The 56,933-nt window shown below is 73.1% G+C and carries 47 protein-coding genes (1 of these 47 running past the window's edge); 18 read left to right on the top strand and 29 right to left on the bottom strand.

The window, feature by feature from the left end; translation table 11 throughout:
- The 4 genes in view from ACFTZC_RS37700 to ACFTZC_RS37685 are tightly spaced (at most 25 nt apart) and all read right to left on the bottom strand, a layout consistent with a single transcriptional unit that may run on beyond the window.
- Positions 1 to 442, bottom strand: partial view of a triose-phosphate isomerase family protein gene (locus tag ACFTZC_RS37700; RefSeq protein ID WP_382898054.1) — the 5' portion only. 344 nt of this gene lie to the left of the window's left edge; the window shows 442 of its 786 coding nt (coding positions 1–442); the start codon lies at positions 440 to 442; its stop codon lies beyond the left edge, outside the window.
- Entirely contained in the window at positions 442 to 918 is a 477-nt protein-coding gene (locus tag ACFTZC_RS37695; RefSeq protein WP_382898052.1) for a ribose-5-phosphate isomerase, read from the bottom strand. The genes ACFTZC_RS37700 and ACFTZC_RS37695 overlap by 1 nt, the downstream gene beginning before the upstream one ends.
- 25 nt (positions 919 to 943) lie before the next feature.
- Positions 944 to 2,680, bottom strand: coding sequence for a dihydroxyacetone kinase family protein (locus ACFTZC_RS37690; RefSeq protein ID WP_382898050.1), 1,737 nt, complete (start codon positions 2,678 to 2,680; stop codon positions 944 to 946).
- A 1-nt stretch (position 2,681) separates the two neighbouring features.
- Entirely contained in the window at positions 2,682 to 4,043 is a 1,362-nt protein-coding gene (locus ACFTZC_RS37685; protein WP_382898048.1) for an MFS transporter, read from the bottom strand.
- Between the two features lie 267 nt (positions 4,044 to 4,310).
- Here ACFTZC_RS37685 and ACFTZC_RS37680 point away from each other — a divergent pair, with 267 nt between their 5' ends.
- Positions 4,311 to 5,129: a FadR/GntR family transcriptional regulator gene (locus ACFTZC_RS37680; protein WP_382898046.1), complete on the top strand. Its 819-nt coding sequence runs from the start codon at positions 4,311 to 4,313 to the stop codon at positions 5,127 to 5,129.
- Between the two features lie 98 nt (positions 5,130 to 5,227).
- On the opposite strand, the gene ACFTZC_RS37675 is transcribed toward ACFTZC_RS37680, so the two are convergent.
- Both ACFTZC_RS37675 and ACFTZC_RS37670 read right to left on the bottom strand, forming a co-directional pair.
- On the bottom strand, positions 5,228 to 6,139 hold the full coding sequence (locus ACFTZC_RS37675; protein ID WP_382898044.1) for an MHYT domain-containing protein: 912 nt from the start codon (positions 6,137 to 6,139) through the stop codon (positions 5,228 to 5,230).
- Between the two features lie 219 nt (positions 6,140 to 6,358).
- Positions 6,359 to 7,657, bottom strand: a complete 1,299-nt coding sequence (locus ACFTZC_RS37670) for an amidohydrolase (protein ID WP_382898043.1) — start codon at positions 7,655 to 7,657, stop codon at positions 6,359 to 6,361.
- A gap of 163 nt (positions 7,658 to 7,820) precedes the next feature.
- Between ACFTZC_RS37670 and ACFTZC_RS37665 the strand changes: the two genes are divergently transcribed.
- Positions 7,821 to 7,997 (top strand): thiazolylpeptide-type bacteriocin, encoded by a 177-nt coding sequence (locus ACFTZC_RS37665; RefSeq protein ID WP_365816541.1) that lies wholly within the window; start codon positions 7,821 to 7,823, stop codon positions 7,995 to 7,997.
- A 109-nt stretch (positions 7,998 to 8,106) separates the two neighbouring features.
- Here ACFTZC_RS37665 and ACFTZC_RS37660 read toward each other — a convergent pair whose 3' ends face one another.
- From ACFTZC_RS37660 to ACFTZC_RS37600, 13 genes are all read right to left on the bottom strand, one after another.
- Positions 8,107 to 10,128: a TOMM precursor leader peptide-binding protein gene (locus ACFTZC_RS37660; protein WP_382898041.1), complete on the bottom strand. Its 2,022-nt coding sequence runs from the start codon at positions 10,126 to 10,128 to the stop codon at positions 8,107 to 8,109.
- Positions 10,125 to 10,880: an ABC transporter permease gene (locus tag ACFTZC_RS37655; RefSeq protein WP_382898039.1), complete on the bottom strand. Its 756-nt coding sequence runs from the start codon at positions 10,878 to 10,880 to the stop codon at positions 10,125 to 10,127. The genes ACFTZC_RS37660 and ACFTZC_RS37655 overlap by 4 nt, the downstream gene beginning before the upstream one ends.
- Positions 10,877 to 11,914 (bottom strand): ATP-binding cassette domain-containing protein, encoded by a 1,038-nt coding sequence (locus ACFTZC_RS37650; protein WP_382898037.1) that lies wholly within the window; start codon positions 11,912 to 11,914, stop codon positions 10,877 to 10,879. Before ACFTZC_RS37650 ends, ACFTZC_RS37655 begins: the two co-directional genes overlap by 4 nt.
- A 29-nt stretch (positions 11,915 to 11,943) precedes the next feature.
- The gene (locus ACFTZC_RS37645; protein WP_382898035.1) at positions 11,944 to 13,056 is read right to left on the bottom strand and encodes a peptidase M50; all 1,113 of its coding nucleotides are present in this window, start codon (positions 13,054 to 13,056) and stop codon (positions 11,944 to 11,946) included.
- The gene (locus ACFTZC_RS37640; RefSeq protein ID WP_382898033.1) at positions 13,053 to 14,144 is read right to left on the bottom strand and encodes a lantibiotic dehydratase C-terminal domain-containing protein; all 1,092 of its coding nucleotides are present in this window, start codon (positions 14,142 to 14,144) and stop codon (positions 13,053 to 13,055) included. Before ACFTZC_RS37640 ends, ACFTZC_RS37645 begins: the two co-directional genes overlap by 4 nt.
- Positions 14,132 to 17,035, bottom strand: coding sequence for a lantibiotic dehydratase (locus ACFTZC_RS37635; protein WP_382898031.1), 2,904 nt, complete (start codon positions 17,033 to 17,035; stop codon positions 14,132 to 14,134). The genes ACFTZC_RS37640 and ACFTZC_RS37635 overlap by 13 nt, the downstream gene beginning before the upstream one ends.
- A gap of 21 nt (positions 17,036 to 17,056) precedes the next feature.
- Entirely contained in the window at positions 17,057 to 18,754 is a 1,698-nt protein-coding gene (locus ACFTZC_RS37630) for a nitroreductase family protein (RefSeq protein WP_382898029.1), read from the bottom strand.
- Positions 18,755 to 18,835: 81 nt separating this feature from the next.
- Positions 18,836 to 20,833, bottom strand: a complete 1,998-nt coding sequence (locus tag ACFTZC_RS37625) for a TOMM precursor leader peptide-binding protein (RefSeq protein WP_382898028.1) — start codon at positions 20,831 to 20,833, stop codon at positions 18,836 to 18,838.
- Entirely contained in the window at positions 20,823 to 23,087 is a 2,265-nt protein-coding gene (locus tag ACFTZC_RS37620; protein ID WP_382898026.1) for a TOMM precursor leader peptide-binding protein, read from the bottom strand. Before ACFTZC_RS37620 ends, ACFTZC_RS37625 begins: the two co-directional genes overlap by 11 nt.
- Positions 23,088 to 23,230: 143 nt before the next feature.
- On the bottom strand, positions 23,231 to 25,078 hold the full coding sequence (locus ACFTZC_RS37615) for a BTAD domain-containing putative transcriptional regulator (protein ID WP_382898024.1): 1,848 nt from the start codon (positions 25,076 to 25,078) through the stop codon (positions 23,231 to 23,233).
- A gap of 577 nt (positions 25,079 to 25,655) precedes the next feature.
- A complete protein-coding gene (locus tag ACFTZC_RS37610; RefSeq protein WP_382898022.1) occupies positions 25,656 to 26,483 on the bottom strand; it encodes a DeoR/GlpR family DNA-binding transcription regulator in 828 nt (275 codons plus the stop codon).
- A gap of 49 nt (positions 26,484 to 26,532) precedes the next feature.
- The gene (gene pdxA, locus ACFTZC_RS37605; protein ID WP_382898020.1) at positions 26,533 to 27,582 is read right to left on the bottom strand and encodes a 4-hydroxythreonine-4-phosphate dehydrogenase PdxA; all 1,050 of its coding nucleotides are present in this window, start codon (positions 27,580 to 27,582) and stop codon (positions 26,533 to 26,535) included.
- Positions 27,579 to 29,084, bottom strand: a complete 1,506-nt coding sequence (locus ACFTZC_RS37600) for a four-carbon acid sugar kinase family protein (RefSeq protein WP_382898019.1) — start codon at positions 29,082 to 29,084, stop codon at positions 27,579 to 27,581. The genes pdxA and ACFTZC_RS37600 overlap by 4 nt, the downstream gene beginning before the upstream one ends.
- A 240-nt stretch (positions 29,085 to 29,324) precedes the next feature.
- Here ACFTZC_RS37600 and ACFTZC_RS37595 point away from each other — a divergent pair, with 240 nt between their 5' ends.
- The 12 genes from ACFTZC_RS37595 (at position 29,325) to ACFTZC_RS37540 (ending at position 41,101) form a co-directional block, all read left to right on the top strand.
- Entirely contained in the window at positions 29,325 to 30,923 is a 1,599-nt protein-coding gene (locus ACFTZC_RS37595) for an ABC transporter substrate-binding protein (protein ID WP_382898017.1), read from the top strand.
- Between the two features lie 3 nt (positions 30,924 to 30,926).
- The gene (locus ACFTZC_RS37590; protein WP_382898015.1) at positions 30,927 to 31,856 is read left to right on the top strand and encodes an ABC transporter permease; all 930 of its coding nucleotides are present in this window, start codon (positions 30,927 to 30,929) and stop codon (positions 31,854 to 31,856) included.
- 3 nt (positions 31,857 to 31,859) lie between these two features.
- Complete coding sequence (locus ACFTZC_RS37585) at positions 31,860 to 32,843, top strand: ABC transporter permease (RefSeq protein WP_382898013.1); 984 nt, start codon at positions 31,860 to 31,862, stop codon at positions 32,841 to 32,843.
- A gap of 3 nt (positions 32,844 to 32,846) precedes the next feature.
- Complete coding sequence (locus ACFTZC_RS37580; RefSeq protein ID WP_382898012.1) at positions 32,847 to 33,731, top strand: ABC transporter ATP-binding protein; 885 nt, start codon at positions 32,847 to 32,849, stop codon at positions 33,729 to 33,731.
- Entirely contained in the window at positions 33,728 to 34,699 is a 972-nt protein-coding gene (locus ACFTZC_RS37575; RefSeq protein ID WP_382898010.1) for an ATP-binding cassette domain-containing protein, read from the top strand. The genes ACFTZC_RS37580 and ACFTZC_RS37575 overlap by 4 nt, the downstream gene beginning before the upstream one ends.
- Positions 34,696 to 35,676 (top strand): aldo/keto reductase, encoded by a 981-nt coding sequence (locus ACFTZC_RS37570; RefSeq protein ID WP_382898008.1) that lies wholly within the window; start codon positions 34,696 to 34,698, stop codon positions 35,674 to 35,676. The genes ACFTZC_RS37575 and ACFTZC_RS37570 overlap by 4 nt, the downstream gene beginning before the upstream one ends.
- A 92-nt stretch (positions 35,677 to 35,768) precedes the next feature.
- Positions 35,769 to 36,563 (top strand): HpcH/HpaI aldolase/citrate lyase family protein, encoded by a 795-nt coding sequence (locus ACFTZC_RS37565; RefSeq protein ID WP_382898007.1) that lies wholly within the window; start codon positions 35,769 to 35,771, stop codon positions 36,561 to 36,563.
- A complete protein-coding gene (locus ACFTZC_RS37560; RefSeq protein WP_382898005.1) occupies positions 36,563 to 37,810 on the top strand; it encodes an exo-alpha-sialidase in 1,248 nt (415 codons plus the stop codon). Before ACFTZC_RS37565 ends, ACFTZC_RS37560 begins: the two co-directional genes overlap by 1 nt.
- Positions 37,811 to 38,033: 223 nt before the next feature.
- Positions 38,034 to 39,335 (top strand): CAP domain-containing protein, encoded by a 1,302-nt coding sequence (locus tag ACFTZC_RS37555; protein WP_382898003.1) that lies wholly within the window; start codon positions 38,034 to 38,036, stop codon positions 39,333 to 39,335.
- Positions 39,336 to 39,506: 171 nt separating this feature from the next.
- On the top strand, positions 39,507 to 39,773 hold the full coding sequence (locus ACFTZC_RS37550; RefSeq protein ID WP_382898001.1) for an Atu4866 domain-containing protein: 267 nt from the start codon (positions 39,507 to 39,509) through the stop codon (positions 39,771 to 39,773).
- Positions 39,774 to 39,832: 59 nt separating this feature from the next.
- The gene (locus ACFTZC_RS37545; protein WP_382897999.1) at positions 39,833 to 40,591 is read left to right on the top strand and encodes an SDR family NAD(P)-dependent oxidoreductase; all 759 of its coding nucleotides are present in this window, start codon (positions 39,833 to 39,835) and stop codon (positions 40,589 to 40,591) included.
- 105 nt (positions 40,592 to 40,696) lie between these two features.
- A complete protein-coding gene (locus tag ACFTZC_RS37540) occupies positions 40,697 to 41,101 on the top strand; it encodes a nuclear transport factor 2 family protein (protein WP_382897997.1) in 405 nt (134 codons plus the stop codon).
- A gap of 18 nt (positions 41,102 to 41,119) precedes the next feature.
- Here ACFTZC_RS37540 and ACFTZC_RS37535 read toward each other — a convergent pair whose 3' ends face one another.
- Positions 41,120 to 41,581 carry a nuclear transport factor 2 family protein gene (locus ACFTZC_RS37535; protein WP_382897995.1) on the bottom strand — a complete coding sequence of 154 codons (462 nt, stop codon included), beginning with the start codon at positions 41,579 to 41,581 and terminating at the stop codon, positions 41,120 to 41,122.
- Positions 41,582 to 41,668: 87 nt separating this feature from the next.
- Here ACFTZC_RS37535 and ACFTZC_RS37530 point away from each other — a divergent pair, with 87 nt between their 5' ends.
- Positions 41,669 to 42,235, top strand: a complete 567-nt coding sequence (locus ACFTZC_RS37530) for a TetR/AcrR family transcriptional regulator (protein WP_382897993.1) — start codon at positions 41,669 to 41,671, stop codon at positions 42,233 to 42,235.
- Between the two features lie 67 nt (positions 42,236 to 42,302).
- On the opposite strand, the gene ACFTZC_RS37525 is transcribed toward ACFTZC_RS37530, so the two are convergent.
- Positions 42,303 to 43,076 carry a DUF4232 domain-containing protein gene (locus ACFTZC_RS37525; RefSeq protein ID WP_382897992.1) on the bottom strand — a complete coding sequence of 258 codons (774 nt, stop codon included), beginning with the start codon at positions 43,074 to 43,076 and terminating at the stop codon, positions 42,303 to 42,305.
- Between the two features lie 196 nt (positions 43,077 to 43,272).
- On the opposite strand from ACFTZC_RS37525, the gene ACFTZC_RS37520 reads away from it, so the two are divergent.
- Positions 43,273 to 44,511, top strand: coding sequence for a PP2C family protein-serine/threonine phosphatase (locus ACFTZC_RS37520; RefSeq protein WP_382897990.1), 1,239 nt, complete (start codon positions 43,273 to 43,275; stop codon positions 44,509 to 44,511).
- Here the strand turns inward: ACFTZC_RS37520 and ACFTZC_RS37515 are convergent.
- The 6 genes from ACFTZC_RS37515 to ACFTZC_RS37490 all read right to left on the bottom strand — a co-directional run bounded on the left by ACFTZC_RS37515 (position 44,423) and on the right by ACFTZC_RS37490 (position 52,368).
- Entirely contained in the window at positions 44,423 to 45,745 is a 1,323-nt protein-coding gene (locus ACFTZC_RS37515) for a glycosyltransferase 87 family protein (RefSeq protein WP_382897989.1), read from the bottom strand. The genes ACFTZC_RS37520 and ACFTZC_RS37515 overlap by 89 nt on opposite strands.
- On the bottom strand, positions 45,742 to 47,184 hold the full coding sequence (gene mptB, locus ACFTZC_RS37510) for a polyprenol phosphomannose-dependent alpha 1,6 mannosyltransferase MptB (protein ID WP_382897988.1): 1,443 nt from the start codon (positions 47,182 to 47,184) through the stop codon (positions 45,742 to 45,744). The genes ACFTZC_RS37515 and mptB overlap by 4 nt, the downstream gene beginning before the upstream one ends.
- Before the next feature lie 193 nt (positions 47,185 to 47,377).
- Positions 47,378 to 48,826 (bottom strand): GH1 family beta-glucosidase, encoded by a 1,449-nt coding sequence (locus ACFTZC_RS37505; protein WP_382897986.1) that lies wholly within the window; start codon positions 48,824 to 48,826, stop codon positions 47,378 to 47,380.
- A 101-nt stretch (positions 48,827 to 48,927) separates the two neighbouring features.
- Positions 48,928 to 49,854, bottom strand: coding sequence for a carbohydrate ABC transporter permease (locus ACFTZC_RS37500; RefSeq protein ID WP_382897984.1), 927 nt, complete (start codon positions 49,852 to 49,854; stop codon positions 48,928 to 48,930).
- Positions 49,855 to 49,873: 19 nt separating this feature from the next.
- Positions 49,874 to 50,887, bottom strand: a complete 1,014-nt coding sequence (locus tag ACFTZC_RS37495) for a sugar ABC transporter permease (RefSeq protein WP_365819313.1) — start codon at positions 50,885 to 50,887, stop codon at positions 49,874 to 49,876.
- A gap of 173 nt (positions 50,888 to 51,060) precedes the next feature.
- Positions 51,061 to 52,368, bottom strand: coding sequence for an extracellular solute-binding protein (locus tag ACFTZC_RS37490; protein ID WP_382897981.1), 1,308 nt, complete (start codon positions 52,366 to 52,368; stop codon positions 51,061 to 51,063).
- Positions 52,369 to 52,639: 271 nt separating this feature from the next.
- Here ACFTZC_RS37490 and ACFTZC_RS37485 point away from each other — a divergent pair, with 271 nt between their 5' ends.
- Entirely contained in the window at positions 52,640 to 53,668 is a 1,029-nt protein-coding gene (locus tag ACFTZC_RS37485; RefSeq protein WP_382897980.1) for a LacI family DNA-binding transcriptional regulator, read from the top strand.
- Between the two features lie 171 nt (positions 53,669 to 53,839).
- Here the strand turns inward: ACFTZC_RS37485 and ACFTZC_RS37480 are convergent, their stop codons facing one another.
- Entirely contained in the window at positions 53,840 to 54,838 is a 999-nt protein-coding gene (locus tag ACFTZC_RS37480; protein ID WP_382897978.1) for an SDR family NAD(P)-dependent oxidoreductase, read from the bottom strand.
- Between the two features lie 218 nt (positions 54,839 to 55,056).
- On the opposite strand from ACFTZC_RS37480, the gene ACFTZC_RS37475 reads away from it, so the two are divergent.
- The gene (locus ACFTZC_RS37475; RefSeq protein ID WP_382897976.1) at positions 55,057 to 56,079 is read left to right on the top strand and encodes an alpha/beta fold hydrolase; all 1,023 of its coding nucleotides are present in this window, start codon (positions 55,057 to 55,059) and stop codon (positions 56,077 to 56,079) included.
- A gap of 25 nt (positions 56,080 to 56,104) precedes the next feature.
- Here ACFTZC_RS37475 and ACFTZC_RS37470 read toward each other — a convergent pair whose 3' ends face one another.
- On the bottom strand, positions 56,105 to 56,854 hold the full coding sequence (locus ACFTZC_RS37470; protein ID WP_382897975.1) for a YqjF family protein: 750 nt from the start codon (positions 56,852 to 56,854) through the stop codon (positions 56,105 to 56,107).
- Positions 56,855 to 56,933 lie beyond the last annotated feature (79 nt).

The following is a 56,933-nucleotide window of genomic DNA, read 5'->3' as shown; positions in this document are numbered from 1 at the left end:
TGCGCGTCGCGGCCTCGGCCGGGTCGGCGCGGTCGAGTTCGCCGACGCAGAGCACGGGGGTGAGGCCGTTGCGCAGCGCGGCGGCGGTCTTGGCGGCGACGACCGTGTCGCCCTCGCCGAAGAGGCGGCGCCGTTCGGCGTGGCCGACCTCGGCGTAGGAGCAGCCGATCTCCTTGAGGTACGGGCCCGAGACCTCGCCGGTGAACGGCCCCCGGTCGTCGGTGGCGAGGTCCTGGGCGCCGACGGCGACGCCGGTGCCGTCCAGGACGGTGCCGAGCGGGACGATCGCGGGGAAGGCGGGCAGCACGAACAGCTCGGTGAGGCCGCCGGTGACGGCCGGGTGCCGGGCGGCGATGTCACCGATGCGGCGGGCCCAGTTGAGGGTCTCGTGATGCCCGAAGTACATCTTGAGGCTCACCCCGAGCAGGGTGGGAGCGGACATCAGGCTGCGGCTTCCTCTTCGGACTCGTAGTCGTTCATGAGCTGCACCTTGGCGGCGGAGGCGGACGACTCGTCGAAGCGGTACGTCAGCCACTCGGCGGCCAGCCGGCGGGCCAGTTCGACGCCGACGACGCGCTGGCCGAAGGTGAGGACCTGCGCGTTGTTGGAGAGGACGGCGCGCTCGACGGAGAAGGAGTCGTGGGCGGTGACGGCCCGGATCCCCTTGACCTTGTTGGCGGCGATCGCCACACCGAGGCCGGTGCCGCAGACGAGCAGGGCCCGGTCGGCCTCGCCGCGCGCGACCATCTCGGCGGCGGCGATGGCGATGGTCGGGTAGGCGGTGTGGCCGTCACCGTCGACACCGACATCGGTGACCCCGGCGACGAGCTCGCTGTTCTGGAGGTCCTTCTTCAGTATTTCCTTGTAGTCGAAGCCGGCGTCGTCCGAGCCGACGACGATCCGCAGCTTGTCGCTCATGGGGGGTGCTCCTCGGTGGGTGGGTTCAGTGGCCGGCGAGTACGCCGTGGACGGCACGGACGATCAGGGCGAGGGAGTGGGCCCCGGCGTCGGGGGTGCCGAGGGACCGTTCGACGTGCGGGCGGGCGCGGCCGATCCGGGGGACGAGGTCGGCGGTGGCCTTGGCGGCCTGTTCGGCGGCGGTGGCGGCCCGGTCCCAGGCATCGGCGAGCGCCGCGCCCTCGGCGGTGGCGGCGTCGAGGGTCCGCGCGAACGGGACGAGGACGTCGACCATCGTCTTGTCGCCGACCTCGGCCCCGCCGAGGCGCTGTACGGCGGCGGAGGCTTCCCCGACGCCGCCCGCCACGGTCCGCGCGGTGGGCGCCTCGGTGTCGCCGAGTGCGGTGCCGACGGCGTGCAGCAGGACGCCCCAGAGCGCTCCGGAGGTGCCGCCGGCGCGGTCGGACCAGGCGTCGGCGGCGGCGTTGACCGTCGTACGGGCGCCGGCGCCCGCCGCCGCGGCGGCGACGGCGGCGAGCCGGGCGGCCTCGGAGCCGCGGCGCATGCCGATGCCGTGGTCGCCGTCGCCGGCGACGGCGTCGATCCGGCCGAGTTCCTCGGCGTGGGTGTCGACGGTGTCGCTGATGGCGGTGAGTACGGCGACCGCGGTGGCGGCGACCGCGCGGGACTCCTCGGTGGCGGCGGGGACCGCCGTGGCGGAGGCGTCACCGGCCGCGGCCGGGGCGGCCTCGGCGGCGGGGGCGGCCTGGGAGGTGGCCGCGCCCTTGCGGTAGGCGGGGGTGTCGGCCCCGGCGGTCCACAGCGCTTCGAGCTCCTCGTCCAGCCAGCAGAGCGTGAGCGAGATGCCCGCCATGTCGAAGCTGGTGACCAGCTCGCCGACCTCGGGCTCGACGGCCTCGACCCCGGCCTCGGCGAGCAGCTGGGCGACCCGGCGGTAGACGACGAACAGTTCCTCGTACTTGACGGTGCCGAGGCCGTTGAGGATGACCGCGGCGCGCTCGCCGCGCGGCTGTGCCACGCCCTCTGGGAGTTCTGCCAGCAGGGTGGAGACCAGCAGTTCGGCGGCCTCGTCGGCGGTCGGGACGTCCTGCTCGCCGATGCCGGGCTCGCCGTGGATGCCCAGGCCGACGGCCATCCGGCCCTCGGCCACGGTGAACAGCGGGCTTTCGGCGCCGGGGAGCGTGCAGCCGCCGAAGGCGATGCCGAAGGAGCGGGTGCGCGCGTTGGCGTGCCGGGCCGCCAGGACGACGTCGTCGAGGGAGCGGCCCTGTTCGGCCGCGGCCGCGGCGGCCTTGAAGACCGGCAGGTCCCCGGCGATCCCGCGGCGCTTGTCGCGCTCGTCGGTGCTCGCGCTGGAGACGTCGTCGGTGACGGCGACCGTACGGGTCTCGATGCCCTCGGCGGTGAGCTGCTGCGCCGCCTGTCCGAAGTGCAGCACGTCGCCCGCGTAGTTGCCGTACATGAGGACCACGCCGCCGCCGGCGTGGGCGCTCTGCGCGACGGTGCGGACCTGCCGGGCCGACGGCGAGGCGAAGACGTTGCCGACGGCCGCTCCGTGCGCGAGCCCGGGGCCCACCAGGCCCGAGAAGGCCGGGTAGTGGCCCGAGCCGCCGCCGATCACGACGGCGACCTGGCCGGGCGCGGTCGGCGCGGAGCGTACGACACCCCCGGTGACGGGGCGCACCCAGCGGCGGTGGGCCGCCACGAAGCCTTCGAGCGCCTCGTCGGCGAAGGCTTCGGGAGCGTTGAACAGGCGGGTCATGTCAGTGCACCTCGAGAAGCGGCTGGTCCGCGGGGTCGGAGGGGTTGGCGGGCCGGCGCCGGGCGAGCGCGACCATCAGGACGGCCGACAGGAGCATGAAGCCGCCCACCACGAACATGGAGAGGGTGTACGAGCCGCTGAAGTCCTTGAGCCAGCCCGTGACATAGCCGGCCGCGAAGCCGCCGATGTTGCCCGCGGTGTTGATGAGGGCGATGCCCGCCGCGGCGGCGGCGCCGGTCAGGAAGCGGGAGGGGATGGACCAGAAGACGGGCAGCGCGGCGAAGATCGAGCACGCGGTCACGGTGATCACGGCGATGGTCGCGGCCGGGGAGTCCATGTAGAGCGCGACGGGGATGGAGATACCGCCGATGACGGCAGGTCCCGCGACGTGCCAGGTCTTGGTGCCGTGCCGGGTGGCGTTCCGGGACCAGAAGAAGAGGACGACGGCGGCCGGCAGGTACGGGATGGCGGTGATCAGCGCCTTGTCCATCACGCTGAAGGAGGTGCCGAAGCTCTCCTGGAAGCCCTCGATGATCGTGGGCAGGAAGAAGGCGAGCGCGTACAGGCCGTAGATGAAGCCGAAGTAGACCATCGCGAGGATCCAGACGCGTCCGCTGCGGAACGCCTCCTTCAGGGCCGCGCGGCCGTGGCTCTCGTCGGCGCCCGTCTTGGCGGCGTTCTCCGAGGCCAGCTCGGCGGTCAGCCACTCCTTCTCGGCCGGGGTGAGCCACTTGGCGTCGGCGGGCCGGTCGATCAGGTAGAACCAGGCGACGATGCCGAGGAGGATCGCCGGGATGGAGACGAACAGGAACATCACGCGCCAGCCCTCAAGGCCGAACAGCCCGTGGTGGCCGATGAGCCAGCCCGCGAGCGGGGCGCCGAAGACCGTGGTGAGCGGCTGGGCCAGGTAGAAGAGCGCGAGCACCTTCGTACGGTGCCGGGTGGGCACCCACTGGCTCAGGAAGAGGATCGCCCCGGGGAAGAAGCCCGCCTCGGCGACGCCGAGGAGGAAGCGCAGCGCGTAGAGCTGCTCACTGTTCTGCACCCAGGTGAACAGCAGGGACACGATGCCCCAGGTGACCATGATCCTGGCGAGCCAGCGGCGGGCGCCGAAGCGGTGCAGCGCCATGTTGCTGGGGACTTCGAGAATGATGTATCCGATGAAGAAGACCCCGGACGCGAATCCGAACTGCGCCGCGGTGAGCGCCAGGTCCTCCCCCATACCGTTCGGCTCCGCGAAGGAGACCGCCGTCCGGTCGAGATAGTTCACGAAGAACATCAACGCGACGAACGGGACGAGCCGGATCGAGACCTTCTTGATCGCTGATCTCTCGACGGCGGATGGCAACGCGGTGGCACCCATGGTGACTCCCTCGGAAGCGCCGGACAGCTCCGTCCGGACTCGGGTCACAGTCGGCGGCGATCATGGCTCAAACAGAGCGCAGCACCCGCTCCACCGGCTGATGTGTCTTCAACGTAACCCCCAGAAGAAAATTGGTCACCAATTGACCAATGTGGCGAGCGTCACTCTTCAAGTGATGCACGCCACTCTTGACAACGGACGGGGCGACGCGGCTATGGGCGCGTTCAGGACACCTTTGAACAGCGGGAACACCCATCTGGTGTACTGGTGACCGTGACCAGTCAGCCTGATCAGCAATCGCCCAGCTCGCCGGATCTCGCCCGGCTGCTGCGCCCTGTCGTGCGCGAGTCCTCGGTGAGCGAGGTCGCCAAGCGGCTCCTCGACCATCTCTCCGCGGGCGACATCAAGCCCGGCACCCGGCTGCCCGCGGAGCGTCAGCTCGCCGAGGCCCTCGGGGTCGCCCGGTCCAGCGTGCGCGGCGCCCTCTCGGCCCTCGACGTGCTCGGCATCATCGAGATCCGCCCCGGCTCCGGCTCGTACGTGCGCGAGGGGACCTCGGAGTTCCTGCCGCGCGCCATCAACTGGGGACTGATGCTCGGCCAGCGGCGCACCCAGGACCTGGTGGAGGTCCGTACGCACATGGAGGGGGTGTCGGCGCGGCTGGCGGCGGAGCGCGCCACCGAGGAGGACGTGGCGCGGCTGGAGGAGCATCTGCGGCGGATGCGGGACGCCGGCACGGACGTCGCGGCGTTCATCGACGCGGACATCGCCTTCCACCTGGAGACGGCGAGCATCGCCAGGAACTCGGTGCTGAGCGACATCCTGCACTCCATCCGCGCACTGCTCCAGGTGTGGATGGAGCGGGTCAGCGATCTGGAGGGGACCGTGAGCGGCACCCTGTGCGAGCACGACGCCGTCCTGTCGGCCATCCGCGCCCATGACCCGGACGCGGCCAACGAGGCGATGGCCGAGCACATGCGGATGGCCAGCGCGCGGCTGCGGGAGTCCATCGGCGCGCCGGACGGCGGCGCGGACGGTACGGCGGCGAGCGGCGCGGCGGACAGCGCGGCGGTCCGGAACGCGTGAAGCGCCGCCCCGCGGCAGGCGGGGCGGCGCTCCGACAGCGGGTCACCTCACGGCAGTCGGCGGGTGACGGTCGGCGGGTGACGATCAGCGGGTGACGGTCACCAGTCGTACGGGCTGCGCTGCTGCCCGCCCTGCGGGCCGGGCGCCGAGGTGGGCGCGGGCGCCGGGGTGTGGGCCCTGCCGCTGTTCGCCTCGTCGTACGTGGGCGGCCAGACGGGCCGCGGCGGAGGGTCTCTCCGCACCGGCTTCTTGCTCTCCGGCTGGTCCCACTCGCCCTCGCCGAGGACGAGGATGGGGTCGAACATCACCACGACACCGGCCAGCACCAGGAAGACCGCGGGGCCGAGCAGCATCGGGAACATGATCGAGGTCGGCGAACCGCCTCCGGCGGAGCCGCCGGTCGCCCCTTGCAGATGCACACTGATGGCGGCCATGCCGGTGTAGTGCATGCCGGTCACGGCGATGCCCATCACAAGGCTGGCGCCGAGGCTGGGCAGGAAGCCGTGGATCGACACGGCGGCCCAGAGCGCGGCCGTCGCGGCGACGACGGCGATGACGACGGAGAGCACGACGGTCGGTGTGTCGTAGTCCAGCCGTCCGTGCAGACGCATCCCGGCCATGCCGATGTAGTGCATGGCCGCGACGCCGAGACCGGTGATCGTGCCGGCGGTGGTCAGGGTGACCCGGGTCGCCCCGCGGTAGCCGACGATGAAGATCCCGATACCGACCACGACGATCGCCACGACCAGACTCAGAACGGTCAGCGGTATGTCGTAACTGATCGGCGCTTCCTTCACCTGGAAGCCGATCATGGCGATGAAGTGCATGGTCCAGATGCCCGAACCGATGGATGTCGCACCGAGCCCGAGCCAACCGGGCTTCCAGGACTGCTCGGTGCGCAGCGATCTAGTGGTGCAGCGGAGCCCCAGAGCCCCGCCCAGAACTGCCATGAGGTAGGCCGCCACAGGTGTGACGGCGCCGTAATTGAATCCATCGACGGTGCCCTGCATGAGTGATGTGCCCTTCACCCCGTGTGATTTGTGTGCAGAAACTGTGTACTCGTGGCGACACTATGGCCAGGAAGGGTCGCGACAAACACCTCTCCGATCACTTGTTGATAAAGGTGTTCCGACCCGGGCGGAGCAAGAGCGACGAGATCGCGCAATGTCCTGACTCGTTCCCGGCTGCAACGTTCCAACACGCCGACCGGGATGCGATATGACGATCCGTCAACTTTTTCCGTCGTTGCCTTCGGTCCGCAGCCGGGACAGCGCCGCGGACGTCATCGCCGTGATGCCGGTGGGAAGCGCGGTACGGATGTCCGGGGCGAACTCCGGGGAGTGGTGGGGCGGGAGGACGGCGAGCTTCTCCTCGGCCGTGCCCGGCGTCTGTGCCCACACCTTCGGGCCCACCACCCCGAACATCCAGTACACAAGCGCGATCCCCTCCTCTCCGTGCACGGAGACTCCCGCGTCCCCGTACAGCGGAAAGTCCTCGGTCGCCATGGACGGGGGCCAGGGTGCCACACGTTCGGGACCGTAGAGACGCAAATGAGCCTGGCGTACGCCGGCGGTCGCCGCCGGGTCGGGGTGGGTGACCGGGGAGCGCGAGACGGTACGGATCTCCGGGTCCCGGGGGCAGCGGGAGGCGGCGCACTCCGCCCGTACGATCCGCTCCACCGAGGCCGTCATCCGGTCGAGCGTGCGCTCGGACAGGGCGCGGACCGTAATGCCCAGTGTCGCCCGGTCGGGGACGAGGTTGTCGGCCGCCCCGGAGTGGAAGGACCCGACGTTCAGCAGCGCCGGCTCGGTCGGGGCACACTCCCGGGAGACGATCCCCTGGAGCCGCAGCACCGCCGCGGCGGCGGTGACCACCGGGTCCACCGCGAGGTGCGGGGTGCCCGCGTGACCGCCCCGGCCGTGGACGACGGCCTCGATGCCGGCGCTCCCCGCCAGCATCGGCCCGTACGCGTGGGCGACCATGCCCGCGGGCAGCAGGGCGGTGTGCTGGGCGAGGACCGCGTCGGGCCGCCCGAAGCGCTCGTACAGTCCGTCCGCCAGCAGCGCCCGCGCCCCGGCGAGGGTCTCCTCGGCGGGCTGGCCGACGACGACCACCGTGCCGCGCCAGCTCTCCCGGGACCGGGCCAGCAGCGACGCGGCGCCCGCGGCGGCGGCCATGTGCAGGTCATGGCCGCAGGCGTGGGCGACGGGGCCGCTGCTCGTGCACGGCAGGCCGGTCCGCTCGGTGACGGGCAGCGCGTCCAGTTCCGTACGGATCATGACGCGGGGTCCGTCGCCGTTGCGCAGCACTCCGACGACACCGTGGCCGCCGACGTCCCCCGTCACCGTGTACCCCGCCTCGCGCAGCCACGCCCCCAGCCGGGCCGCCGTACGGCGCTCCTCGCCGGAGAGTTCGGGGTGCTGGTGCAGATCGAGGCAGAACGCGACGGCGGGGCGCAGGATCTCCCACAGTCCGGCCAGGACGGGCGTGTTCTCTCCGGGGTACGCGACAGGGCTCACCCGGTCCATCGTGCGCCACCCCGGCCGCGTGCCGCGTACAGACCGCTGACACGGGCGGTCAGTGGAAGACACACCGGGGTGGCAGTGGGTTCGGCTGGAATACGAGGGCACCAGGGCGCGGGACCACCGGGGAATCCTCCGGGGGCCGGCCGGGGCAGTCCAAGGAGTCACCATGGCTGACAAGAACACCCTCGCCTCGCTCGCCGACGAGATCATGGAGCTGGAGTCGGAGACCTTCGAGATCTCCGACTACTCGGACGCCAGCGAGGTCGTGCTCGCCGGCTCCACGAGCTGCAGCTCGACGTCGACCTGCTCCTCCACCACGAGCACCACGTCCTGCAGCGCCTGATCACGGGCTCCCGCATCCGGACGGGCGGCACCTGCGACCTTCCGCGCAGGTGCCGCCCGTTCGCGTGTTCCGGCCGCCGGTGCGCGGCCGGAACACGGTGCCCGCCGGTTCAGGGGAAGGGATGCGGTACGAGACGGATCTCCCGCTCGGTCAGCTCCCGGTCGCGCAGCCCGGCCCGGTGGGCCGCGGTGCGCAGTCTCGGCATGCCCGGGGCCCGCTGGCGGGACCAGCCGAAGTCGATCGGCAGCAGACCGGGGACGAGGGTGGCCACCGTGCACAGCCCCATCCGGCGCTGTTCCGGTGTGGTCTGGTCGACGACGATCACATCGTGCCCCGCGCGCACGAGTTCGTCGCGCACGTGTGCCACGTCGTCGAGCAGGTCGCCGGTACGAGGCCGGGTCCCCTCCTCCCAGCTCCGGTAGATCTCGTCCGCCGGACGGACGGCGGACGGCTCCAGATAGCCGCGGACATGCTCGGCCATCCGCGGCAGCCCGTAGAGCTGGGCATGGTCCTTCAGATGCAGGACCTTTCCGAAGTCGTCGGCCATGGCCTCCAGTTCGGCGCGGCGCTCGGTCACCTGGCGGGGCAGGTGCGGGATGTAGGTGAGCACTTCGGAGAGGGCGCCCGTCAGCGCCGCCGCCGGGTCGAGGCTCGCGCCGGCGCCGAAGGAGAAGGTGCCGGGGCCGCCGTCGCGCCGTACCGCCAGACCGGTGACGACGGGTACGGCGAGATCGATCCGGTTGTCGAAGGCGTGGACGTCGTAGCCCTGCGCCGCGGCCCGGTCGATCATGGTGCGTACGGTACGGTCCGCCACCGAGCCGAGGTCGATCTCGGTGAGCGGCGTGCCGCCGTACCAGGCGACCAGGAAGGCGTCCCGCTCGACGAGTTCGAGGAGTCCGCCGAGAACCGCCTCCTCCAGGCTGCCGCCGATGGCGCAGCCGTTGGAGCACTCGAAGACGAAGTTGTCGGAGGCGAGCCCCGCGCTGTAGTGGACGAGCCGGGCCGGGACGAGGACCGGGCGGTCGTCGCGCAGTGAGTGCCCCCGCACCCAGGGGATGGGCCGGCCGGGGTCGAAGGGGCTGACCATCGGGTCGTCGCGGTAGGTCTCGGGCGGGTAGAAGCCGCACTCGGCGGGCGACAGGGCCGCGTCCCCGAGGTCGTCGTAGGCGGCGACGACCGGCGCGCCGCCGGTGCGCCGGTGGGTGCCCGCGTACCGTTCCAGGCCTTCCAGGAAGGCGAGGTCGCGGCTGGCGTCGAAGCCGTTGGCCTGGCCGCTCCAGGTGACGTCGGTGAGGCCCGCGTAGCCGCGCATGAAGACACTGCCAGCGACCGGCGCGGTGGTGGGCGAGGTGACGTTCATCCAGGTGCCCGCGCCGAGCACCCCGGAGACCGGGTTGGCGAGCGCCGCCACCGGCATGGGGTACGCGGAGGCCGGGCGCAGCCGGTAGACGTCCGGGGCGGGTTTGGGCCGGCTGACGAGGGTGAGCGGCGCCCCGTCGGCGCTCGCCGCGCTCTCCGTGCCGGATCCGGGGCCGGTGGCGCCCGGCCCGCAGTGCGGGCAGAGCGGATCGGCGAGCAGGGGGTACGTCCGTACCTCCAAAGTGGCCAGATCCAGTCGTGACACCTGGGGCAGGGACCGGTCGGCCGCGCCGGGACCCGGCGGGTCCACCTCGTCCGGGAGGACGACGGCGCGGTGGAGCGCGTCGACCGCGTCGAGCGCGTACGGGGTGAGTTCCGGCCAGGGACCGGCGGCGCGGGTGCGGGTGCCGGTCTCCAGGGCGTCGCGTTCGGTGCGGGTACGCAGCCGCTGCCAGCGCATGGCGAGACACTGGCCGCAGGCGGGCGCGGTGCCGTCGCCGCCCCAGGGGCCCACCAGCACCTCCCGCGAGGTGAGATGGACGGTGGCGGCGGGGCGGACGGCCGCGAAGGGGTCGCCGCCGCGGTGGCCGAGGACATCGGCGGCGCCCAGCGGCACCACCGTCGGCGCCTGCGCCCCGGTGGCCGGGGTGTGGCGCCCGGTCAGCGCCCGCTGGAGCCGGCGGCAGGCCGCCGCCAGGGGGGTGCGGTCGTCCGGCAGCGGCCGCGCGGGACCGGACGAGGCGTCCGTGGCGGGAACAGCGGGGGCCGTCATGCGGTGTCGCTCCAGCGGAAGGTCTTCAGCGCGATCGCCCCGAAGACCACGGTGAACACGGCCAGTCCGCCGCAGCCCAGGGCGATGTCACCGAGGTCGCCGCGGCCGGCGAGGGCGGCGGACGCCGCGTCGTTGAGATAGCGCAGCGGCAGCACCCGCGAGAAGGTCTGGAGCCAGGAGGGCATCATGTCGAGCGGCAGGAAGGAGCCGGAGACGAAGGCCATCGGCACCATGAGGCAGTTGGCGATCGCCGCGACCGCCTCGGGGGTGCGGGCGTACGAGCCGATGACCACACCGATGGTGAGGAACGCGGTGATGCCGAGCACCAGCACGGGCAGCGCCAGCGGCCACCGGGCGTCCAGTTCCAGGCCGAAGAGCGGCAGCATCGCCACGACGATGAAGACCACCGCCTGCACGACACCCACCCCGAGGGCGAGCACATAGCGGGAGGCGAGCACCGAGGTGAGCGGGGTCGGGGTCATCCGGATCAGCCGGAGCAGGTCGTCCCGGCGCCACTGCATGAGGGTGAAGGCGACGCCGAAGACGGCGGCGTTGGCCACACCCCAGGACATCACGCCCGGCGCGATGTACGAGATGTACGGGCGGTCGGTCTCCGCCACCTCCTGGCCCCGGAAGATCAGTCCGAAGACGACCAGGAACAGCAGGGGGAAGGCGAAGGTGAAGAAGAGGGTGGCCTTGTCCCGGATCTGCGCCCGGTAGCCGGCCCCCGTGAGGCTCGCGTACGCGCTCATCCCTGCTGCTCCGTCGTGTCGGTGTGCGTGTGAGTGTCGGTGTCTTCGGCGGGTGTGGCCGTGGTGCCCGCGGCGCCGGTGTGAGTGTTGTCGGTGTGCGCGGTGCCCGTCAGCTGGAGGTAGACGTCCTCCAGCGTCGCGGTGCGCGTCACGACGCCGTCCAGGCCGATGCGCGCGTCGACGGCCTGGAGGACCTTGCCGGACGACGCCGTCTCCAGGACCAGGGAGCCGCCCTGCACGGTGACCCGGTCGACCCCCGGGAGGGCCGCCGCGTCGTCCTGCGTCATCCGCTCGACGGGGATCATCAGGCGGGTCGGCGCCGCGGCGGCGGCGACCAGGCGGTGCGGGGAGTCCAGGGCGGCGACGGAACCGCCGACGAGGATCGCCACCCGGTCGCAGAGGGCCTCGGCCTCGTCCAGGTGGTGGGTGGTGTAGACGATGGTGCGGCCCTCGCTCTTGAGCCCGCGCAGCACCTCCCACAGATCGCGGCGGGCCTGCGGGTCCAGGGCGGCGGTGGGCTCGTCCAGGAAGATCAGCTCGGGCCCGTGGACCAGGGCGGAGGCGATGGCCAGGCGCTGGCGCTGGCCGCCGGAGAGGTCCTCGACCCGTACGTCGCGCCGGTCGGTCAGTCCGACGGTCTCCAGGGTGCGGTCGGCGTCCTCCGCTCCGGCCCCGTACAGCGCGGCGACGGTGCGGAGGTGTTCCCGGGCGGTCTGCCGGACGAAGAAGGCGGACGACTGGGTCTGCACCCCGAGCCGGGGCAGCAGGGCGACGTCCCGGGGCCAGGGGGTCCGGCCGAGCACCGAGACGGTGCCCGAGTCCGGGCGGCGCAGGCCCTCCATGATCTCGACCAGGGTGGTCTTCCCTGCGCCGTTGGGGCCGAGGAGCCCGAAGAACTCCCCGCGCCCGACGCTGAGGGAGACCCCGTCCACCGCCTGGTGGTCACCGTATCGTTTGCGTATCTCCTCGACGACGATCGCCGGTCCGGCGGCTGACTCGTGCGGCACGGACGCCATGGTCCTGGCCTCGCTCATGTGGTTCTGCGCCCCTCTGGGGTTGTGGATCAGTGAACTGGAAGGAGGACGAGCCCTGTTGCCAGGGCCGCCAGGACGAGAGCGACGAGCAGGGCCGACCCCACGGCGTAGCCGAGGTAGAGGGTCCTGGCGCGGCGCGGGTACGCGGCGGCGGCCGGTCGGTCGCGCAGCCGCAGCCGCATGTACCGCCCGCTCTCCGGGGCGAGGCCCGAGACACGCAGCGCGTGGCCGAGCATCGTGTAGCCGTCGAGCGGGGGCAGCGGGAGGAAGTTGACGAGCGCCTGGACGCTGCCGAGCAGCAGCAGCCCGGACAGCACGCGGCGGGTGGGGTCCCCCGGTGGGAGCGCGGCCCACCAGGCGAGGAAGGGCAGCAGGAACAGCAGATTGGCGTAGGCGCCCGCGGCGGCGACCGCGAGCTGGTGCCATCGGCTGCGCAGATAGCGGTAGTTGTCGACGGTGCAGTACATGACGGCCACCGGGAGCCGCCAGCGCAGCCCGATCTCGCCGACGGTCCCGCCGTGGTGGCGCGCCGCGACGCCGTGGGCGAGTTCGTGGAACGCGGTGGAGAGCCAGAGCAGGGTGCAGACGGCCACCAGCGCGACGGGCTGCCGGACCAGCCACCAGGTGTCACGGGCCAGTTCGGGCAGGTGCGCGGCGAGCACCACCTCCATCGCCGCCAGCACGGCGGTGAGCGGGAGCAGCACGGGGGCGCGCAGGACGGGGCGGAGCAGCCGGTGCAGCCGGCCGGTCGTGGCGTGGGCGTCGGCGACCAGCCGCAGGGTGCCGCGGAGCACGGTGCCCTCGAACGGTCCGCCGGAGCGGGGCTCCGGCGCGGGGCGGGGCGGCCCCCCGGCCAGCAGGCCGCGGGTGCCCAGCAGTTGGAGGAGGCGCTGCCAGTGCGCGGCGGCGAGCCGCTTGCCGTACGCCCGCGCGTACTCGTCGCCGATCTCCGCGAGGCTGCGGACGCCGTCGAGCCGGGAGATCAGGAAGTACTCCTTCTCCCCGACCTCGAAGGAGGCGCCCGCCGCCGGCTCCTTGATGAGGTGCACGGTGGCGGGGCCGCGCAGCAGCGCGGGGCTGAGGAGGATGCCAGGTCTCAGCGCCGGTGTGTGCGAGAGGAGTTCTCCCGGGGGTGTGCTCATCGGGCGGCCGTCCGGGGGCCGGGTTCCGCGGCCCCGGCGGGGGTCTCCTCCTCGCGCAGGACCCGGCCGAGGACGTGCGAGAGGTACGCCTCGTCGCGGATGGTGACATGCAGCCGGTTGTTGGTCATGTGCATGTACGGGGAGAGCAGCAGCGGCAGCGCGACGGCCGGGTCGGTCACCCGCTCGTCCCGTGTGCCGTCCCAGGAGCGGAACACCAGCTCGCCCCCGACCGCCAACTCCTCGGCCCGCGCACGCAGTTCGAGGCAGTGTTCGGCCCAGCCGCGCAGGAAGACGGGCAGCCGGTCCAGTTCGCCCGTGCGGATCGCCCGCCGGATCGCGGTGAAGCGGCGGGCGAGGCCGGGGGCCATCTCCGCGTAGTTCCGGTCGTACTCCTTCGAGCCGATGAAGCCGGTACCGGGGAACGCCGTGTGCCAGAACTCGTAGTAGCGGTCGAGGTAGCCGCCGAGTTCCTCCCGCTCGGGCAGGAAGCAGCCGGCCATGACCATCATCAACTGGGCGGAGGTGCCGAGCAGTACGGTGCGCAGATGCAGGTTCATGGTGCGGAAGGCGTCCATGACGAGGATGCTGGAGTGCGCGAAGTGCCATTCCGCCAGTTCGATCCCGGCGGGCCCGCCGTACTTGCCGTACTCGGGCTCGTACGGTTCGTGGGAGAAGGAGTTGTTGGGACGGAGGTTCATCCGTCCTTCGGCGTCCATGAAGGCGCCGCGGTCGCCCTCCGGAAACTCTATCTCGAACAGGGTGTTGTAGAACTCGTTCAGGAATCCCGAGTCGACCTCGTAGAGTGCGGGCCGCTTGCGCAGGAAGCCGGTGATCGCCTCCTCGGCCCTGCGGACGACCTCGTCGGTGGCCGCCGCGTCGGCGGGCTTGAGCCGGAGCCGGACGTGCGGGCCCTCCAGCCAGTAGTTGATGAAGAAGTGCCCGGCGAGCAGGCCCTCCGCGGTGAGTTCCGCCACCAGCGGCCGGACGCAGTTGACCAGCAGGGGCTGCGGGTTGGCCGCGTAGAAGATGTGGAGGGCCTGCCAGTCGCCCGAGGGGCCGGCGCCGGGGACGGGGGTCAGCTCTGGCATGTCGGTGCGTCCTTGGTCGGTCGGTCCGTGAGGGAAGGCTCCGTGGTCGGCCGGTCCGTGGCCGAGGTGAAGGTCTCCACGGCGAGTTCCGCGACGTGGTGTCCGCGCGCCGAGCGGACATGCAGACCGTCCTCGGAGGGGAGCATCTCGCGCAGGACGATCCGGTCGTCCGGGTGGTTCGGCAGGGCCTCGAAGGCGGTGAGGGAGAGCATGCTGTCGAAGTCCACGTACTGCGGTTTGGCGCCCGCGCCGCCCCGGGGGCCGCTGGACACCGTCGCGAAGACCCGGTCCGGCAGCGCGTGGGCGCGCCGCCAGCGCTGCCAGGCGAGGAACCGGTCCTGGTCCGTGCCGGGTCCGGGCCGGTGCATGGGCAGGGCGCCGGCCGTCGTGGTCCAGCTGCGGCGGCTGAGGACCACGTCGCCGTGCGTCACCCGGGGACGCGAGGTCACCCCGTCCCGCGCCTCGCCCTCCGGGACGCCGCCCCACACGTCCAGGGGCGCCATCGAGGTCGGGGACATGAGCAGCAGGGTGCGCGGGATCTCCGGCAGGGCGAGCGGCACGAGATAGCCGAGGTACACGGGGATCACCTCACGGCCGAGCCGCGTCGAGCGCAGGACCAGCCGGTCCGTGGCGGTGTCGTGCTCGACGTACAGGTCGTCGAGGTGGATACGGCGCTCCTCGGGGACGGAGCTGGACTCGCCGGGGCAGACGATCTGGTGGCCGGTGAGCGGGCTGTGCAGATTGAGGTTGCTGGTGACCGCGCCCCCGGTGATCTCGGCCAGCACCGCGCCCTCGGGGGTGACGGCGGAGGCGGTGTCGCGCAGCGCCCGGGAGAAGGATCCCGCCCCCTCCTGTCCGTCCGGTGTGTCGTAGACGTGGGTGAACCGGCTGAAGGGGAAGGACAGTCCGCCGTAGGAGCGGTTGAGCACGATCAGCGGCGCGCCGTCCCCTTCGGTACGCGCGAGTTGCAGATGGTGGCACTGGGGTACGAAGTCACCGGCGACGGGGGCGAGTTCCTCGGCGACGAGCGCGAGGTCCCGCTCCCCGAGCCGGAGGTCCGCCGCCTCGTCGCCGTGCCCGTCCCACGCCGCCCGCATCCGGTCGATGAACACCCGCCGGGCGGTGTCGATCGCGCGGATCCCGGGCAGGCCGAGCCAGTTCTCCTCCGGGACATAGGCGCCATGGTCGTCGAAGGGGCGCCGCTTGGCGGCGAACGTGAGGTACTGGTCGAAGAAGTCCTCGTGGAAGTCGTGGACGAGCCCCAGGATGTCGTCGCACCGCCCGCCGCTGCCGTAGCGCGCGAGGAAGAACCCCTTGAAGGTGACGCGTTGAGGGAGCGTCAGATCGAAGGCGGGCAGGACCCGTTCGACGGAGCGCAGGGCAGCTCCGCCGGAACGTCCGCCGTCCGGGCCGGCCCACGCGTCGAGCGCGCAGGTGAGGTCGCGGCCCGCGCTGACGTCCTCGTACAGCAGGGTCTGCGGCAGAGTGGCGGCCTCGCCGCCGCTCAGTCCGCGCTGCGCGGCCCGCAGTCCGGCGCGCAGGTCCCGCAGCAGTTCGGCGCGTTCGGCCCGGTCGGCTCCGGGGAAGCGGTCGATGGCGCGCTGGGGGCCTTCGAGGGCGGCGGCGAGCCCGTCGGCCCAGGGCCGCCCGAGTGCAATCAGGGCGCTCCGGAAGGAGCGCAGCGGGTCGGGGCTGTGCACATCGGTGTCCAGGCACGGGACCCGGACCATGCCGAGCTGGAGGAGCGCGGCCACATAGGTCTCGCACAGTTCGGGCTCGGCGTCGTGTTCGGCGCGCAGCCGTTCGACGAGGTCGCGGTAGCGCGGCTCGGCGTCCCCGTCGAAGAGGCCGAGCAGCCGGTCCAGCGTGCCGCTGCGGCGCAGGAAGAAGAGCCGGTCCTTCACCGCGTCGAAGGTGACGGCGGCCGAGTCGTCGCCCGCGGTGATCCACTGGCGTACGTATCTGACCCGGTCTCCGTCGCGCTCCCAGCCGGAGGCGAGGCGTACGGGCAGATCGCCCCGCCGGTCGGGGTCGGCGAGGACGAGTTCGGCGAACCGCGCGAGGACGACGACGTTGAGCCGGACATGGCTGGTCCACCGCTCACCGAGGTGGACGGCGGCCGGGTCGCCGCGGTGCTCGCCGCCCTCCCCACCGGCGCCGTGACCGGCGTCGCGTCCGTCGTCATGTCCGGCGTCGTGTCCGTCGTCGAAGGTGCCGGCGGCGACGGCGGTGAAGGTACTGAAGGGGCTGGTCTTGCACGCCGTCCGGTAGAGGTACGACAGCACCGACCGCTCGATCTTCCGCATCCGCTTGTCGGGCACCGCCCCGGGACCGGCCGCCGCCTGTGCCAGGTAGCCGTCGAGCTGCCCCTCCAGGGTCGGGGAGGCGAGCTGGAGGCCGTGGCGCAGCCGGTCCTCGGCGAGGAGCCCGCGCAGCGCGGCGCGCGTCCTGGCGAGATCCGCCGCGAGCAGCGGCGCGCCCTCGGCCCGCAGCTTCTCCAGCAGGCGGCGGTCCCGCAGCCACTCGGCGACCGGTTCCACCGCGTCCGGGTCGATTTCGCCGACGAGACGGACCGCGGCCTCGGGGTCGGCGGGCAGCCGGTTGTTGAAGATCTGGCGGCGCAGTGCGAGCAGGCGCCTGCGGTGCCCGGCGCCCGCCCCGTCCGGGTCCGTGTCGGTGGTGCGCACGAGTGCGTGGAGGAGGTCGCCGAGCGCGGCGCCCCGGCTCCGCAGCCGCTCCTCGGCCGCCAGGACCTCGTCCGCCCAGCGGCGGCTGTCCGCGCAGCGCAGCGCGCGCACGGACTCCACGGGCAGACCCGCGACGCGCAGCATGAAGCGGCGACCGGGGTGCCAGGTGGTGTGCGCCGGGCGTGGATCCGTTCCGGGTGTCATGACAGATTCCCCCATCCCCGGTCAGACGATCTCGTAGCGGAAGTCGGCCGGGTGCGGCCGCTCGTTGCCGAGCAGCATGATCAGCAGCGGCTTCTCGCCGGTGCGTTCGAGGCCGAGCTCCTCGATGTACGAGATGTTGTCGAAGCCGAGGGCGACACCGGCCCCGAGCCCGAGGGCCGTGGCGACGGTGTAGAAGGTCTGGGCGACGGCCCCGATCACACCGTTGACCAGCCGGTATCCCCGGTCGCCCACGGCGTCGAGGACAGCGGTGGTGCGGATGGTCGGGACGATCACCACGCCCGCCTGTTCGAGGTTGTAGTTGGAGAGGAAGTAGTTGCGCTGGAGGAAGGGGCCCGGCGGGCCGGGGACCACCGGGCGCAGCGCGTGGGCGGCGGGATCGTAGGCGTACGCGCCGGGCTCGACGCCCTCGACATGGTTGACGAACGCGTACTGCGTGACGAGGTCCGGTGCGGTGCCGTCCGGTTCCGCCGGCCGTTCCGCCTCGCTGCCGAGGGAGGCGGCGGCGCAGGCGCTGAGGGCGGCGCCCAGTTGGGCGGGGGTGACGGGGCGGCTCGCGTCGAAGCGTCCGAAGCTGCTGCGGCGCTCGCGCAGCGCGTCGCGCACGGTCACCGGGGGCAGTTCGGGCGCGGGCAGCGGGACGGGGGTGCCGGTCGTCTCCGGGGTCACGGCGGCGGCCGGGGCGAGCGCGCCGGGCGCGGGACGGTCGGTGGCGGCTTCCGCCGTCGCGGTGTGGATGCGCCGCAGGGTCTCGAAGTCCAGGACCGTACGGGAGCGTTCGCTGTCGGTGTGCCGTACGGACGGAGCCCCGGCGGCGGCGGAGGCCCGCTCCCCCTCGGCGGGCGCCTCCTCCGCGGACGGCCCGTCGACCGGCCGCGCGTCCACGGGCGGCGCGTCGGCGGAAGGCTCCGTTCCCTCCCAGGTCAGCGGGACGACGGCGAAGATGCCCTCCTCCTCGTTGTTCACCCCCAGCAAGCGGCTCAGCCCCTTCTCGTCGAACCACAGTGACGGTTCGACGCTCAGCCCCTGCGCGCGGGCCCAGAGACGCCAGGTCCCGAGGATCGCGCCGAGGTCCATGCTCACCGCGTGGAACGAAAAACTGTTGTATTTGAACGCGTTCTGCCAGTACTTGATCCCGAGGACGAGGAACTGGTCCTGCCGTCCGTCCGGGTCGCCGAGTGCCGCGCGCAGCTGCCCGGACACATCACCGGTGAGCAGCCGCTGCATGGCGTGGTGCGGGGCGCTGTAGTAGTGGATGCCCGGCGCGCGCGGACCGCTGGGGCCGGAGACCCAGTACACACTGACCGGGTACAGTCCGCCGCCCGAGGCGGTGCCGCGCGACCAGTTGGCCTGGGTGTAGTGGGGCAGCGCCGCGAGGTCGGTATTGGTCTGGACGCCGAGCCTGCGCCCGGTCAGCCCGTAGGAGTCCCGCAGCATTCCGGAGAGGGTGTCCAGGGTGAACGCCTTCGGTGCCGTGGCCGGGGCGGACGGCCCGGAGCGCGGTCCGCCCCGGCCCGGACAGCCCGCCGCCAGGGTGGCCCCGGCGGGGACGTCGGGGTCGGGCAGCGGAAACGACTCGACACCGGGGTAGAACTTCGTCTTCCTCGGCCGGTCCGCCCAGTCGGGGACGAAATCGGCGGGCTCCATCGGGATCCGGCCGCGCAGCATGATCGCGGCGGCGTAGTCATGGGCGTAGCCCATGGGATCCTCCTCTCTGCTGGACGGTGCTCGGCTGAACGGCGGTGGGTTCGGGGCGGCCGGCGCGGCGGCGGGGCGGGCCGGTCATGGGAACGGGTGGGGGGCCGGGTTGAGGTCCTCGGGCCGCAGATCGCGCTCGCGCAGTCCGGCGGTACGCAGCGCGGTGCGCAGCCGGGGCATGGTGCGGGCGCGCTGCCGTGACCAGCCGAAGTCGATCGGCAGGAGTCCGGGGACGAGCACACTGACGGTGTGCAGGCCGAGCGCGCGCTGTTCGGGCATCGTCTGGTCGACGACGACCACGTCGAATCCGGCCGAGGCGACCGCGTCGACGCAGCGCGTCAGATCCTCCCTGAGGTCCGGTGAGGCCGCGGCTCCGGAAGGGTCCGGCCAGCTCAAGTCGCCTACCGCGCGCAGGGGTTCGGCCGGGACGCCGCGCCGGTGCGGGGTGCCCGGGTCGAGGAGGAAACCGGCGTGCCGGCCCATCTCCGGTACGCCGTAGACGAGCGGGTGGTCGTGCAGGGCGGTCACCCGGTCGAAGTCCCGGGCCATGGCACGCAGCCGGGGCCCGTCGCGCTCGGTGCGTTCCTGGAGGTTCACGGCGTCGGTGGCGATCTCGCAGAGCGCCGAGTCCAGCGCCGATTCCGGGTCGAGCCCGGCGCCGGCGCCGAAGCACATCCGGCCGGGGCCGCCGTCGAAGCGCTCCGCCACGGCGGTGACGACCGGCACGGGGAAGGTGATCCGGGTGTCGAAGAACCGGGCGCGGTAGCCGTACATCGCCAGCCGGTCGACCATGTGGCGGGTGGCGGGGCGGGCGCTGGTGGCCGGGTCGATCTCGGGCAGGGGCTGCTGCCCGTACCAGGTGAGCAGGAACGCGTCGCGCTCGATGACCTCCATGAGCCCGAAGTAGACGGCCTCCTCCAGGCAGCCCCCGGAGGCACAGCCGTTGGAGCTCTCCTGGACGAAACGATTCTCCAGACCGGGGGCGTGGTAGTACGTCAGCACCTCGGGGACCAGGCGGGGCCGGTCGTCGCGGAGCGAGTACCCCCACACCCACGGGATATCGCGGTCGGGCGCGAACGGGCGCACCCGTGGGTTGGCGGTGTAGAACTCCTCGGCGTACAGGCCGACGTCCCTCGGGTCCACGGCGTCGGGACCGAACGTGTCGAGGGTTCCGGTGACACTGGTGACCCGGGAGCGCGCCCGCATCCCCGCGTACCGCTCCATCCCCTCCAGGACGCCGATGCGGTTGCTGCGGCCGTACGAATCGGCGTGGCCGCCCCAGAACGTCTCGCGCAGATAGTCGCCGGCGCGCATGGAGAAGCAGCCGATGGTCGCCGAGGTGGAGGTGGAGGAGATGTCATGGACGACGGAGGGGCCGAGCGCGCCGCACACCGGGTTGGCGTAGGCCGCCACATCGATGGCGTACGACTCGACGGGGCGCAGCCGGAAGGCGCCGGGGCGGTGTTTGGGCGCCGGGCGCAGGGTGATCCGGGCCGCCTCCGCGCTGTCGGTACGGGGGGTGGCGCAGCGCGGGCACTCCGGGTCGGGCACCAGGGGGTAGCGCCGTACCGCGAGGGTGCGCAGGTCCAGGAGACGGATCTCCGGGAACGGCCCGTCACCGGCGGCGGTCCCGGCCACCAGACCGGTGATCAGGGCGGCGAGGGCGTCCGCCGCGAACGGCACGGCGTAGGGCCACGCGCCCGCCGCCCGGGTCTCCCCGCCGCGTTCCAGGGCGTCGCGCAGCGCCACCGACCGTACGGACTGCCAGCGGCGGGCCAGGCAGTGGGCGCAGCCCCCGGGACCCCCGGTGCCGTCGGCCGCGGGCAGGGGTCCGACGACGGCGTGCCCGCCGTACACCTGGACCGGGACGGCGGACTCCTGGAGAGGGACGTCCTCGGTGGGGGCTCCGGGCGCGAAGGCGTTGTGCGCGCCGAGCCCGGTGAGGGTCACCGCGGGGCCGCCGAGTCCGTCGAGTGCGCGGCGGAGCGGGCCGCGCAGTGCCCGTACCGTCGGGGTGTCGCCCGTGCGGTGGCCCGCCTGTTGGTCCTCGTCCGGGAGCGCGGCGAGGGTGCTAGACGCCACGGGGCTCCTCCGTGGTGAGGAGGACACGGGCGGTGCGGAGTCCGGCGGCGGCGAGGTCGGGCGAGCCGGTGTCGACCCACAGCGCGTCGCGGCCCGCCGCCTTCAGCCGGTCGAGCACCTCGGACCAGGTGGTCCGCGCACCGGCGGCGGCCGGGCCGGAGTCGAGGTCGCCGGCGGGGCGGATGGTCGACGCGTCGAGGTCGCGCAGCAGCGGATCGCCGGTGTCGAAGGGGGCGGCGGTCTCCTCCGCGCCGAGTTGCACCTCCCCGAGCAGATCGCGTACGGCGGCGGCCGCGGCGCGCCGCCGGACGGTGTCGCTGCCGACGGCCCAGCGGCCGGCTCCCCGGGCGAGCACCACATGGACGCCGGAGCGGTCGCCCTCGCCGAGGTCGAGCAGTTCGAGGCCGACGTCGAGGACGGCCGCGGACCGTACCAGGAAGGTGAGTTCGGCGTCCTCACCGTCGTCGAGGACTTCCGGTGCCCATCGGTGCGCCGGGGCTCCGCGCAGCGCCCGGCCGAGCGCGTCGTGGGCGAGGGCGGAGAGCAGTCCGCCGGCGGCGGCGTCGGCCGCCGACGCGCCCGCGCCGGTGCCGGCGGCGGACGGTTCGAAGAGCCGGTCGCGGTTGTGCGGCCCGAAGGTCCGTACCGCCGCCGCGGGCACCAGGACGCGCTCCCCGCTGAGCAGGGAGGTGGCCCGGGTCCAGGCGGTCACCCGCTCACTGTCCGGCGCCCCGCCCGCGGCGAGGACGAGCGCGCGGGGGTCGACGGCACGTGTCCGTTCGGTGTCGAGTTGGTGTGCCGTCACCACACCGGTGGTGGGGACGACATGTTCGGCGTACACCCCGGCCGCCGCGTTCAGGGCGCGCAGCCGGGCGCCCGCGACATGGTGCACGTCGAAGGCGGCGACCCGGCGGCTGACCCCGTGCCCGAGGCCGAACTCGACGATCGTGGCCTTCAGCGGTATCTGGGTGAGCGGTTCGTCGGCGAACCGGGTGAAGACGCCCGCACGCGGCCGGACCAGGGTGGAGCGGCGGTTCAGCTCCGCCACGAGTTCGTCGGCCTCCCGGGCCGTGGCCACCGTCGGCATCGGCGGGGTGCCGCTGCCCACCGTCCCCAGGTCCAAGGGGAGTTCACCGGCCGGCTCGGTGCCGGGGTCCGCCGTGGCCGCGTCCGCGGTGCCGGCGCAGAGCGGGCAGCGGGGGTGCGGCAGCAGGGGTTCGGTGGTGACGTCGAGGGACCGCATGTCCTGGATGACCAGGTGGCCGGCGGTCTCGGCGGGCAGGGCGCCGGTGGTGCGGCGGAAGATCTCGTACCCCAGCAGATTGCCGAGCATCGCCGACAGCGGCCGGCTGGGGAGTTCACCCACCGGCGTGGCGCCGGGCAGCGCCAGGCCGTGCCAGATGTCGGCCGCCGCCGCGGCCCCGTCGTGGGCGCCGAGGCGCAGCACGGCGCAGGACCAGCAGCCGGCGGTGTCCGCCGTCATCAGCGGCCCCACGACGGCCTGTTCGCCGTAGGACCAGGCCGGGAGCAGGGTACGGCCCTCGGGCACGCCGGCCCGCAGCAGCGGGAAGAGCCGGCCGGGCGCGGCGGGCCCGCCGGTCGTCACGACGATGTCGTACGCGGCGAGATCCGCCCAGCCGAGCGGTGCCCCGGTGGCGTCGGGGGCGATCCGCGGCAGGTCGACGGGGCAGCCGTCGGAGGCCGCTTCGCGCGCCTCGGCCTCGATCGCCGCCAGGTTCTCGGCGCCGAGGGCGGGCTGCACACCGATGGTGGCGCAGCCGTTGCGGATCAGGCTGAGCACACACCAGCGGGCGACGAGGTCGTCGCCGAGCACGGCCACCCGCGCGGTGCGGAAGCGCTCGAAGCGGCGCTCCGCGTCGTCGGAGTAGTGGTCGATGTAGGCGATCTGCGGGGCGAACCGCCGGGCCGCGTCGGGCGGTGTCCCGGGGGCGTCGGCGCCGGGCTCCGGGGGCGGGACGGGGCGGGCGAAGTCCCGTTCGTAGAGGCTCTTGACCAGCTCGCCCACCATGGCGCGCTGCTGGTCGCCGAGGCCCCGGCAGATGTCGGAGACCGAGTGCTCCCCGGTGAGATGCGGGACGATCAGTGTGGCGAAGCGGTAGGCGGCCTTGGCGGTGAGCTGGAACCCGCCGTCCGCGTTGTGGAACAGCACACCGTCCGGTGTTTCGGTGAACAGGACGTCGCGGCGGATGCGCGGACTGGTCGAGGCAACGGCTTCGTAGGTCGCTGAGCCCATGAGAGATGACACCCCTGGATGCGTGGTCAAGGTGGCCTGATCGTGCGGGAGTTCGAAAGTCCGGGTTCTTCGGGATCTCCGGGGATCTCCGGGGACGGAGATCCCCGGAGGCCGGGTCGTCGGGGGGGATGGAGCGGCGCCGCTCAGTGGGGCACGGTCGCCGCCTCGCCGGTGTTCCGTTCGCGCGCCTGCCGACGCGCGTAGATTTTCAGCAGACGATGGATGCGGTACGGGCCGGGCGGCCCTTCTTCGAGCAGTCCGGCGTCGGCGAGCCGCTCCAGCGCCTCCTCGGCCTCGGGCGAGTCACCGAGGGCGTGAGCCGGGACCAGCAGCCCCTCCTGGTCCCCGAGCCGGCGGAAGGCGTCCCGCCAGCGCGGCTCCAGACGGTGCAGGGCCCGCCCGAACACCTGCGGTACGGACATCCGCGGGTCGTCGGCGAGGGAGAGCCGGGCCGGCGGATCCTCGGCCAGCCAGCGGACGCAGTCCTCGACGCTCAGCCCGGGGCGGGTCAGCAGCCGGGCCGCGGCGATCCGCAGGCTGAGCGGGAAGTGTCCGCAGACGTCGGCGAGTTCACCGGCCGCGGCCGGCTCGGCGGCCACCCGTTCGGCGCCGAGCGCGGCGGTGAGCAACTGCCGGGACTCGGCGGGGTCCAGGGTGGAGAGCCGGTGGACGCTGCCGCCGTGGGTCGCCATCAGCCCGGCGAGGCCCCGTCTGCTGGTGACGATCACGGCACCGCCCGGCACCGCGGGGAGCAGCGGGCGTACCTGGTCGGCGGTGGTGACGTCGTCGAGGACGAGCAGGGCCCTGCTGGCGCCGGCCCCGGGCCTGGGCAGGTGGGCCATCGCCTCGTCGGAGGTGAGGGGGGCGCCGTCCGGGTGGGTCATGGCGACGACGAACACACCGCCGGGGAAGGTGTCCTGGGTGTCGTGGGCGCACTGCCGGGCCAGCGCCGTCTTGCCGATGCCCGGTGCCCCGGAGAGGACCACGAGGGCGGTGTCCGGGGAACACTCCCTCAGCCGGGCCGTGATGTCGGCCCGTTCGGCCGCCCGGCCCGTGAAGGACGGCACGGGCGGTACGGGGAGCGCGGGCGGTACCAGGTGCGCCGGCGATGCGGGGAACGCGAGCGGCGCGGGGGCCGCCCGGGTCCCCGGCGGTACGGGCCGGTCCGCGGCCGGTGCCCAATCCCCGTACGGACGGCCTCCGTCGTCCGGTGCCGGGACCGTCGCCGTGACGGCCACCGGCGCCGTCGGCCGGACCGGAGCGGCGATCTCCAGGGGCTGGGGTGCCTGGTCGAGGGCGACGGACCCGAGGTCGTCCCCGCGCAGGATGGCGAGTTCGAGCCGCTGGAGCGAGGGGCCGGGGTCGATGCCCAGCTCCTCCTTGAGCCGGCCCTTCACGGCGCGGTACTCGGCCAGCGCCTCCGACTGCCGACCGGTGCGGTACAGCGCCTCGATGAGCTGCTCGGCGAAGCGCTCCCGGCCCGGATGGCGCCGGGCGGCCTCCCACAGGTCGACCAGGACCTGACGGCAGCGGCCCAGCGACAGCTCGATGTCACAGGCGCGTTCGAGGGTGCGCAGCCGCTCCTCGGTGAGCCCGGGCACCTCGTCGCGGTGGAGCATCAGGGAGGGCACGTTCGCCAGCAGCGGGCCCTGCCACAGGGTCAGGGCCTCCTTGAGCCGGTAGAGCTCTCCCTCCGCGTCCCCGGCGCCGTCCGCCGCCCGTACGAGCGTCCGGAAGCGCACCAGGTCCAGGGTGTCGGTGTCCACGTTCATCCGGTAGCCGCCGGGCACCGCCTCGATGACGTCACCGGCGACCCCGTACTTCACGAAGATCCGCCGCAGCCTGAGCACACAGCTCTGGAGCGCGGCCCTGGCCGTGGCCGGCTGGTCGTCGTCCCACAGGGCTCTCAGCAGATAGCCGGTGGACACGACGGATCCGGGATGAAGGAGCAGAGCCGCCAGCAGACTGGACGGCTTGGACGGTTTGAGCACAACAACGTCATGACCCTCGGCAATACTCAAAGGGCCCAAAAGCTGAAAACGCACGCGACCCCCGTTCCTCGGATCAGCACTCGGGTCCACGACGCATGAAAGTGCCGAAAGAAGGGCACACCATGCCGCCGGGACACCCACAGAGAGAGTTTCTTCGCTTCTTTCTGTGGTTCAGACCTCTGCCGGACCTCACGGATTTCCCACTCCCCCGTATCCGCGTGGCCGAGCAGCCCAGCGCCCTCGACGCGGGCCTGCTCAACGGCGCGATACGTCCAAACGTGCTGAGAGGAATTAACTTCGCTTTACCAAAACATGAATAACAGCCGACACATCCTGGAGGATTTCTACAATGCCGGTGGCAAGATCTTGTCGGGCATCCTAGTAACTAGCCAAGGGAAAGTCGACCCTTCGTCACACGCCCCGTTCGGTATTCCGCACGGACGCCCTTCCACAGCACACCACAACAGGAAAGAAGCACTTATTGAGCATGAATACGATCTGCCCCCGCGAACACACACAAAAAGGGAGGTCCCGCGGCGCGTGCGCGCTCGGCGGGACCTCCTCGGGTGTCCGGTTTTCAGCCAGTCGGCCCCGGCCCGGGTGCCTCGCCCGGCCCCGGCCCCTCACCCGGCCCGGCCGCGGTCAGGACGACCGTGACACCGCGCGAGCGCAGCCCGTCGACGACGCGGGGGTCGGCCGCGCGGTCGGTGACGAGGGTCCAGTCCGGTCCGATCGGCATCCAGGTGTGGAAGGGGCGGCGGCCCAGCTTCGCCGCGTGCGCCAGCACGTAGACCCGGTCCACGCGCCGCGTCATCAGCTCCTTGAGCCGGGTCTGGCGCAGGTCGGCCTCGCAGATGCCGTGTTCGGGCGAGACACCGTCCGTGCCGAGGAACAGCCGGTCGAACGTGAGGCGTTCCAGGGCGGCTTCGGTCAGCGGCCCCACGAACCCCTGGCTGAGCGGACGCAGTGTGCCGCCCAGACACTCGACGTGGACCGACTCGACGTCCGCCAGTTCCTGCAGCACCGTCAGACCGGTGGTGGCGACGGTGACATCCTTCGCCGTACGCAGTTCGTGCGCGAGCGCCCCGACCGTGGAGCCCGCGTCGAGCAGCAGCGACTCGCCGGGCCGCACCTCGGCCGCCGCCCACCGCGCGATGGCCCGCTTGGCCTCGAACGCCTCGCCCGTGCGCTGCCGCAGCGACGCCTCGGGGTGGGCGGCCAGCGCCATGGCCCCGCCGTAGGTACGGGCGAGCCGGCCGTCGGCGGTGAGCTTCGCGAGGTCGCGGCGGATGGTGGACGCCGTCACACCGAGGAGCCGTGACAGCTCCTCCACACTGGCGAGTCCGGTCGTCGTGGCGAGGTGGACGATGCGGTCGCGCCGCGCCGTCGATCCGATGGGGGCCATCACTCCTGTGTCCTCCGGTGCGGGGGTGCCCCGACGGGGCGGCCGGTGGTCACCGGGCCGGTGCGGTCGCCATCTCGGCGGCCTGGCGCAGCGCCTCGACCATGCTGCCCGCCTCGGCCCGGCCCGTACCCGCGATGTCGAAGGCGGTGCCGTGGTCGACGGAAGTACGGATGACGGGCAGTCCGACGGTCAGGTTGACGCCCGCCTCGATGCCCATGACCTTGACGGGGCCGTGGCCCTGGTCGTGGTACATGGCGACGATCAGGTCGTAGTCGCCGCGCGAGGCGAGGAAGAAGGCGGTGTCGGCGGGGAGCGGCCCGACGGCGTCGATGCCGTCGGCGCGCAGGACCTCGATCGCCGGGACGATCTTCTCCTCCTCCTCGCCGTAGCCGAACAGGCCGTTCTCCCCGGCGTGCGGGTTGATGCCGCACACCCCGATGACCGGTGCCGGGACGCCGGCGCGCACCATGGCCTCGTGGCCGCGGCGCACGGTCCGTTCGACGAGTCCGGGCTCGATCCGGTGGACGGCGTCGATCAGCCCGATGTGCGTGGTGACGTGGATGACCTTCACCTTCGGGGTGGAGAGCATCATCGACACCTCCTCGACACCGGTGAGGTGGGCGAGGAGTTCGGTGTGTCCGGGGTAGAGGTGGCCGCCCGCGTGCAGGGCCTCCTTGTTCAGCGGTGCGGTGCAGATGCCCTGCACGGCGCCGCGTACGGCGAGTTCGGCGGCGACGCGCACGTACTGGTAGGCCGCGTCGCCCGCGACGGCGGAGAGTTGGCCCCAGGGCAGGTCGGCGGGGAGCAGTCCGAGGTCGATGACGTTGATGCGGCCGTCGGTGAACTCGGCCTGCTCCGGGGTCTCGACGGTGACGATCTCGCAGGTGAGGGAGAGGAGGTCGGCGGCCTGGCGCAGCCGGGCGGCGTCGCCGACGACGACGGGGCGGCAGCGGCGCACGGTGTCCGCGTGGAGCAGCGCGGGGACGATCACCTCGGGGCCGATGCCCGCGCCGTCGCCCATGGTGACCGCGATGATGGGGAGCGGCGGGCCGGCGCTGTCGGCCGGTTCCGCGGGGGCGGTCGTCGGGGCTGCGTTCACAGGAACTCTCCTTGCGGTACGGGTGACGGTACGGGTGGTTCGGTCGTCGGGAGACGGTCGCCCGGCCGCAGGGCGCGGGCGATGAGCAGCAGGGATCCGGCGTCCCCGTAGCTCCCGGGGCGGGTGACGACCGTACGGCCGTCGGAGGCGAGGGAGCGCACGGCGCCGTGGTGGATCTCGCCGACCGGGACGAGGTGGGCGACGCCCAGGGCGTCCAGGACGCGGCGCGCCGTCTCTCCTCCGGTGAGGACGAGATCCGCGGGGCCGCACGCGGCGGCGACGGTACGGGCGAGACCGGCCACCACCTGGCGGGCGGCGCCGGGCCGGATGCCCTGGGCCGGGTCCACGCCGACGACGGTGACGGTGCCCGGGGCCACTGTGAGCGGCAGGCAGGCGCCGGGCGCGGCGAGCAGTTCCGCCGGAAGGGCGGTGTGACGTGCCCCGGCGGCGACAAGTTGCGCGATCTGCGCAACGGCGCCGGGTTCGGCGGTGCCGACGACCACGAGCAGCGGACGGGCGGCCGTACGGGCGGGCTCCGCTGACGGGGCGTCCGGTGACGGCGCGCCAGGCGGGGTGTCCGGCGCCGAAGCTCCGCCTCGGGCCGGCCCCGCCGGGGGCGCGCCGTCGGCGCCGAGGCCGTCGGAACCGTCGGGGCCGCCGAGGCCGCCGTGGCCGTCGTGGCCGTCGGGGCCGCGGTCCCCACCGGGGCCGTCCGCCGCGCCGAGGAGACGGCCGAGGGCGGCGGCGAGCCCGCCCGTCCCCAGCAGCCGTACGCCCGGTCCCAGCCGGAGCGCGGCGGCGGCGATCGCGTCCAGGTCCGCGTCGGTCTCCGCGTCGCACACCGGCCGGTGCCCGGCGCGGACGAGCGCGCGCAGCCGCTCCGTCAGCTCGGCGGCGGGGCCGCGTACGACGGTGAGCGGGACCGGCGCCGTCCGCGGGTCGCCGAGCGCGGCGGCGACCGATGTCGGCGCCGGCAGCGGTTCGGCGCGCCAGGCGTCCGTGGCGTGCAGCGGGGTGCCGCGCAGGTGGACGACGCCGTCGCGGACGGTGCGGCCGGCCACCGGCAGCGCGGGGGCGATGACGACCGCGGCGGCGCCCTCCGCGTAGGCGGCGGCCTCGGCGGCGAGGTTGCCCCGGAGCAGGGAGTCCGTCTTCTTGAACAGGACCGTGTCGTCGGCGACGCCCCGCAGGGCCTCCCGTACGGCGGCGGCGGCCGAGGCGGCGTCGAGCTGACGGGTGTCGAGGTCCCTCACCAGCGCCACACCGGGCCCGGGTACCGCGGCGGCGTCCCGGGACCCCGGGGACCCCAGCAGGATCCGGGCGGGACGGCGCAGCGCCGCGGCCGTCTCGGCGGCGCCGGACAGGTCGTCCGCGAGGGCGAGCACGCGCCGTTCGCCCGCGAGGGGGAGCACCCGCCGTGTGGGGGGCCCGCCGCGCGGCTCGGGCACGCGGAGGGGCTCGGGCTCGCTGTGCGGCTCGGGTCCGGCCGGCTCAGGGGACACGGATACCTCCTCGGGCGACCCGGGGCGGGCTGCCTCGGTGCCCGATGATGGCACAGGTTGCGCGAAGCGCGCGAGACCTCTTGCGCAGAACACGCAATCGTGCCACCTTGTGCGGCGCGACACCTGTTGATGCGGAGCAGGCCGGACACCGTGCCGGCCCAACCGGCACCGACAGCTGGGCCCCGGTCGCTGGACAGGGCCCAGGAGCCGCTCGCATCCCGGAACCCGAGAAGGTCGACGATGACCCCTACTCCTCAGAGCGCTCCCCCCGACGCTCCCCCGCGTGCGGCGGTCGACCGCCGCACCCTGCTGCGCTGGGGCGCGGTCGGCGGCGCCGGCCTCGCCCTCGCCCCGCTGTCCGCCTGCGCGGGGCCCACCGGCACCCCCGGCCCCGGCACGCTCACCCTCGGCCTGAACCGCTCGCTGGTGAGCCTCGACAACAAGCTCAACCAGTTCGACGCCGCGGTCACCGTCCAGCGCGCCGTACGGCAGGCGCTCACCCGTATCGGCCCCGGCATGAAGCCGCGCCTCGTGCTCGCCGACCGTTTCGAGATGACGGAGCCCACCGCCTGGACGGTGCGGCTGCGGGACGGCGTGTGCTACTCGGACGGCAGCCCCGTCACCGTCGAGGACGTCGCCACCGCCCTGAAGATGTACAGCAAGGTCACCGGCTCCTTCCTCCTCGGTCTCTTCCCCGAACTGCCCACGGTGGAGAAGACCGGCGACCGCACCTTCCTGCTGCACACCGCGAAGCCCGTGCCGGTCCTCGACCGGCTCATGGCCAACATCCACATCACACCGGCCGCCGCCAACCGCCCCGAGGAGTTGCAGAGCGGCCTCGGCTCCGGTCCGTACCGTGTCCTCAAGGCGAACGGCGGCGCCGGGGAGTACACCCTCGGCCGCAACCCCCAGTACTGGGGACCGCGCCCGCGGATCGACACCGTACGGGTCAGGTTCGTCCCCGAGGAGTCCAGCCGGGTCGTCGCGCTGCGCAGCGGTGAGATCGACGTGGTCGACACCCTCACACCGGACTCGGCCGAGCAGCTCACCGGGCTTCCCGGCGTCCGGGTCGAACAGGTCTCGGGCGTCCGGATGTGCCAGCTCTTCTACAACTTCCGCAAGCCGGAGGGGAGTCCGCTCGCCGACGCCCGGGTGCGCAAGGCGCTCACGTACGCGATCGACGGCCGGGCCCTCGTCGAGGACGTGTTGAACGGCTCGGCCGAGGAGGCCGGCGGGGTGGTCCCGCTCGCGCTCGAAGGCGCGGTGCGCACGGGCGCGTACGCCTACGACCCCGGGAAGGCGCGCGCCCTGCTCAGGTCGCTGGGCGCCACGGACCTGCGGATGAAATTCATCTGGGAGTCGGGCGAGTTCGCGGCCGACGCCTCCGTCATGGAGGCGGTCGCGGACATGCTGAAGTCGGTCGGCGTCCGTGCCTCGCTCCAGCAGTTCGAGCCGGGCGGCGACATCCTGACCTGGCGCCAGGGCAAGGCCGGTGACTGGGACGTCATCGGCAACGGCTACGGCAGCCCCACCGGCCAGGCGCTCACCATGCTCCAGGGCATGTATGGCGGCACCGCCGCGAAGGATCGCACCGGCGACGCCTTCATGGGATACATCGTCCCCCACGTCGAGAAACAGCTCACCGCCGCCTCCATCCAGGTGGACGACGCCGAGCGCAACCGGCAGCTCGCGGTCGTCCAGAAGGCCGTCTGGGAGACCTGGCCCAGCCTCTGGGCCTTCGCCCCGAAGACCCTGCTGGCCCGCAGGGCCCGGGTCCGCGGCCTGTCGCTGCTGCCGATCAACTCCTACGACCTGTCCGCCGTGCGGCTGGAGGGCTGAGCCGTGCCGAAGTATCTCGCCCGACGGCTCGGCCAGAGCCTGCTGACCGTCTTCCTCACCCTGACCACGGTCTTCCTGCTGGTCCGGATGGCGCCCGGCGACCCCGCCGCGGCCTACGCCGCTCCCAACGCGACCAGCGCCGATCTCGCCAGGATCCGCGGCCAGTTCGGCCTCGACCAGCCGCTGTTCACGCAGTACGGCATCTTCCTGCGCGACCTGTTCACCGGTGACCTGGGCACCAGCTACTCCTTCCACGCCCCGGCCCTCGACGTGGTCCTGGAGCGGATGCCGTACACCATCACCCTCGCCGTCTCCGCGATCACGGTCACCGCCCTGGTGGCCGTGCCGCTCGGGGTGTGGATGGCACGCCGCGCCGACTCCAAGCGCGAGCTGGGCGCCAACGTCCTGACCATCACCGGTCAGTCCATGCCGGACTTCTGGACCGGTGTGATGCTGCTGACCGTCTTCGCCGTGCTGCTGCCCGTGCTGCCCGCCTCCGGATTCACCTCCTGGAGCGGTCTGGTGCTGCCGACGGTCACCGTGGCCGTCCTGCAACTGGCCCTGATCTCACGGCTGGTACGGCGCGAGATGACCACGGCCCTGAACTCCCCGTACATCACGGTCGCCCGCTCCCGCGGCTTCTCCGAGTCCGTCCTCACCTGGCGCTACGCCCTGGCCAACTCGGGGGTGCCGCTGCTCACCGCCCTCGGCACCCGCTTCGCGGCGCTGCTCAACGGCGTCGTCGTGGTCGAGGTGGTTTTCGGCTGGCCCGGTGTCGGCTCGCTCGTGGTGCGTGCCCTGGAGACCAGGGACTATCCGCTGATCCAGGCCACCGTCCTGGTCACCGCGGTCCTCGCCATCCTCGTCCAACTCCTCGTCGACCTCGCCTACCCGCTGCTCGACCCGCGGGTGCGTCTCGGAAAGGCGGCCTGAGACATGACCACCGCCCCGCGTACCGCCGCCTCCTCACCCTCCGGCACCGCCTCCGCCGGCGCCCGGCCGAGCGCGGTCACCGCCCGCGATCTCACCCGTGCCACCGCCACCCGGCAGCGGCGCGGCGCCCGGTTCAAGCTGTGGGCGGGCGCGGTCTGCACCGCGCTCGTCGTCCTGCCCGTCGCGCTGGCCACGCTGCTGCCCCTGCCGGGCGCCGACGCGCAGGACCTGTCCCGGCGCCGGCTGCCCCCGCTCAGCGACGGCCATCTCTTCGGCACCGACCAGCTCGGCCGTGACCTGCTCTCCCGGATCCTGCACGGCGGCCAGGTGTCGCTGACCGTCGGCATCCTCGCCGTCCTCGTCTCCGGGGTGATCGGGGTGGCGGCCGGCGCGGCGGCCGGGTTCTTCGGCGGCTGGGTCGACGCGGCCGTCTCCCGGCTGCTGGAGGCCCAGCTCGCGCTGCCCCTGCTGATGATGCTGCTCCTCGTGGTGGCCCTCTTCGGCCCCTCCGTCACCGTCATCACCTGTGTGATCGCGGTCGCCCAGTGGCCGGAGGTCGCGCGGCTCACCCGCTCGCTCGTCCTCGTGGAACGGGAGAAACCGTACGTCGCCGCCGCCCGCGTGCTGGGGCTGCGCGGCTGGTCGGTGCTCGGCCGCCATGTCATCCCCAATGTCATCCGCCCGGCCAGCCTGGTCGTCCTGCTGCTGCTCGCCCAGGCCGTGCTGCTGGAGAGCGCGCTGAGCTTCCTGGGGGCGGGCCCGCAGCGGCCGTTCGCGACCTGGGGCCGGATCATCTCCGACGGCCAGGACTACATCACCACCTCCTGGTGGCTGGTCACCCTGCCGGGCCTGGTCATCGCCCTGCTGGTGGTCGGCGTCAACCTGATCGGCGACGGTCTGCGCGACCGTACGCGGGCGGTCAAGGCGCCCCGTGGAGCGCGGGTGCCGCGCGGGTCGCGCCTGGCGCGCGCCAAAAAGGGAGCCTGAGCCATGCCCGAGAACGCGAACGCGCCGGAGAACACGCCGGGCGGCACGGCCGCCCCGCTGCTGGAGGTCGAGGACCTCCAGGTGGAACTGATCACCGCGCACGGAGTGGTCCGCGCCGTCGACGGGGTCAGTTTCACCGTCGGGCGAGGCGAGACCGTCACCCTGATCGGTGAATCCGGTTCCGGCAAGTCGACCACCGCCATGGGCGTACTGCGGCTGCTGCCCGAAGGGCTCGCCGTGCTGTCCGGCGCCGTACGGATCGGCGGGCGGGACGTCCTCGCCGACCCGGCGGCGGCCCGCGCGGTGCGCGGACGTACCGTCTCGCTCATCCCGCAGGACCCGATGACGGCCCTCAGCCCCGTCCACACGATCGGCCGTCAGCTCGGCGACGCGCTGCGGCTGCGCCACCCCGCGCTCTCCCGCGCGGAGGTCAGGGAGAGAGGGACGGAGCTGCTGGCGCAGGTCCGCATCCCGCGTCCCGAGACCCGCTGGAAGGCGTATCCGCACCAGTTCTCCGGCGGCATGCTGCAGCGCATGCTGATCGCGGTCGCGCTCGCCGGTGAGCCGGAGCTGCTGATCGCGGACGAGCCGACCTCCGCGCTGGACGCCACCGTGCAGGCGGGCGTCCTCGATCTGCTGATGGAGCTACAGGAACAGGAGTCCCTCGGGATGCTGATGATCACGCATGATCTGGGGGTGGCCCGGGTCGTCTCGGACCGTATCCATGTCATGAAGGAAGGCAGATTCGTGGAATCGGGTTCCGCCGCGCGCATCGTGGACGAGCCGGCCGAGCCGTACACCCGCGCGCTGCTCGCCGCCGTGCCCCGGCTCGGCACCTGGGACGAGGACGCGCCGTCCGGCGCCGCGCGGCAGGGGGCGACGGCATGAGCGCCCCCGCGAACGGCGCGGGAGCCGCAGCCGGGGCAGGGACCGGCTCCGGGGAGCGCGGCGCGGCGGCCGCCGTGCCCCTGCTGAGCGTCGAGGACCTGGTCGTCGAGTACCCGACCGCGAACGGCCCGCTGCGCGCCGTCGACGGGGTGAGCCTCACCCTGGAGCGCGGCGGATCGCTGGCCGTCGTCGGCGAGTCGGGCTGCGGCAAGTCGACGCTCGCCCGGGCGCTCGTACGACTGCTGAAGCCCGCGTCGGGCCGGATCGTGCTGGACGGCACGGACATCGCGGCGCTGCCCGAGCGGCGGCTGCGCCCGCTGCGGCGACGGGTGCAGATGGTCTTCCAGGATCCGTACGGTTCGCTCGACCCGCATCTGACGGCCGAGCAGATCGTGGCGGAGCCGCTGCGCCTCTCCGGCGTCGGGAACCCGGCCGAGCGCGCCCGGCGCGCGGCCGAGCTGATCGACCGGGTGGGCCTGCCCGCCACCGCGCTGCACCGCCGGCCTCCGGAGTTCTCCGGCGGCCAGCGCCAGCGCATCGGCATCGCCCGCGCGCTCGCCTCCCGGCCCGACCTGCTGGTGTGCGACGAGGCGACCTCCGCCCTCGACGTCTCCGTCCAGGCCCAGGTGCTGGAGCTGCTGCGGGAGCTCCAGAGCGAGACGGGCATCGCCTATCTCGTCATCGCCCACAACCTCGGCGTCGTCCGGGAGATCAGCACGGACGTCGTGGTGATGAACGCCGGACGCGTCGTCGAGCGCGGTCCGACCGCCGAGGTCCTCGCCTCCCCCGCCGAGCCCTACACCCGGGCGCTGCGCCGGGCCGCCCTCGACCCCACCACCGTCCGGGGCGTCAAGCCCCGGCACCTCCTCAACCCCGCGCTCCGCGCGGACCCGCCCCTCGCCGCCGCGGCTCCCGCCACCGGCGCCGTCGCGGCGACCACCACCGCACCGGAAGGCAACCGCTCGTGACCACCGGCATCGACCTGCCGCAGCTCCCCCGCCCCCTGTCGAGGCTCGTGCTCGGCACGATGACCTTCGGCGACACCGTCGACCGGGCGGGCGCCGCCGAGATGCTCGACACCGCGCTGGACGCCGGCGTCACCGGCGTCGACACGGCGAACGGCTACGCGGGCGGTGAGAGCGAGCGCATCCTCGCCGAGCTGCTGCCGGGCCGCCGTGACCGGATCGTCCTGGCGACCAAGGCCGGTATCCCCCACCCCGACCAGGACGGGCACGCCCCGCTCTCGGCCGCCGGGATGCGCGCCGCGCTGACGGGCAGCCTGGAGCGGCTGGGCACCGATCATGTCGACCTGTTCTACCTCCACCAGCCGGACCGGGCCACGCCGATCGCCGAAACCCTCACCGCCGTCGCGGAGTTCGTCGCCGAGGGCAAGATCCTCGCCCTCGGCGTCTCGAACCACTCGGCCTGGCAGATCGCCGAACTCGTCCGCACCGCCGACGAGGTGGGGGCGCCGCGCCCCGTCGTCGCCCAGCAGCTCCACAACCTGCTGGCACGCCGCCTGGAGGAGGAATACGTCGAGTACGCGGCCGTCACGGGGCTGCGCACCATGGTCTACAACCCGCTCGGCGGCGGTCTGCTGACGGGACGTCACACCTTCGCCCGGACACCGGACTCCGGCCGGTTCGGGGACTCCCGGCTGGCCGCGATGTACCGGGAACGCTACTGGGACGAGCGGCTCTTCGCCGCCGTGGAGCAGCTCACCCGGATCGCCTCCGAGGCGGGCATCCCCCTCACCGAACTGGCGCTGCGCTGGCTGCTGGACCGGCCCTCGACCGACGCGCTGCTGCTCGGCGGCTCCCGCACCGAGCACCTGCGGGCCAACATCGCCGCCGCGCAGGCCGGTCCGCTGCCCGCGGACGTGACCACCGCCTGCGACGAGGTCGGCGCCGCGCTGCGCGGCCCGATGCCCGCGTACCACCGCTGACCGCCTCGCCATCTGACCGCCCCGGCCCCGGGCCACCGCGCACCCCACCCCGTACACCACCCTCGCCCCCTCGCTCTCAAGGAGCCCTCACCATGACCCGCGACACGCCTGGTACGCCCGCCGCCTTCGCCACCGCGCTGCGCGCCCGCGAGCAGCTCGTCGGCTACTGGTCCGTCCTCGACTCCCCGGTCTCCACCGAGCGCGTCGCACGCCTCGGCTACGACTACGTGGCGCTGGACGCGCAGCACGGTCTGATCGAGTACAAGGGCCTGCTCACGTCGCTGACCGCCATCGACACCAAGGGGTCCACCGCCGTCGGCCTGGTCCGGGTCGTGGCCAACGACCCCGCGCCGATCGGCCAGGCGCTCGACGCGGGCGCGGCCGGGGTGATCGTGCCGCTCGTCGACACCGCCCAGGACGCCGCCGACGCGGTGGCCGCCGTACGCTACCCGCCGCTCGGCCGGCGCTCGTACGGCCCGATGCGCTCGGCCCTGCGGATCGGCCCGAACCCGGCCGAGGCGCACGAGCAGACCGTCGTCCTCGCCATGATCGAGACGGCGCAGGGGCTGGCCAACGTCGAGGAGATCTGCGCCACGGAAGGGCTCGACGGCATCTATGTCGGCCCGTCCGACCTGCGGATCGCCATCGGCGGCGCCACCTCGACCGACCCGGCGGTGGCCGACCGGTTCGAGGCGGCGCTGGTCACCGTGCGGGAGGCGGCCGCGGCGGCCGGCATCGCCGCGGGCATCCACAACGCGGACGGGGCGAGCGCGGCCAGGCGGCTGGCCGAGGGGTTCACCTTCGCGACCGTCTCCAGCGATCTGACCCACCTCGAACAGATCGCCGGCCGTCACCTGGCCGACGCCCGCCAGGCCGGGGACGCCTGATGGCCGCCGGGACCGAGCAGGCGACCGCGCAGGGCCCCGGGGAGGAGGGCGCCGCGGACGGTGTGCTGCGCCCGCACCCCACCGAACCGGGCCGCGCCGAGGCCCGGCTGACCGCGCCCGCCGTGCAGAACCACGCCGCGAACCTGATGGTGCTGCCCGGCGGCGACCTCGGCTGCGTCTGGTTCGCCGGTACGCAGGAGGGCGTCGCCGACATCTCCGTCTGGTTCGCGCGGCTCGCCCCGGACGGCGCTGCGTGGTCCGAGCCGGTCCGGCTCTCCGGTGACACCGGCCGCTCCGAGCAGAACCCGGTCCTCTTCCCGGCGCCCTCGGGCGACCTGTGGCTGCTGCACACCGCGCAGCGCGCGGGCCACCAGGACACCGCGGAGGTACGGCTGCGGGTGAGCCGGGACGCCGGGGCGACCTGGGGCGCGTCCCGGGTGCTGTTCCCGGCCACGGAGGAGGGCGGTGTCTTCGTACGCCAGCCGGTGACCGTACTGCCGTCGGGGCGCTGGCTGCTGCCGGTGTTCCGGTGCCTGACCACGCCGGGCGAGCGCTGGTCGGGCGGCCGGGACACCAGTTCCGTGATGGTCAGCGACGACGCCGGGGAGAGCTGGACGGAGCGGCCGGTGCCCGTCTCCACCGGGCTGGTGCACATGAACGTCCATCCGCTGCCGGACGGTTCGCTGGTCGCGCTGTTCCGCAGCCGCCGGGCGGACGCCGTCCACCGCAGTGTGTCGGTGGACGACGGGGAGACCTGGAGCGCGCCCGAGCCGGTGGCCGTGCCCAACAACAACTCGTCGATCCAGTTCGTGCCGCTGGGCGACGGCCGGCTCGCGCTGGTCCACAACCACAGCAGCGCCGCCGACGCCACCGAGCGCCGGGAGTCGCTCTACGACGAGATCGACGACGAGGGGGTCAGCGACGCGCCCCCGGCGGGCGGCGGTGCCACGCCACCGGCCGGCACCCCCGACGGCGGCGCGGCCTTCTGGGGCGCTCCACGCGCCCCGCTGACCCTGGCCGTGTCGTCGGACGGCGGGCTGACCTGGCCCGTACGGCACGACCTGGCGACCGGTGACGGCTACTGCCTGACCAACAACTCCCGGGACGGCCTCAACCGCGAGCTGTCCTACCCGTCGGTCGCGCAGTCGGCGGACGGAACGCTGCATGTTGCGTTCACCCGGCACCGCCGCTCGATCCAGTACGTCAGGCTGGCGCCGGAGTGGACCGAGGCGCACCTGTCCGGCTGACGGAGGCGGACGTCGCCGCACGGGGCCCTGCCCCCGCACGGCGACGTCCGCCGCACGGCACCACCGGCCCCTGCCTCCGGTGCCCGGCAGCCGGGCACCGGTCCGAGGACGACGGCCGCGAAGGGAACCGGACGGCTCCGTCCGGACGTTCACGCAACGACGTCACGCCGGACCGTCAGGGCCGATGTGGCCGGTGTGGCCCTCGACCGGACAGGCGGTACCCATGAGCGAGTTGACGGCCGGCGGGAATCTGGCCCTGCCGGACGCGGAGCTGTCGATCCGGGTGCCGGGCCCCTTCGACCTGGCCGTCCTCATCACCGGGGAGAGCGGAAAGGTCGCGGGCGACAGCGACTTCGTCTTCTACAACCAGCCGTCGGCGCCGGGCGCGCGGCTGCTGCCGGACGGCGGGCTCAGCGTCGATCCGCGCGGACTGCGGGCGGGCGCGAGCCGGCTCACGGTGGTCGTGGGCGCCGCGGAGCCGGGCACGCCGCTCGCCGCGCTGCCCGTCCCGGCGATGACCGTGACCGGACGGGGCCCCGGTGTCCTCGCCCGGTTCACGCCCGCGCGCCCGACGCGCGAAACGGTGCTGCTGCTGGCGGAGATCTACCGGCGCGGCACCGGCTGGAAGCTGCGCGCGCTGGGGCAGGGGTACGCGGACGGCCTGGCCGGGATCGCCCGCGACTTCGGCGTGGACGTCGCGGAGGAACCGGCCCAGGAACCGGCCGCGCCGGGTGCTTCCGTCGCCGGCGACGGGTTCGACGCGCTCGTCCGGGCCCGGCGGCAGGCGGCGGGGCTGCCACCGCTCACCCAGGACGCCCGGCTCACCGCGGCGGCGCGGGCCCACGCCGAGGCGATGGCCCGGCGGGGGCGGCTGGACGCGGAGGGCGCCGACGGGGTCTCGGTGTTCCAGCGTGTCACTGCGGGCGGCTACCGCTATCTGCGGCTCGAACAGCATCTCGTCTCCGGGCCCGGGACCGATGCCGAGTTCGTGGAGTACTGCCTGGCCGACGGAGCCAGGAGCGCGCCGCTGTACGACGCGGACCTCACCGACGCGGCCCTCGGCCGCGCCACGGACACGGGCTCCGGCGAGACGTACTGGACGGCGCTGTGGGCGCGGCCCTTCACCGCGCGGGGCCTGACGGCGACCGCCGCCGAGGTCCGCTCCCTCACCAACGCGGAACGCGCCGCGCACGGGCTCGGGCCGCTCGCCGACGACCCGTGTCTGACGACGGCCGCGCAGGCGTTCAGCACCGACATGGCGGCCCGCGCCTTCTACTCCCACACCTCACCGGAGGGCCTGCAGCCCTGGGACCGGGCCGCCGCGGCGGGGGCGCGGCACCGCGGCATCGCGGAGAACATCGCGTGCGGCCAGCGGAGCCCGCGCGAGGTGGTCCAGGGCTGGATGGACAGCCCCGGCCACCGGGCGAACATCCTCACCCCGGGCTACACCCACCTCGGGGTCGGCTTCGCGGACGGCGGCCCGGCCGGCACGTACTGGACCCAGCTCTTCGGCGGCTCCGGCTGAGGTCTTTCGGCTGGACCCTGCCGGCCTCGTGTGCCCGCGGTGCGGCGCGGTCCGGCGCCGCCGCCTGGGTGTGCCGCACCCAGGCAGCACACGTCCTGGTCGATCGTCGCTGACCTGCCCAGACTCGGTGGAGCAGGACAGAACCGCACCGACCGAGGAGAGGAGCCCGACATGGCCGGCACCGCAGGAGACGACAACGCGGACGTGGTCGGGATGTGGGTGACCGCGGACGGTCATATCCGCCAGGAACTGCTGCCGGACGGCCGCTACGACGAGGCCCGCGGCGGGCGGGGCAGCGCGTACACGGGCCGGTACACGGTGACCGGCGACCACCTGGACTATGTCGACGACACCGGGTTCACCGCGACGGGCGACATCCGTGACGGAGTGCTCCACCACGAGCACCTCGTGCTCCACCGGGAACAGAAATCGCCGTGACGGCGGGACGAGGAGACCGGCCTCCCCGTCCACAGCGACAGGAATCAGGGACCCCACTCATGACAGGACGACGCCTTGACGGCAGAGTCGCGCTGATCACCGGCGCGACCGGCGGCCTCGGCACGGCGACCGCCGAACTCTTCGCCCGGGAAGGCGCCCGGATAGTGCTCACCGATGTCGACGAAGGCCCCCTGCGGGACCTGGCCGGGCGGATCGAGGCGGGTGGCACCGAGGTCCTCTCCGCCCGCCTCGACGTCTCCCGCGCGCGGGAGTGGGACGAAGTGATCACTGCCGTGGGCGACCGGTTCGGAACACTGAACGTACTCGTGAACCTCGCCGGCATCCTGGACTGGCCGGGTATCGAAGACACGCGGGAGGAGGCATGGGACCGCGTGATCGACGTGAACCAGAAAGGCACATGGCTCGGGATGAAGGCCGCGATGCCACTTCTGCGTGCGAGCGGCAACGCGTCCGTGATCAATACGTCATCCGTCCTCGGGCTCGTGGGAAGCGGCGCGGCCGCGGCCTACCAGGCGTCCAAGGGCGCGGTGCGCCTGCTGAGCAAGACCGCCGCGGTCGAGTACGCGCGGCAGGGCGTGCGCGTCAACTCGATCCATCCCGGGGTGATCGCCACGCCGATGATCCAGGAACTCCTCGACGACCAGGGCGACCAGCAGCCGGACATCCAGCGCACCCCCATGCGCCGAGCGGGCCGCGCCGACGAGATCGCCCCCGCGATCCTCTTCCTCGCCTGCGACGACTCCTCGTTCGTCACCGGTTCGGAGCTGGTGGTCGACGGCGGGCTCACCGCGCACTGAACGGACGAAGCGTGCGGATCGGCGAGCGGTCGCGCCCGCGGGGCGGCGGTCTACGCTGGATCGCGTCGGCCGCCCGCGACGAGGACCCGCAGAAGGGACGATGTGATGGATCCTGATATCCGGACCAGGGCCGCCATCGAGGAACACTGGCGGGCATCGGAGCGGGGGGACACCGAGGCCGAGCACGCCGTCTACGCCGCGGACGCGATCCTGGACTACCCCCAGTCGGGTGAACGGTTCCGGGGCCGAGCGGCGATCGCGGCGCAGCGCGGCGGGCACCCCGCCGACCGGCACTTCACGGTCCACCGGATCACCGGTGGCGGGGACCTGTGGGTGAGCGAATGCGTCATCACCTACGACGGGGTGCCGACGTACTCGGTGAGCGTCATGGAATTCGCCCGGGAGCATGTGGTGCACGAGACGCAGTACTTCGCGGACGCGTTCGGCGCGCCCGCGTGGCGGACGGCGCTCGCGGAGCCGATGCCGGGCAGGACCGTCGCCAGGGCCTGAGAACGGCGTGCCGAGCCCCTACTGGAGCGGGAGGTCGGTCCCGTGTTCGGTTTCGGGGCGAGGACCGTGGATACGCCGGTCGGCCTCGGTGATGGCGACGTCGTTGATGCTCGCCTCGCGGCGCCGCATGAGGCCGTGCTCGTCGAACTCCCACAGTTCGTTGCCGTAACTGCGCCACCACCGGCCTTCCCGGTCGTGCCACTCGTACTGGAAGCGGACGGCGATCCGGTTCTCGTCGAACGCCCAGAGGCTCTTGCGCAGCGCGTAGTCCTGCTCGCGCTCCCACTTCCGGGTCAGGAACGCGACGATCTCCTCGCGGCCGCGGACGAACGTGTCCCGGTTCCGCCAGACCGAGTCCGGCGTGTAGGCCAGTGCCACCCGGTGCGGATCACGGGTGTTCCACGCGTCCTCCGCGGCCTGGACCTTCCGCAGGGCGGTCTCCCGGGTGAACGGTGGGCAGGGCGGGCGCTCTTCGGGCACTGCGGCCTCCTCGCGTTGAGAACGTATATTCTCTACCGACAGGGAACAAGGTAGGGAACGATCGTTCTCGACGTCAAGGAGCCCAGGATGCCGGCCCCGATCAGCGAGGAGCGGAACCGCCTCGACCGCGAGACACTGCTCGACGCGGCGGAGAGGCTGTTCTACGAGCAGGGCATCCGGGCGGTCGGAATGGACGAGATCCGCGCCGCCTCCGGTCTGCCGCTGAAGCGGATCTACCGGTTCTTCGCGACGAAGGAGGATCTCGTCGTGGCGATGCTCCGGCGCCGCGACCGGCGGTGGAGAGGCGACCTGGCCGCCCACGTGGAACAGGTCAAGGATCCTCGCGAGCGCGTGCTCGCGGTCTTCGACTGGCTCGCCGAGTGGTTCGCGCAGCCCGGTTTCCGGGGCTGCGCCTGGGTCAACGCCTTCGGCGAACTCGGCGCGTCGTCCGAGGCGGTACTGGCCGAGGTCAGGGCGCACAAGCAGGCGTTCCACAGCCAGATCGCGGCGTGGGTCCACGCCACCCGGGTGCCCGCCACCGAGCCGGTCTTCCTGCTCGCCGAAGGGGCCATGGTGGCCGCCGCGATCGGCGGCGACCCGGCCCCGGCCCGCCATGCCCGCGCGGCCGTCGCGCAACTGCTCGGGACAGCGTGACCCCCGGGCCACCACGGAAGCGTACGGAAGCGTCCCGCCGATCCGGACGGCGGCGACCCGAGAAGTCCTAGCTCGCCGCGACCGCGCTCACCGTGAAGGTGTCGCCGCAGACCACGGGCCGGGAGGTGGCCAGGGTCATCGCGTCCTTCGAGTCCGGCGGATAGATCTGCAGCAGACTGGGCGGGGCCCAGCAGGACGAGCCCTTGATGCCCTTGTTCAGCGTGTGCAGCGTGATGTGCGCGGCGGCACCGGGCGCCAGGGTCACGGCGGGGAGCGTGCCGCCCTCGCGGGTGGCCGGCCGGCCGATCGGGGCGCCGTCGCCCGCGAGGAGCGACACACCCGGGAACCCCCGCAGCGTGCAGGAGCCCGGCCCCTTGTTGATGAGCCGCAGGTCGTAGTAGATCTGGCCCGCGCCGGGGTTCGGGGCGCTCAGGCTCAGGCCGAGGCGCGCCGCCGTGCAGCGCGACGCCGTGGTGACCGCCTGTCCCCCGTCGCCGGGCTCCCCCGGCGTTGTCCCGGACGCGGACGACACCGGCGGGGCCGAGGTGGCCGGCGCGGAGGACGCGGGCGGCGCGCTCGACGTGCCGCTTCCCCCCGTGGTGTCCCCCGCCGTCCCGCTCCCCGCGGCCGTGCCGGCCGAGGTGGCCGCCGGGGCGGACGCCTCGGGACCGCCGGAGGCGCCCCCGCCGCTGCCGCAGGCGGCCGTGGCGAGGGCGAGCAGCGACACGCTCGCCGCCAGGGTGGCCGTGCGCCATGCCCCGCGCCGTCGCCCGGGAGGTGCCGCACTCGCGCGCCGGGGGCGCCGCGACACCGCCCCGGAAATCTGGAAGTGATCGGACATGTGCTCCACCTGTCCCTTCGCTTCGTGCGTATACCCGCCACAAACGCACTCATCGCACATATACCCGGAAGTCCAGGGAAATACGGCGCGTTCTCGCTCCGGGGCGGGTGCGGGGCCCCACCCGCACCGTGTGCCCCGGTCAGGCCGGGCGGAACCGCGGCAGGGGTGTGAGACTCGGGGGAGGAGGTGGTCGCTGATGGCGGGCGAAACCCCGGCGGCCGGTCCTGCTGCGACGCCCGGTCCCGCGCCGCCCGCCGGACCGGGCCCCGGTGAGCGGCTGCTCGAAGAACTCCTCGCGGAGGCCCATACCGCCGCTCCGATGGAGCTGCCCGCCCTGGTGAACCGGTGCGCCACCGCGATCGGCCTGGAACGGATCGTCATCTATCTCGTCGACATCCAGCAGCGCCACCTGGTGCCGCTCACCGACGGTCCGCCCGCCATCGAGGTGGACACCTCCGTCGCGGGCTCCGCCTACCGCTGGCTCGATCTGCGGATCGAGGAGTGCCGGGAGGGCGGGCTGACGGCCTGGCTGCCGCTGGTCGACGGGGCGGAGCGGCTCGGCCTCCTCGGTATCCGTACGGACGCGCTCGACACCGCCCGGCTGCGCCGCTGCCGCATGCTCGCCTCCGTACTCGCCATGGCGATCACTTCGAAACGCGCGTACAGCGACAGTTACGCGCGCCACGCCAGGACCGAAGTCATGGACCTGCCCGCGGAGATGCTGCGCGCCCTGCTGCCCCCGCGCACCATCGGCTGCGACCGCGCGGTCTCGACGGCGGTGCTGGAGCCCGCGTACCACATCGGCGGTGACGCCTTCGACCACGCGCTGACCCCGTCCACCCTGCACGCGGTGATCTTCGACGCCATGGGCCACAACCTGGCCTCGGGGCTGACCACCACCGTGGCGATGGCGGGGTGCCGCAACGCCCGCCGCGCGGGGGCCGAGCTGCCGCAGCTCGTCGACACCATCGACCAGGCGCTCGGACGGTGGCTGCCCGAGCAGTACTGCACCGGTATCGTCACCCAACTCGACCTGGCGGACGGCGTCTTCCGCTGGTGCAACTGCGGCCATCCGCCCCCGCTGCTCATCCGTGGCCGCCGGGTCCTGGAGGGGGCGCTGCAGCGGCCCGCCCAGCCGCCGATGGGGCTCCCCTCCCAGTTCGCCACCGCCCCGCGCGTGTCGTACGAGACCATGCTCGAACCGGGCGACCGGGTGCTGCTCTACACGGACGGGGTGACGGAGGCCCGGATCGACGGCGGCGACCAGTTCGGGCTCGGACGGTTCACCGACTCCATCATCCGGGGCGCGGACGCCGGGGAGCTGGCGCCGGAGGCGCTGCGCCGGATCATCCACTCGATCCTGGACCGCCAGGGCAATCAGCTCCGCGACGACGCCACCCTGCTGCTGATCGAGTGGCGCCCGCCCCGTGCGTGACGACGCCGGCGGAACCGTCGGCGTAAGGGGGTGTCCGACGGCGCGGCGGCAGGAACAGCAGCAGCCCGAGGCTGATCCAGACATAGGTGTTGGCGCCGAGGAAGGCGTCGGGGCCGGTCGAGTCCCACCGCCACAGCCAGACGACACTGCTGCACAACACCACGTAGGTGCCGACGCACACGGCCCGCGGGGCGCGGCGCCCGCCGTCCGTACCGGAGACCGCCGCGTCCGCCAGGACGATCAGCGCGGGGATCAGCCAGACGAGATGGTGCACCCAGGTCACCGGGGAGACCAGGCAGGCGGCGAGGCCGGTCAGGGCGAATCCGGCGCGGTCGTCGCCGTCACGTACCGCCGCGCGGGCGCGGTACGCCCAGACGGCGAGCACGGCGAGGACGCACAGCGCCCAGAGCACGCGGCTGGGGTGGTCGGGCTGGAGGCGGGCCAGGACGCCTTGAAGCGACTGGTTGGAGACATAGCCGAGTTCGCCGACGCGGTCGGTCCGCCACAGGGCGTCGGTCCAGAAGGCCCGGGACGCGGCGGGGTCGACGAGGGCGGCGAACAGGGTGGCGCCACCCGCCGTGGCGGCCGCGGTCGCGGCCTGACGCCGACGGCCGGTGATCAGCAGATAGCAGATGAAGAGTCCGGGCGTGAGCTTGACGGCGGTGGCCAGGCCGACACAGACACCCGCGTACCGGCCGCGCCCGGTGGCGAGCAGCCGCGCGTCGGCGAGGACGAGCGCCAGCAGCACGAGATTGACCTGGCCGAAGCTGAAGGTGTCGCGGACGGGTTCGAGCAGCACGAAGAGGCAGCCGACGACGGTGAGCACGAACCACTCGTGGCCGCCCGTCCCCGCGAAAGCGCGCCCCCTCCCCGCGAGCGCGCGCCGGACGACCGGGACGGCCAGCCAGTGCAGCAGCAGCGCCGAGGCCGCGGCGCTCAGCACGATGCTGATCGCGACCGCCACGGGCCACGGGACCAGGGCCATCGGCGCCATCGAGACCGCGGCGAACGGCGGATAGGTGAAGCCGTAGCGGGTGCCGGGTTTGAGGTAGTCGTAGATCCGGCCGCCGTGAACCCAGTCGTCGACGGTGCCGTAGTAGACGGCGACGTCGAAGAAGTCCCGGTGCAGCGGTACGGTCGCGAGGAAGACGGCGGTGGCCACCACCAGGCAGCCCGCGGTGACCACCCGGCGGGCGGGGGTCGCGACGGCGAGGCGGTGGAGTCCCCCGTTCATGACGCGGTCCGGGTACGGGACGGCAGCGTCGCCGGGTCCGACATCTCGAACATCCACCACAGGGCGAGCAGGGCGAGCGCCCCGCCGCCCACCGCGAGCGTCAACTGCATCCCGTCCGGCGGGGAGCCGCTGGGCAGCAGGGCCAGGGCGAGGACACCGCTGCCGGCCGCGGCCCAGCGCCGGACCCTGCCGTCGGGCGCGGCGGCGGCGATCAGGAAGAGCCCCCACAGCGCGTACCAGGGGCGGAACGCCGGCCCGAGCGCGAAGACCGCGAGCAGGCTCAGCGCCAGCGCGTAGACCGGTCCGAGGCGGGCGCGGCGCAGCCACAGCACCGCGACGGCCACGGCGGTGGCGGCCAGTCCGCACCAGCGCCACACCGGTACGGCCAGGTCCCCGAGGCCGGTGCCCGCCGCGTCGAGCAGCGCCCCGCTGAGCCGGCCGAGGCCGCTGGTGAGGGACCAGTTGCCGGGTGACACGGGGGTGGAGAGGGTGGCGAGCCAGCCGTATCCGGTACCGGTCACGGCCGTCACCAGCCCGGTGGTGGCCAGCGCGACGGCGCAGGTCAGCACGGCTGCCCGGGGGCCACGGGCGCGGCCGGACGGATGGCCGGACCACAGGGCGGCGACCGCGAGCAGCCCCAGCGCGGCGGGTGCCTTGACGAGGGCGGCGAGGGTGACGAGAACGGCGGCCCGCAGGGGCATACCGCCCAGCGCGGCGACCAGCCCCGCGCCGAGGAGCCCGAGCATCAGGGCGTCGTTGTGGGCTCCGGCGACCAGGTGCAGCAGGACGAGCGGGTTGAGCGCGCCGAGCCAGAGCGCGGCGGGGCGCGGGACGCCGCAGCGGTCGGCGAGCAGCGGCAGGAAGACAGCCATCAGCACGACGCCGAGCAGCGCGACGAGCCGCATGCCGAGGACGTCGGCGGGGACGCCGCCGGGGGCGAGTCCGGCCGGGACGAGATCGGCGGCCCGGGCGGCGACGGCCAGGAAGACCGGGCCGTACGGCGCCGGGGTGTGCTGCCAGACGGGCGCGACCTCGGCGGCGAGCGGTCCGCCCAGCAGCGCGGGCCCGTGGGTGTAGACGTCGAGCCGGGCGTCGACCATGGCCCCCTGCGCGAGATAGCTGTACACGTCGCGGCTGAACAGCGGCGGCCCGAGGAGCAGGGGCGCCGCCCAGACCGCGAGGGTGGTCAGCAGTTCCCGGGGCGCGGGCGGGCGCGGGGAGCGCACCGCGCGGCCCAGCCACCACCAGGCCGCGATGAGCAGGACGAGCCCGAAGTAGGCGCACAGCAGGCCCAGCGCGCCCCGGCCGGAGGTGGGCAACGGGGTGTCACGGACCGGCAGGGCGCCCGCGGTCAGTCCGCCGGCGGTCAGCGCGACGGCTCCCACGAGCCCCACGATCCGGCACCGGTCCGGGTGCACATCGGCGTTCAGGGCGAGCATCCGTGGAGGCTCGCAGGAGGGGATGGCCGGCAGTTGACGCCGCCGTCACGCCCCGGTGGCAGCCGGCTGGCCACCGTCTGAAGCCGTACGCCCCCGCACCGGCCGCCGGGGGCGGACGCACGGCGCCCCACCCCGGCTCCGAGGGCCGCGCCCCACCCGCACGCCCCCCGCACGCTCGCCCGCGCGCCCGCGGTCAGTCGCGCGGCGGCAGCGTCCCGTCACGCGTGAGCTTCGCGTACCAGTGCGCGCTGGACTTGGGGATGCGCCGCTGGGTCGCGTAGTCCACGTACACCGCGCCGAACCGCTTGCTGTACCCGTACCCCCACTCGAAGTTGTCGAGCAGCGACCAGAGGAAGTAGCCGCGGATGTCCGCGCCCGCCTCGATCGCCCGGTGGACGGAGGTGAGGTGGTCGTGGAGGTACGCGATCCGCTCCGGGTCGCGGACCTCGCCCTCGGGGCCCGCGTAGTCGTCGAAGGCCGAGCCGTTCTCGGTGATCATCACGGGCAGCCCGGGGTGGTCGTCCCGTACCCGCAGGAGGAGTTCGTACAGCCCGCTCGGGTCGATGGTCCAGCCCATGGCGGTCCGGTCGCCCGGGGTCTGGTGGAAGGCGACGTGGTCGGCGCCCGGCCAGGGGCTGTGCTCGCTCGCGCCGTGCCCGTCGGCGCCGTGGACGGGCGGTCCGTCGTGGTGGGAGACGAGCGTGGGCGAGTAGTAGTTGACGCCCAGGAAGTCGAGCGGCCGGTGGATCAGCGCCGCGTCGCCGTCCCGGACGAAGGACCAGTCGGTGACGGACGAGGTGTCCTCGATGACATCGGCGGGGTAGGCGCCGTGCAGCATCGGGCCGGTGAAGATCCGGTTGGCGGTGCCGTCGATCCGGCGGGCGGCGTCGCGGTCGGCCGGGCTCACGGTGAGCGGCCGTACGTGGTGGAGGTTGAGGGTGACGGAGACCTGGGCGCCGGCCGGCAGCCGCTCGCGCAGCGCCTCGACGGCGAGGCCGTGGCCGAGGTTGAGGTGGTGCGCGGCGCGCAGCGCGGCGGCCGGGTCGGTACGGCCCGGGGCGTGGACCCCGGAGCCGTAGCCGAGGAACGCGCTGCACCAGGGCTCGTTGAGGGTGGTCCACGTCTTCACCCGGTCGCCGAGCGCATCGGCGACGAGGCCCGCGTACTCGGCGAAGCGGAACGCGGTGTCCCGCTCGGGCCAGCCCCCCGCGTCCTCCAGGTGCTGGGGCAGGTCCCAGTGGTAGAGCGTGACGACGGGCTCGATGCCCTTGGCGAGCAGCGCGTCGGTGAGCCGCCGGTAGAAGTCGAGCCCCTTCTGCGACGCGGGGCCGCTGCCGGTGGGTTGAACCCGCGGCCAGGAGACGGAGAAGCGGTACGCGCCGACCCCGAGGGCGGACATGATCTCGATGTCCTCGGGCCAGCGGTGGTAATGGTCGGTGGCGATGTCCCCGGTGTCGCCGTTGCGTACCCTGCCCGGCGTGCGGGAGTAGACGTCCCAGATGGAGGGGGTACGGCCGTCCTCGTGGACGGCGCCTTCGATCTGGTAGGCGGCGGTCGCGGTTCCCCAGAGGAAGTCGGGCGGGAAGCTCAGGGGTGCCGCAGGGTCCAGGGCTCGCCCGGTGAGAGGTGCTGAGGTGGCCACAAGGGTCCTTCCGCAGAGATCGAACGGTGTGGTGCGTCGGATGGCTGAAGGGGAGAGGTGAGGGCGCGCCGGCTCTTCACAGCGCGTCTCTGGACGGCGCGTCAGCCCTTGACGGCGCCCTGCATGATGCCGCTGACGATCTGCCGGCCGAAGACGACGAACATCGCCAGCAGCGGGAGGGTGCCGAGCAGCGCGCCCGCCATGATCACCGACTGGTCGCGGACATAGCCCGCGCTGAGCTGGGTGAGGGCGACCGGCACGGTCGGGTTGGTCATGTCGAGCGCGATGAAGGGCCAGAAGAAGTCGTTCCAGGCGTGCACGAAAGTGATCATGAACAGGACGGCCATCGGGGGGCGGGCGATCGGCAGGACGATGGACCAGAAGATCCGCAGCGAGTGCGCGCCGTCGAGGCGGCCCGCCTCGATGAGTTCGTCGGGCAGTGCCTCCTTCAGGTACTGGCGCATGAAGAACACCCCGACGGCGCTGACCAGGGTCGGGAAGATGACGGACGGGAGCTGCTGCCCCCAGCCGAGGTCGGCCATCATCATGAACAGCGGTACGACGCCGAGCTGCGGCGGCACCATCATCGTGCCGATGACCAGCATCAGCAGGATGTTGCGGCCCTTGAAGCGCAGCTTGGCGAAGGCGAAGCCGGCCAGGGTGGCGAAGAAGACGGTCGAGAGGGCGATCACCCCGGCCACGATCAGGCTGTTGACCATCGCCCGGCCCATCGCGGCGTCCGTCCACGCCGTCCCGAGGTTCTTGAAGAGGTTGGGTCCCGGCAGGAACGGCGGCGGGGTCTGGGAGACCCGGGTGTTGTCCGTCGCCGCGGCCACCATCGTCCAGTACAGCGGGAAGAGGGAGACCAGCGCGGCGAATCCGAGCAGGATGTAGGCGAGGGGTCCGGCGTGGTGCTGGCGCCCGGCGCCCGGCCGCAGGATCCGGCCGAACCGGCGCCGGGCGGGGGCCTCCGGAGAGGCGTTCCGGTCGCGTACGCCCGCCCGGACCTGTGCGATGTCGGTGGTCATGGGGGTGCTGGCTCCCTGGTCAGGACTTACGGGACGTGACGCGGGCGATGACGCGCTGGAGGACGAAGACGAGGATGAGGATGAGGAACATCGCCCAGGCGATGGCCGACGCCCGCCCCATCTGGTAGTTCTTCCAGCCCTCCTCGTAGAGCAGCAGGCCCAGCGTCTGGTACTGGTTGTCGGCGCCGCCGCTGATCCCGTTGGGCCCCTGCCCGAAGATCAGCGGTTCACCGAAGAGCTGGGTCGCGCCGATCGTGGAGAGCACGATGGTGAAGATGATCGTCGCGCTGATGCCCGGGATGGTGACCGTACGGAACTGCTGCCAGCGCGAGGCGCCGTCGATCGCGGCGGCCTCGTACAGGTCCTTCGGAATGGCCTGCATGGAGGCGAGGTAGAGCAGGGCGTTGTAGCCGGTCCAGCGCCAGATCACGATGGTGGAGATGGCGAGCTGCGCGGGCCATTTCTGGGCCTCCCAGTCGACGTTGTCGATGCCGAGCAGCCCGAGCCCCCAGTTGATCATGCCGAAGTCGCGCTCGAAGAGCATGGTGAAAACGAGCGCGGCGGCGCCGATGGACGTCGCGTACGGGGTCAGGACGGCGACCCGGAAGAACGCCGAGCCGCGGAGGTGGTAGTTGAGCAGATGCGCGAGTCCGAGGGCCATCAGCAGCTGCGGGACGGTGGAGATGACCCCGATGGTGAAGGTGTTGGTCAGCGCGTTCCAGAACCGGTCGTCCTCCAGCAGCTCCGTGAAGTTGGCGAGCCCCCGCCACTCCATGGTGTCCATCGAGGAGAGTTCGACGCGGTGCAGGGAGATCCAGAAGGTGTAGAGCAGCGGGTAGAGCCCGAAGGCGCCGAAGATCAGGAAGAACGGGGCGATGAAGCCGTACGGCACCGCCCCGAGGTCCAGGCGGTGCAGGAGGTTGCGCCGCGTCTGCCGGGGCGCCTCCCCGCCTGCGCCGCCCTTCGTCGGGGGACCGGCTGACGCGGGGTGCGGCTGCCCGCCCGTGGGGGCTGCCGGGGTGGAGGTGGCCACGCGGGCTTCCTTCCGTGGAGTGATCGGTGGGGCGGGCCCGGTCCGGCGGCGGTGGTGACGGGCACACACCGGCCGCCGGGCCGGGCCACGGGGTCGTACGCGGCCCAGCGGCGTGCGGGCCTAAAGACAGGCGGACCTGAGGACGGACAGGGGTAAGGACCGACGAGCGGGCGTCAACGTGCCAGCTTCTCGATGCGCTCGTCCGTGGTCTTCCACGCCTCGTCCGGCTTCTTGCCCTGCTCGACCAGCTGGATCCCCGCCGAGAAGGTGTCCTTGATGCTGCCGTCCTTGCGGCCGAGGATCTGCTCGTCCGGGATCTCCTTCGCCGCGTCCCCGAAGATCTGGCCGATCGGCGCGTCGCTGAAGTAGGGGGAGGTTCCCGAGGAGACCGCGGGCATGTCGAGCGCCTTCTTCGACGACGGGAAGTTGCCGAGCTTCTCGAAGATGTACGCCTGCTGCTCGGGCGCTGTCAGCCAGGCCACGAGCTTCTGGGCCTCCTCCTTGACCGGGCTCTTCTCCATCACACCGAGGAACGAACCGCCCCAGTTGGCGCCCTTCGGGGCCTTGGCCACGTCCCACTTGCCCTTGTTGGCCGGGCCGGCCTTCTCACTGATGTGGGCGAGCATCCAGGCCGGGCAGACGGTGGTGGCGAAGGTGCTGTTGGACAGTCCCGGGTCCCAGCCGGGCTGGAACTGGCGCAGCTTGGCGGTCAGTCCGGCCTGGGAGGCGTCCGTGGCAAGGGTCCAGGCGTCCTTGACGACCGGGTTGTCCTTGTAGATCAGCTTGCCGTCCTTGTCGTAGAACTGCTTCTCGTCGCCGTAGATCATCGCGTTGAACAGCCCGCTGGAGCTGTCCATGTAGGCGACCTTGCCGTTCTTGGAGTTCGCCTTGAACTTCCGCCCCGTCTCGACGTACTTGGACCAGTCCCCCGCCCACAGCTTGGCCACCTCCTCGCGGTCCGTGGGCAGTCCGGCCTGCTCGAAGAAGTCCTTGCGGTAACAGACCGCCATCGGGCCGATGTCGGTGCCGAGCCCCAGCAGCTTGCCGTCGCCGGTGGTGACCTGGCTCGACTTCCACGGCAGGAAGTGATCGAGGTCCGCGGTCTTGGAGAGATCGGCGAACTTGTCGGCCTGGGTGTCCACCAGCTCCTTGGCCCGGCCGATCTCTATGCCCTGGACGTCCTTGAGGCCGCTGCCCGCGGCGAGGTGGGTCTGCAGCGCGGTGTAGTAGGTCTGCTCGTCACCGGTCACATCCGCCTCGATCAGGATGTCCGGATTCTCCTTCATGTAGCGGTCGAGGAGATCGGTCTCCTTGATCCCCATGACCCCGAACAGGCCGAGGCTGATGACGGTCTTGCCGTCCTTCGTACGCGCCTTGTCCGTCTCCGAGCCGCCCGAGCAGCCGGCGACGAGAACGAGGGACAGGGCAACCGAGGTGACGGATGCGAGGGTGGAACCGAAGCGTCTGCGGGCAGTGCCCATGTGGATTCCTCCTGGCAGCGGCGCGCAGGCGGGCGCTGCCGCGGCTCACGGTCGACTGGATGGGAGACCCCGCTCCGGATAAGAATGGGAGCGCTCCCAGCGGGTTGTGGAAGACTCTCGGTGAACACGGTCCCGTGTCAAGAGTCGAAGTCGGTTCCGTTGCGCGAATGTGTCCGAACACCGGCCGCCCGTTGGCCAATTGACCGGCGGCCAGCACAATCTCCTGGTGAGCGCCCCCGGCGCCGACCAGGGGCGAGAGTCAGGAGACGTGATGAGCAGCCGTAAACCACCAGGCCGGAGGCCAACTCTTGAAGCCGTGGCCCAGCTCGCGGGGGTGGGACGCGGTACGGTCTCGCGAGTCGTGAACGGCGCGCCGGGCGTGAGCGCCCGCGCCAGGACGGCCGTCGAGGCGGCGATCGCGGAGCTCAACTACGTGCCGAACCCGGCCGCGCGCTCGCTGGTCACCAGCCGGACCGACAGCATCGCGCTGGTGATCCCCGAGTCGGAGAGCCGGCTCGCCTCGGAGCCCTACTTCTCCGCGGTCATCCGTGGGGTGAGTACGGAACTCGCCGACACGGACATGCAGTTGCTGCTGATCCTGGTACGCGACCCGCGTGAGCGGGACCGGCTGACCCGGTTCGTGGAGGCGCACCGGGTGGACGGGGTGCTGCTGGTCTCGGTCCACCGGGACGACGCGCTGCCGGAGTTCCTGGAGAAGCTGCAGATACCGACCGTGCTGGCCGGGCGCCGTTCGGCCGCGGAGCCGCTGAGCCATGTACGCTCCGACAACGCCGGCGGGGCGGCGCAGGCCGTACGCCATCTGCTCGGCCGGGGGCGTACCGCCGTGGCCACGATCACCGGGCCGCTCGACATGGACGTCGGCGACGGCCGCCTCCAGGGCTGGCGCGACGCCCATCTCGAACGGGGCGCGGAACCGGACGAGTCGCTGGTGGCCCTCGGGGACTTCACCGAGGAGGGCGGCCGGGCCGCGATGCGGGAGCTCCTCGAACGGCGGCCGGACCTCGACGCGGTGTTCGCGGCGTCGGACGTGATGGCGGCGGGCGCGCTGACCGAGCTGCGGGCACGGGGCCGGCGTGTCCCGGAGGACGTGGCGGTCATCGGTTTCGACGACTCGATGGTCGCGCGCCACACCGTACCGCCGCTGACCAGCGTCGATCAGCCGTCCGAGGAGATCGGGCGGACCATCACCCGGCTGCTGCTCGACGAGATCAGGGACCCCGCCCGGCCCCGGCGACAGCTCGTTCTGCCGACGACACTCGTCCACCGGGAGAGCGCCTGACACACCGCCGGCGTGTCGCGGGCGTGTCGCGCGCGGAGTACGACACGCCGGGGCCCCGTCCCCGGTCCTGCGGCGGATCACGGTCCGCCCGGGACCGGGGACGGGGCCCCGGTACGGGGACCACGGAGGTCCCCGGAGTGTTACGGCCCTGCCGGGTCACCCGGCAAGGTCTCAGCCCGCGGTCGCGAACGCGTCGACCCCGGTCAGCTCCGCGGAGAACTTCCACAGGCGGGCCGCCTGCTCGGGGTCGGTCGCGTAGCCCCGTACGCCCGCGCGCGCCGTGCTGTCCTCCGGGGCGGGCTCGGCGATGTCGCAGTCCTCGCAGTAGACACCGCCCGCGTCCGCGAGCCGCGGTGAGGTCGCGGCCCAGACCTGGGTGGCCGCGCCCTGCTCCGGTGACTTGAACGACGGGTGGACCGCGTTGCCGTCCTCGTCGATCCAGCCGGCCGCGACCATCTCCTCATGGGCGAGGTGGCGCTGGAGCGGGGTGAGGATCCCACCGGGGTGCAGCGCGAACGCCCGTACGCCGGACTCCCGGGCCAGCGTGTCGAGGTGGACGGCGAAGAGCACGTTGGCCGTCTTCGCCTGCCCGTACGCCTGCCACTTGTCGTAGCCGTGCTCGAACCACGGGTCCTCCCAGCGGATCGGGGAGTTGTGGTGCCCGGTGGAGGACACCGAGACGACCCGTGCCCCGCCGGGCGCGATGGCCGGCCAGAGCCGGTTGACGAGGGCGTAGTGGCCGAGGTGGTTGGTCGCGAACTGCGCCTCCCAGCCGGGGCCGACCCGGGTCTCGGGGCAGGCCATGATCCCCGCGTTGTTGATGACGATGTCGAGTGTCCGGTCCGTGGCGAGGAAACGCTCCGCGAAGTCCCGGACGCTGTCGAGGTCGGCGAGGTCCAACTCGTCCACCTCGGTGTTCTCGATGCCGGCCAGTTCCTTGCGGGCGGCGTCGGGCCGCCGGGCGGGCACGACGACCCGGGCACCGGCCCCGGCGAGCGCGCGGGTGGTCTCCAGGCCCAGCCCGGAGTAGCCGCCCGTGACCAGGGCCAGCTTGCCGTCGAGGTCGATGCCGCGCAGCACCTCCCGGGCGGTGCTCCCGGCGCCGAACCCCGATCCGATCGAGTGCTGGGGGGTCCGGTGCGGTGCTGCCTCGTTCTGTGGGGTTGTCATGCGACGCAGGCTACGAATTGGAGCGCGCTCGAAGTCAAGTCCCCTCGCGGGCCCCGGGGCGCGGTTCACCCCACTGGACGTCCGGTTGCGCGAGAGTCGAATCCCCCAGCGGAATTCGACGCGCGACACGCCCACGATCGCGTCAGTCATCCGTGGTCCGGGCGGATCAACTGCTAGGCAGGGACGTTCTCGTCCGTTCCGGAGCTCTGGAGTCACCCATGTCGATCGATGCCGTTCCCGCCCAGGACCAGCAGTCGCCCCGCGCCCACCCGCTCATCCTCGGGCAGGCGTACGACGCGGGCGCGCGCGGCGCGGGCGGCCCGGTCGAGGAGCGGGACCTCACATTCGACGGGTTCCGCTACACCTGTCGGGTCGTGCACCGCGACGCCCCGCTGACCGAGCCGGTCCTGCTGCTGGGCGGCTCGTCCCAGGACCGCAACTCCTGGGTACGGCACGAGAAGTGGCTCAGCCCGGTGGCACAGATGATCACGGTGGATCTGCCGGGGTACGGTACGGCCGACTTCCTGCCCGCCTCGTACGGGGTCGACTTCCTCGCCGCCGTCGTCCGCCATCTGCTCGACGAACTCGGCGTCCCGCGCGTCAACATGGTCGCCGCCTGTTTCGGCGGGGCGATCGGGGTGCGGTTCGCCCAGCACTACCCGGCGATGGTCGCCCGGCTGATGCTGGTGGGCATGACGCCCCGGATCCCGGCGGACTACGCGGCGGCGATGGAGCGGTGGGCCGTGATGATCGAGCGCGGGGAGACCGACATCATCGCCCGGGAACTGGCGGACCGTTTCATGTCGCCCCCCGGCACCGGGCCGGTCCGCAAGCACGCCGCCGTCTCCCGGCTGGTGTACCAGCAGATCGCCGGTCAGGACCCGGAGCAGCTCGGCAAGTCCGCCGAGCACAACACCCGGCTGATGCGGCACGAGTGGTACCGGCCCGAGCCGGTCCCCGCCGTGCCGAGCCTGGTGGTGACCGGCGAGCACGACACGCTGACCACGCCCGCGATGGGGCGCGAGGTGGCCGCGGCGCTCCCCGAGGCGCGGTTCCTGACCGTGGACGAGACCGACCATCTCGCCCCGGTGGAGCGGATCCCTGACTTCGCCGATCTGATCGCGCGCTTCTGCACCGACCGCTCGCTGGACGGGCTGCCGTACGCCTGCCGTCCCGAGATCCTGGGCACGGCGGTCGCCGCACCGGACAGCCGGGGCTTCGCCGGCCGGGCCGCGTGCTGACCGCGGCCGGGGCCGGTCGGCGGGGTCAGCCCCTCAGGGGGCGGCCGAAGCGGACCGGAACCCCCGGGGAGGCGAGGACGCTCACGGGGTCCCCGGCGGGCGCGGGCAGCCCCGCCGCGGCCACCAGGTTCTCGGTGCACTCGATCAGCTCCGCGCGCCGCAGCGGCCAGCGCGGATGGGTGTTCGGCAGATACAGCGGCCGGCCGAGGAGCGAGGTGTGCAGGGCCCAGCGGGCGGTCAGGAAGTGCTCCAGCGCGGTGGGCTCCTCGACGGGCTCCCCCGTCCGCACCACGATCCGGCTGTGCGCCCCCCGCGGGCCCGGGAGGCGCCGTCTGCTGGTGTAGGTGAGGGTGTCGCCGTCGCGCTCGACCGCCATCCGGGACCAGGCGTACGGGATCCGGAATCCGGCGCGGCCGATCGCCACCGGGATCAGCCGGGAGGCGTCCAGGGAGCGGAAGACGACGCCCCGGCGCCCCTGCCGGTCGACGGAGTAGAGCCGCACGTTGGTCTCGGGGAAGGTGCCGAGGTACGGGATGCCGGGGAGGCGCAGCCATCCGACCCGGTGCATCCGGAAGGCGACGAGGCCGACATAGGTGACGTCGTCGAAGGTGTCGGGAACCGTGCCGGGCGGCAGCAGCGGCGCGACGTGCGCCGGGTCGACCGCCCAGTGCAGAAAGGCCAGATCGAGCCAGGACTGGGTGAGCAGCGGCCTGGGCTCGTCCCGCGGCGGGTCGGCCGTGACCGGTTCCGGGGCGCCGGGGGTCGGATGATGCACGCGGTCAGCATCGCAGACGCCCGGGAGCGGCGGCCGGGCAGGTGCCCGGCCGGGCCGGCGCGCTCCCGGTCCGACCCGC

This window comes from Streptomyces sp. NPDC056987 (genome assembly GCF_042673865.1).
In the GTDB taxonomy this organism is placed as follows: Bacteria; Actinomycetota; Actinomycetes; order Streptomycetales; family Streptomycetaceae; genus Streptomyces.
Note: the sequence above shows the minus strand (reverse complement) of the source record. Positions and strands in the feature narration are given on the sequence as shown.

Excerpts from the sequence above, each read along its gene's own strand:
- ACFTZC_RS37655 (WP_382898039.1), bottom strand. The coding sequence starts at position 10,880 with ATGAGCGCGTACGCGAGCCTCACGGGGGCCGGCTACCGGGCGCAGATC.
- ACFTZC_RS37665 (WP_365816541.1), top strand. The coding sequence starts at position 7,821 with ATGGCTGACAAGAACACCCTCGCCTCGCTCGCCGACGAGATCATGGAG.
- ACFTZC_RS37565 (WP_382898007.1), top strand. The coding sequence starts at position 35,769 with ATGACCCGCGACACGCCTGGTACGCCCGCCGCCTTCGCCACCGCGCTG.
- ACFTZC_RS37640 (WP_382898033.1), bottom strand. The coding sequence starts at position 14,144 with ATGCCAGAGCTGACCCCCGTCCCCGGCGCCGGCCCCTCGGGCGACTGG.
- ACFTZC_RS37650 (WP_382898037.1), bottom strand. The coding sequence starts at position 11,914 with ATGAGCGAGGCCAGGACCATGGCGTCCGTGCCGCACGAGTCAGCCGCC.
- ACFTZC_RS37610 (WP_382898022.1), bottom strand. The coding sequence starts at position 26,483 with ATGGCCCCCATCGGATCGACGGCGCGGCGCGACCGCATCGTCCACCTC.
- ACFTZC_RS37685 (WP_382898048.1), bottom strand. The coding sequence starts at position 4,043 with ATGGGTGCCACCGCGTTGCCATCCGCCGTCGAGAGATCAGCGATCAAG.
- ACFTZC_RS37580 (WP_382898012.1), top strand. The coding sequence starts at position 32,847 with ATGCCCGAGAACGCGAACGCGCCGGAGAACACGCCGGGCGGCACGGCC.
- ACFTZC_RS37550 (WP_382898001.1), top strand. The coding sequence starts at position 39,507 with ATGGCCGGCACCGCAGGAGACGACAACGCGGACGTGGTCGGGATGTGG.
- ACFTZC_RS37545 (WP_382897999.1), top strand. The coding sequence starts at position 39,833 with ATGACAGGACGACGCCTTGACGGCAGAGTCGCGCTGATCACCGGCGCG.
- ACFTZC_RS37475 (WP_382897976.1), top strand. The coding sequence starts at position 55,057 with ATGTCGATCGATGCCGTTCCCGCCCAGGACCAGCAGTCGCCCCGCGCC.
- ACFTZC_RS37675 (WP_382898044.1), bottom strand. The coding sequence starts at position 6,139 with ATGCAGGGCACCGTCGATGGATTCAATTACGGCGCCGTCACACCTGTG.
- ACFTZC_RS37645 (WP_382898035.1), bottom strand. The coding sequence starts at position 13,056 with ATGAGCACACCCCCGGGAGAACTCCTCTCGCACACACCGGCGCTGAGA.
- ACFTZC_RS37560 (WP_382898005.1), top strand. The coding sequence starts at position 36,563 with ATGGCCGCCGGGACCGAGCAGGCGACCGCGCAGGGCCCCGGGGAGGAG.
- ACFTZC_RS37530 (WP_382897993.1), top strand. The coding sequence starts at position 41,669 with ATGCCGGCCCCGATCAGCGAGGAGCGGAACCGCCTCGACCGCGAGACA.
- ACFTZC_RS37540 (WP_382897997.1), top strand. The coding sequence starts at position 40,697 with ATGGATCCTGATATCCGGACCAGGGCCGCCATCGAGGAACACTGGCGG.
- ACFTZC_RS37500 (WP_382897984.1), bottom strand. The coding sequence starts at position 49,854 with ATGACCACCGACATCGCACAGGTCCGGGCGGGCGTACGCGACCGGAAC.
- ACFTZC_RS37575 (WP_382898010.1), top strand. The coding sequence starts at position 33,728 with ATGAGCGCCCCCGCGAACGGCGCGGGAGCCGCAGCCGGGGCAGGGACC.
- ACFTZC_RS37525 (WP_382897992.1), bottom strand. The coding sequence starts at position 43,076 with ATGTCCGATCACTTCCAGATTTCCGGGGCGGTGTCGCGGCGCCCCCGG.
- ACFTZC_RS37480 (WP_382897978.1), bottom strand. The coding sequence starts at position 54,838 with ATGACAACCCCACAGAACGAGGCAGCACCGCACCGGACCCCCCAGCAC.
- ACFTZC_RS37695 (WP_382898052.1), bottom strand. The coding sequence starts at position 918 with ATGAGCGACAAGCTGCGGATCGTCGTCGGCTCGGACGACGCCGGCTTC.
- ACFTZC_RS37620 (WP_382898026.1), bottom strand. The coding sequence starts at position 23,087 with ATGGGCTCAGCGACCTACGAAGCCGTTGCCTCGACCAGTCCGCGCATC.
- ACFTZC_RS37690 (WP_382898050.1), bottom strand. The coding sequence starts at position 2,680 with ATGACCCGCCTGTTCAACGCTCCCGAAGCCTTCGCCGACGAGGCGCTC.
- ACFTZC_RS37515 (WP_382897989.1), bottom strand. The coding sequence starts at position 45,745 with ATGAACGGGGGACTCCACCGCCTCGCCGTCGCGACCCCCGCCCGCCGG.
- ACFTZC_RS37630 (WP_382898029.1), bottom strand. The coding sequence starts at position 18,754 with ATGGGCTACGCCCATGACTACGCCGCCGCGATCATGCTGCGCGGCCGG.
- ACFTZC_RS37485 (WP_382897980.1), top strand. The coding sequence starts at position 52,640 with ATGAGCAGCCGTAAACCACCAGGCCGGAGGCCAACTCTTGAAGCCGTG.
- ACFTZC_RS37520 (WP_382897990.1), top strand. The coding sequence starts at position 43,273 with ATGGCGGGCGAAACCCCGGCGGCCGGTCCTGCTGCGACGCCCGGTCCC.
- ACFTZC_RS37660 (WP_382898041.1), bottom strand. The coding sequence starts at position 10,128 with ATGACGGCCCCCGCTGTTCCCGCCACGGACGCCTCGTCCGGTCCCGCG.
- mptB (WP_382897988.1), bottom strand. The coding sequence starts at position 47,184 with ATGCTCGCCCTGAACGCCGATGTGCACCCGGACCGGTGCCGGATCGTG.
- ACFTZC_RS37555 (WP_382898003.1), top strand. The coding sequence starts at position 38,034 with ATGAGCGAGTTGACGGCCGGCGGGAATCTGGCCCTGCCGGACGCGGAG.
- ACFTZC_RS37595 (WP_382898017.1), top strand. The coding sequence starts at position 29,325 with ATGACCCCTACTCCTCAGAGCGCTCCCCCCGACGCTCCCCCGCGTGCG.
- ACFTZC_RS37585 (WP_382898013.1), top strand. The coding sequence starts at position 31,860 with ATGACCACCGCCCCGCGTACCGCCGCCTCCTCACCCTCCGGCACCGCC.
- ACFTZC_RS37635 (WP_382898031.1), bottom strand. The coding sequence starts at position 17,035 with ATGACACCCGGAACGGATCCACGCCCGGCGCACACCACCTGGCACCCC.
- ACFTZC_RS37490 (WP_382897981.1), bottom strand. The coding sequence starts at position 52,368 with ATGGGCACTGCCCGCAGACGCTTCGGTTCCACCCTCGCATCCGTCACC.
- ACFTZC_RS37670 (WP_382898043.1), bottom strand. The coding sequence starts at position 7,657 with ATGGACCGGGTGAGCCCTGTCGCGTACCCCGGAGAGAACACGCCCGTC.